Below are 56161 nucleotides of genomic sequence, written 5' to 3'. Positions count from 1 at the left end.
AAGGAGCTGAACGAAGACATCATGCTCGGCGCCGTGATGTTCGGTCACCGCCACTTCCAGCCGGTCATCAAGGCGATCATCGAGCTCGCCGAGAAGGCCGCCAAGGAGCCGCGCGAGGTCACCGTCATCGACAATTCCGCGCTCGAGAAGGAAATGCTCGGCCTCGTGGAGCAGGAGCTGCGTTCCGCCTACGCCATTCCGGTCAAGCAGGATCGCTACGCCGCGGTCGGCAAGGTCAAGGAAAAGGTGATCGCCCACTACTTCCCGGAAGGGCAGGAGCCGAAATACGACAAGCTGCGCATCAGCGCCGTGTTCAAGGAGCTCGAGGCGAAGATCGTTCGCTGGAACATCCTCGACACCGGCAAGCGCATCGACGGCCGTGACTCGAAGACCGTGCGCAACATCGTCGCCGAAGTCGGCGTGCTGCCCCGCGCCCACGGCTCGGCGCTGTTCACCCGCGGCGAGACCCAGGCGATGGTCGTGACCACGCTCGGCACCGGCGAGGACGAGCAGTACATCGACGCGCTGTCGGGAACGTACAAAGAGACGTTCCTGCTGCACTACAACTTCCCTCCCTACTCGGTCGGTGAGACCGGTCGCCTCGGCGGCACCAAGCGCCGCGAGATCGGCCATGGCAAGCTCGCCTGGCGCGCGATCCACCCGGTGCTGCCGCCGCATCACGAATTCCCCTACACCACGCGCGTGGTGTCGGAGATCACCGAATCGAACGGCTCGTCCTCGATGGCTTCGGTCTGCGGGGCCTCGCTCGCGCTGATGGATGCCGGCGTGCCGTTGAAGCGGCCGACCGCGGGCATCGCAATGGGCCTGATCCTCGAAGACAAGCGCTTCGCGGTTCTCTCTGACATCCTCGGCGACGAAGATCATCTCGGCGACATGGATTTCAAGGTCGCGGGTACCGAACAGGGTATCACCTCGCTCCAGATGGACATCAAGATCGAGGGCATCACCGAGGAGATCATGAAGGTGGCGCTGGCCCAGGCCAAGGATGGTCGTATCCACATCCTCGGCGAGATGGCCAAGGCGCTCACCAACGCCCGCGCCGAGCTCGGCGAATACGCGCCGCGCATCGAGACCTTCAAGATCGCCACCGACAAGATCCGCGAAGTGATCGGCACCGGCGGCAAGGTGATCCGCGAGATCGTCGAGAAGACCGGCGCCAAGGTCAACATCGAGGACGACGGCACCGTGAAGGTCGCCTCCTCCGACGGCGAAGCGATGAAGGCCGCGATCAAGTGGATCAAGTCGATCGCCTCCGATCCGGAAGTCGGCCAGATCTATGACGGCACCGTCGTCAAGGTCATGGAGTTCGGCGCCTTCGTGAACTTCTTCGGCTCCAAGGACGGTCTCGTCCACATCAGCCAGCTCGCGGCCAACCGGGTGCAGAAGACCTCCGACGTCGTCAAGGAAGGCGACAAGGTCAAGGTCAAGCTGCTCGGCTTCGACGATCGCGGCAAGACCCGCCTCTCGATGAAGGTCGTCGACCAGACCACCGGCGAAGACCTCGAAGGCAAGGACAGGGGCGGCGAGGGCGAGAAGGCCCCGCGCGAAGCGGCCGGCGAGTAATCGCTCAAAGCCCCAACTCAGAAACACAAAGGGCGGCCGAGAGGCCGCCCTTTTCGTTTGTGTTCGCTTCGGGCGCGATCTGCGCCCCCTCTCCCGCTTGCGGGAGAGGGTCGGGGAGAGGGGTGCTTCCGCGGAGAGATTCCCAATGAGGAGAGAGCCCTCACCCGCCGCACTTCGCGCGTCGACCTCTCCCGCAGGCGGGAGAGGTGCAACAACTCACGCCGCGAGGTCGAAGCGGTCGAGGTTCATCACCTTGGTCCAGGCCTTGGCGAAGTCGTGCACGAACTGCTGCTTGGCATCGGACGAGGCATAGACCTCGGCGAAGGCGCGGAGCTGCGAGTGCGAGCCGAAGATCAGATCGGCGCGCGTGCCGGTCCACTTCACCGCGTTGGTCTTGCGGTCGCGACCCTCGTAGGAGCCGTCAGCAACCGGCGTCCACGCCGTGCTCATGTCGAGCAGGTTGACGAAGTAGTCGTTGGAGAGCGTGCCCACCTTGGAGGTGAAGACGCCGTGCTTCGACCCGTTCGCATTGGCACCGAGCACGCGCAGGCCGCCGACCAGCACCGTCAGCTCGGGACCGGTGAGCTTGAGAAGCTGCGCGCGATCGACGAGCGCCTCTTCCTCCCGCAGGAACTGATGCTTCTTGCCGACATAGTTGCGGAAGCCATCGGCCCGCGGTTCCAGCGGAGCAAAGGAGGCAGCGTCGGTCTGCTCCTGCGACGCATCCATGCGGCCGGGCGTGAAGCCGACCTTCACGTCGACGCCGGCATCCTTGGCGGCCTTCTCGACTGCGGCAGTGCCGCCGAGCACGATCAGGTCGGCGATCGAGACCTTCTTCGCGCCCGCGTTGAAGTCCTTCTGGATCGCTTCGAGCTTGCCGAGCACCTTCGAGAGCTGAGCCGGCTGGTTCACCTCCCAGTCCTTCTGCGGAGCAAGACGGATGCGCGCACCGTTGGCGCCGCCGCGCTTGTCCGAGCCGCGGAACGTCGAGGCCGACGCCCAGGCGGTCGAGACCAGCTCGGAGACAGAGAGCCCCGAAGCCAGGATCTTGGTCTTCAGCGCAGCAATGTCCTGCTCGTTCACCAGCTCGTGGTCCACCGCCGGGATCGGATCCTGCCAGATCAGCGTCTCCTTCGGCACCAGCGGGCCGAGATAGCGCTGGATCGGACCCATGTCGCGGTGGGTCAGCTTGAACCAGGCGCGGGCGAACGCGTCCGCGAACTGGTCCGGGTTTTCGAGGAAGCGGCGCGAGATCTTCTCATAGGCCGGATCGAAGCGCAGCGAGAGATCGGTGGTCAACATCGTCGGGCGATGTTTCTTCGACTTGTCGAAGGGATCCGGAATGACCGCATCGGCACCCTTGGCCGTCCACTGGTTCGCCCCACCGGGGCTCTTCGTCAGCTCCCATTCGTACTTGAACAGGTTCTCGAAGAAATTGTTGCTCCACTTCGTCGGCGTCGTCGTCCAGGTCACTTCGAGACCGCTGGTGATCGAATCGCCAGCAAGGCCCGAGGCGTGCTTGCTCTTCCAGCCGAGGCCTTGATCCTCCAGCGCGCCCGCTTCCGGTTCGGGACCGACCAGCGACGGATCGCCCGCGCCGTGCGTCTTGCCGAAGGTGTGGCCGCCGGCGATCAGCGCAACGGTTTCCTCGTCGTTCATCGCCATGCGGAAGAAGGTCTCGCGGATATCCTTGGCCGCGGCGATCGGATCCGGCTTGCCGTTCGGACCTTCCGGGTTGACGTAGATGAGGCCCATCTGCACCGCGCCCAGCGGCTCGGCGAGCTGGCGCTCGCCGCTGTAGCGCTCGTCGCCGAGCCAGGTGCCTTCCGGCCCCCAATAGAGCTCTTCCGGCTCCCAGACGTCGGCACGGCCACCGGCGAAGCCGAAGGTCTTGAAGCCCATCGACTCCAGCGCGACGTTGCCGGCGAGCACCATCAGGTCGGCCCAGGAAATCTTGCGGCCGTATTTCTGCTTGATCGGCCAGAGCAGCCGACGCGCCTTGTCGAGGTTGGCGTTATCGGGCCAGGAGTTGAGGGGAGCGAAACGCTGCTGGCCGGCACCGGCGCCGCCGCGGCCGTCGGTGATGCGGTAGGTGCCCGCGCTGTGCCAGGCCATGCGGATCATGAGGCCGCCATAGTGACCGAAATCGGCCGGCCACCATTCCTGTGAATCCGTCATCAGAGCGGTCAGGTCCTTGATGACCGCGTTCAGGTCGAGCGTTTTGAATTCCTTGGCATAGTCGAATTCCTTGCCCATCGGATCGGACAGGCTGGAATTCTTGTGCAGCATCTCGATGCTGAGATTGGTGGGCCACCAGTCGCGGTTTGCTGGCACGCGTTTGCCGCCCGAAAACGGGCACTTCGAAGTGTCGTCCATGAATACCTCCTCTGGTGGCGCCGTATCGGCGCCATTGACCAGGTCGAACCACTCTAAGCGTCACCTTCGATCAGGGGAAGTTGACTTTAATGATCGCTGCGATAGGTTTTTCTGATGATCAATCTGACGCTGCGCCAGCTGCGATATTTCGACGCATTGGCGCGCCATGGCCATTTCGGCCGCGCCGCGGAGGCTTGCTCCATCTCGCAGCCGGCGCTGTCGATGCAGATCAAGGAATTGGAGGAGGCGCTCGGCGGGCTGCTGCTGGAGCGCAGCGCGCGCCAGGTGGCGCTGACCCGGTTCGGCGAGGAGCTCGCCCAGCGCGTGCGCGATATCCTGCGCTCGGTCGATGAGCTCGGCGATTTTGCCCGCGCCTCGCAGGACCGGTTTGCGGGCCGCCTGCGCATCGGCATGATCCCGACCATCGCGCCGTATCTCCTGCCCAAGATCACCAAGAACCTCACGCGCATGCATCCGGAGCTCGACATCCGGGTGCGCGAGACCATGACGCCGCGGCTCATCCAGGAACTGGTGGAAGGCCGGCTCGATACCGCGATCGTCGCGCTGCCGGTCTCCGAGCCCTCGCTCACCGAGGTCGCCCTGTTCGAGGAGAAATTCCTGCTGGTGCGGCCGGGCACGGATGCGGGCACGCCAGCGCCATCACGCGAGATGATGCGCGAGATGCGGCTGTTGCTGCTCGAAGAAGGCCATTGCTTCCGCGATCAGGCGCTGTCGTTCTGCAACATGCAGTCGGCGCCGCCGCGCGAGATGCTGGATGCGAATTCGCTGTCGACGCTGGTCCAGATGGTCAGCGCCGGCATCGGTGTCACCCTGATTCCGGAGATGGCGGTATCGGTGGAGACGCGGTCGGCTTCGGTCTCGCTGTCGCGCTTCCGCGACCCCGAACCGTCGCGCACCATCGGCATGGTCTGGCGCAAGACCAGCCCGCTGGCCCGCCAGCTGCTGCAGATCTCCGAAGTCGTATGCCTGTCGGCCGGCAAGGCACGCCCGCGCCACGCCGCGCGCGGCCAGAAGGCCTGAGAGACCACGATGTCAGATCCCATCATCCGCCCCGCCCGCACAGACGAATATGACGAGATCGGCCGCGTCTGGATGGAGAGCTGGGTCTCGACCGGGCTCGCCGAGGCCAGCCAATTCCTGCTGGCCAATTTGCGTGCGCGCATCCGGCGCGAGATCGAAAACGGCTGGAGCCTGTTCGTCGCCGACGATCACGGCACCATCGCCGCGATGCTCGCGCTGCATCTGCCGAAGCTTTATCTCGACATGCTGTTCGTCGGGCCCGACTATCAGGGACGATCGCTCGGACGAAAACTGCTTGCCTTCACGCGCACGCAATTGCCCGACGAGATGTATCTGCGCTGCGTCCGCGAGAACGAAAGGGCCTGGCGCTGGTACGAGCGCGAGGGCTTTGTGTTCGAGAAGGAAGAGGTCGAGCCATCGAACGGGTTCATGATGAAATACTACCGGTGGAAGAAGGAAGGTCCGCTCCCATGATCAAGCTGTATTGGTCGCCCCGCTCGCGTTCGTTCTCGGCGCTCTGGCTGATGGAAGAGAGCGGCCTGCCCTACGAGCGGGTGCTGACCGACATTTCGACGGGTGCGCAGAAGGCGCCGGATTATTTGAAGATCAATCCGATGGGCAAGGTGCCGGCGCTCGCCGACGGCGATGCAGCGCTCGGCGAAGCCGCCGCGATCTGCGCCTATATCGCCGACCGCTATCCCGAGACGAAGCTGGCACCTGCGGTGACCGACCCGCGCCGCGGACGCTATCTGCAATGGCTGTTCTTCTCGCCCGGCTGCATCGAGCCCGCGATCATCCAGATCTTCACCAAGATCGAGGTGCCGACCTCGACTGCGGCCTGGGGCAGTGCGACGCAAGTGTTCGATGTCCTGGAGGCCGCCCTCGAAAAGGGACCGTGGATTCTCGGCGAGGAATTTTCCGCGGCCGACATCACGATCGGATCGGGGCTGAATTTCGCGGTGCGCCTGTTCAAGATGGTGCCGACGCGGCCGGCCTTCGACGCCTATATCGCCCGTTGCATGGCGCGGCCCGCGTTCCAGCGCGCGGAGACGATCGCGGCGGGTTAACCTTCCGCCTTCAAATCGTCAGGCCTCGGCATCAGCACGATGTTGTAGCCGGAATCGACATAATGGATCTCGCCGGTCACGCCGCCCGAGAGATCAGACAGCAGATACAGCGCCGAGCCGCCGAGTTCGTCGAGCGTGACGCCGCGGCGGAGCGGCGAATGCTTCTGCATGAACGCGAACATCGCGCGCGCTTCGCCGATACCGGAACCGGCGAGCGTGCGGATGGGGCCCGCGGAGATCGCGTTGACGCGGATTCCGCGCGGCCCGAAATCGGAGGCCAGATAGCGCACCGACGCTTCCAGCGCCGCCTTGGCCACGCCCATCACGTTGTAATTCGGCATCGAGCGTTCCGAGGCCCCGAAGGTCAGCGTGATCATGCTGCCGCCGTCCGTCATCAGCTCGGCGGCGCGCTTTGCGACCTCCGTGAACGAGAAGCAGGAGATCACCATGGTGCGCGAGAAATTCTCGCGGCTGGTGTCGGCGTAGCGACCCTTCAGCTCGTTCTTGTCGGCAAAGCCGATGGCGTGGATGACGAAGTCGAGCTTGCCCCATTTTTTTCGCAAGACGTCGAACGTCGCATCGACGCTGGCAATGTCCTCGACGTCGCAAGGCAGCACCAGCTCGACGCCAAGCGATTCCGCGAGCGGCTTGACGCGCTTGCCGAGGGCCTCGCCCTGGAAGGTGAAGGCAAGCTCGGCGCCGTGAGCATGCAGCGTCTTGGCCATGCCCCAGGCGATCGAATGATCATTGGCGATGCCCATGATCAGACCGCGCTTGCCTTTCATCAAACCTTCCATCTCGGGATCACCTCCGCTTCCTCTTGCCCGAGCAAAAGCGCGAAGACGCGCTTCGCGCTTTTCCCGGCTATGACGAGAAAATCAACGACGCGTCGACGACGCCGTCACACGTCCATCCGGCTGAACACCAGCGTGGCGTTGGTGCCGCCGAAGCCGAACGAGTTCGACAGAACGGTGCCAATCTTGACGTTGTCGATGCGCTTGCGCACGATCGGCATGTCCGCGAATACGGGATCGAGCTCCTGGATGTGCGCGCTCTCGCAGATGAAGCCGTTGTTCATCATCAGCAGCGAGTAGATCGCCTCCTGCACGCCGGTCGCGCCGAGCGAGTGGCCGGTCAGCGCCTTGGTCGCCGAGATCGGCGGGCAGTTTTCGCCGGCGCCGAATACCCGACGCAGCGCGTCGATCTCAGGCGGGTCGCCTGCCGGCGTCGAGGTGGCGTGCGGGTTGATGTAGTCGACCTTGGTCTTCACCGTCGACATCGCCATGCGCATGCAGCGCTCGGCGCCTTCACCCGACGGCGCGACCATGTCGTAGCCGTCCGAGGTCGCGCCATAGCCGACGATCTCGCCGTAGATGCGCGCGCCGCGCGCCTTGGCATGCTCGAGCTCTTCCAGCACCAGCACGCCGGCACCGCCGGCAATGACGAAGCCGTCGCGGTTGAGGTCGTAGGGACGCGAGGCGGTGGCGGGCGTGTCGTTGTACTTCGAGGACATCGCGCCCATGGCGTCGAACAGCACCGACAGCGACCAGTCGAGTTCCTCACAGCCGCCGGCGAAGATGACGTCCTGCTTGCCGATCTGGATGGTCTCGTAGGCGTTGCCGACGCAATGGTTCGACGTCGCACAGGCCGAGGAGATCGAATAGTTCACGCCCTTGATCTTGAACCAGGTCGCGAGCGTCGCCGACGCCGTGGACGACATCGCCTTCGGCACGGCAAACGGACCGACGCGCTTCGGCCCCTTGGCGCGGGTTGTGTCGGCGGCTTCGACGATGGTGCGCGCCGAAGGGCCACCGGAGCCCATGATGATGCCAGTGCGGATGTTGGAGACTTCGTCGGGCGATAGACCGGAGTCCTGAATGGCCTGCTCCATCGCGACATGATTCCAAGCGGCGCCCTGAGCGAGAAAGCGCATCGCGCGGCGGTCGACCACTGTCGAGGGATCGAGCGTCGGCGCACCTTGCACCTGCGAACGGAAGCCAAGCTCGGCATATTTCTCGGCTCGTGAAATCCCGGACTTCGCCTCGTGAAGGCTCGCAAGCACTTCCTGGGTGTTGTTTCCGATCGACGAGACGATACCCATCCCGGTGACCACAACCCGCCTCATGACAGCCTCGCCTCTATCGTTGTCTTCTTGGTGATGCGCGTCAGCCCAGGCTCGTGCCCTGCTTGAACAGGCCGACCTTCAGATCCTTCGCGCGATAAATAATCTGGTCATCGACCGAAAGCCATCCATCGGCGATGCCGAGCACGAGCTTTGAGCGCATCACGCGCTTGATGTCGACGTTGTACACAACCTTGCGGGCCTCAGGCAGCACCTGGCCGCTGAACTTCAATTCGTTCAAACCAAGCGCACGGCCTCGACCTTCGCCTCCGGTCCAGCCCAGATAAAATCCGACCATTTGCCACAGCGCATCGAGGCCGAGGCAGCCGGGCATGACGGGATCGTTCTTGAAGTGGCAGCCGAAAAACCAGAGGTCGGGTTTCACGTCGAGCTCGGCGCGCACCACGCCTTTGCCGAACTCGCCGCCATTGTCGTTGATTTCCGTGATGCGGTCGAACATGAGCATCGGCGGCAGCGGCAGCTGGGCATTGCCCGGGCCGAACATCTCGCCGCGGGCACATGCCAGCAAATCTTCGTAGTCGTAACCGTTGCGCCTGTTCAGCATGCGGAAGCCTCTGTTCTAACCCCGGTCGAGTGGCGTTTCTGGCAAAATGAGCCCCGTGCTGCCTGGAGGCAACACCAATTGCCGAGGCGCCAATACCGAGAGCCGGATCGACCGGTGGCCGGACCCCCCAATGCCTGGCTGCGCCAAAATCGGTTAAGCGGAACCGCGCGCTCTCTAACACAGGCCTTTTCGGGTAGCAAAGCCGTCCCATGAAGGTAGAATGACGGCAGGCACGGGCGGTTCCGTCTCGGATTAGAACCGCTCTAGTTGCGAGAAACTTGCATCTGCATCTATCTGTCCATATATTTGCAGATAGATAGTGTTCACGCGTGCCCGAATTCTGGAAATGAGCGAAAACAACGCGATCCGTCACGACGAAGACGCCCATGCGGCCCTTCTGTCCGGCCGCCAGCCGGCCCTGACCGGCTGCCCCTGGCACGACGTCAATGAAATGCTGCAGTCTGCCGGCCTGCGCCCGACGCGCCAGCGCATGGCTTTGGGCTGGCTGCTGTTCGGCAAGGGTGCACGCCACCTCACGGCTGAAATGCTCTACGAGGAAGCGACGCTGGCCAAGGTCCCGGTCTCGCTCGCGACCGTCTACAACACGCTGAACCAGCTGACCGATGCCGGCCTGCTGCGTCAGGTCAGCGTCGATGGCACCAAGACCTATTTCGACACCAACGTCACCACCCACCACCATTACTACCTCGAGAACAGCCATGAGCTGGTCGATATCGAGGATCCGCATCTGGCGCTGTCCAAGATGCCGGAGGTGCCTGATGGTTACGAGATCGCGCGTATCGACATGGTCGTCCGCCTGCGCAAGAAGCGCTGAGATCGGCTCACAATTTGACTGTCACGGCCGGGCTTGTCCCGGCCGTCCACGTTTCTAAGCGAAGCGAGAAGTTCGTGGATGCCCAGGACAAAGCCCGGGCATGACGGCTGAGGTTGCAGTTCGAGCTTCGGCTCAGTTGACCTGCTCGTCCGCATAGACGCCCCACAGGCGCTCCTGCTGGATCCAGCCGTCAAAGCCGTTGCCGCTGACGTGGCACCAGCTGGTGGTGCACTTTTTCACCTGCGTGACGACGCCGGCCTGGAGCCTTGCGGCCACGGCACTGTCAGCATCGGCGCGGTCATAGATCGGCGCGAGTTCGTCCTTGTGCTTCATGGTGACGACCGCAGTGCGGCGGCCCGACAGCAGGGAATGATAGACCCAGCCTTCGGCACCTTCGGAATCGCGCACCCGGCGCCAGTTCTCGAACTCCGCGGTAATTTCGACCGGCAGGCCTGAGCGGGTATAGACCCAGGCCACGTCATTGTCCTTGGTCGGACCGGCGCGGACATTCACGTGATCCGATTTGAGGCTGACATAGCGCGGCACCGGCAGGCCGCTGGCGGTCTGGGGCGTCACGGCGTCCTTCGCCGAATGCCCGGGGCCGACCGAGGCGCTCCACCAGGTGCAAACGAGCGCCATCACCGAACAAAAACGCCCCAACGCCATCGACCCGTCTCCTGTCGAGGAACCGGCGAAACCAGGTCCTCACCCCGAATTCCAAAAACCTGCCGCGCAATTCCCTCCCGCCCTACGCGGGTGTTCCCTAAGCCAACTTGTCTTGGCCCGGCCTTCTGCTAGAGAGGACGGACATCTGAACAACCAGTTTGCCCCGATTTTCCGGCCGGAAAGTAGGGGACAGCTTGAAGGAAACGCCGGGGACGACACGGCCAAGACAGTGTCGAACAACCGGGTTAATGAGGCCTCAACGGCCGGCCTTTGGCGACAGAGGCAGCCTGCAACGCCTCATGAGGGCAGGACATGTCGGTGAAGAAAAAGCCCCTCGTCGTGGTGACGCGCAAGCTGCCGGACTCGATCGAGACCCGGATGCGCGAGCTGTTCGACGCACGCATCAATCTCGACGACACACCAATGTCGGCCGAGCAGATCGCCGAAGCCGCGCGCACCGCCGACATCCTGGTTCCGACCGTCACCGACCACATCGGCGCCGAGATCGTCAATCAGCCCGACTGCAAGCTTCGCCTCATCGCCAATTTCGGCAACGGCGTGGACAATATCGACGTCGAGGCCGCGCATGCTCGCGGCATCACCGTCACCAACACGCCGAAAGTCCTGACCGAAGACACGGCCGACATGACCATGGCGCTGATCCTGGCCGTACCGCGCCGGATGATCGAAGGCGCCATGGTGCTGACGGAGGGAAAACCCTGGGCCGGATGGTCGCCGACCTGGATGCTCGGCCACCGCATCGGCGGCAAACGCCTCGGCATCATCGGCATGGGCCGCATCGGCCAGGCGGTCGCGCGCCGCGCCCGCGCCTTCGGCCTGCAGATCCACTATCATAACCGCCGTCCCGTGGCGCCTGTCATCGCCGAAGAGCTTGGGGCGACCTACTGGGAAAGCCTCGACCAGATGCTGGCGCGGATGGACATCATCTCGGTGAACTGTCCGCACACGCCGGCGACCTATCATCTGCTCTCGGCGCGTCGGCTGAAGCTGATCCGCAAAGACGCCTACATCGTCAACACCGCGCGCGGCGGCGTGACGGACGAAGACACGCTGATCAAGCTGATCGAAGGCGGCGAGATCGGCGGCGCCGGCCTTGACGTCTATGAGCACGAACCTGCGGTCAACCCGAAGCTGGTGCGGCTTGCGAAAGCCGGCAAGGTGACGTTGATGCCGCATATGGGCTCGGCCACGATCGAAGGCCGCGTCGAGATGGGCGAGAAAGTGATCATCAACATCCGCACCTTCCTCGACGCCCACAAGCCGCCGGATCGCGTGCTGCCGAGCATGCTCTGAGGTCCAAAGACCTGTCGCGCTCAGGCGCGATGGGCACTGAGATCTGACATCACGGGTCCATGGCCGTTGAGCGGATTGGCCGGATCGCGCGCGTAACGCAGCGTCTCGAAGCGCATCGCGCGTGCATCGATCATCAGGAGGCGGCCGACCAGGCCGTCGCCGAAACCGACGATCTCGCGGATCGCCTCCAGCGCCATCATCGAACCCATGACACCGGCAAGCGCCCCCATGACACCGGCTTCCGCGCAGGCCGGCACGGTGCCGGGCGGCGGCGCTTCCGGAAACAGGCAACGATAGGTCGGATTGAATTCGCCCTGCTCGTCCTTTTCATGCGCACGGATCGTGGTGAGTGAACCATCGAAGGTGCCGAGCGCCGCCGTGATCAGCGGCCGTTTCGCGAAGAAGCAGGCGTCGGAAGCCAGATAGCGCGTCGAGAAATTGTCGGACCCGTCGAGCACGAGATCATAGTCGCCGATCAGGCTCAGCGCATTGTCGGCATTGAGCCAGGTGGCGTGGCCGACGAAACGGACATGCGGATTGAGCGCCGCGATCCGCTCGGCCGCGCTCTCGACCTTGTGCCGGCCGATATCAGGCGTCGTGTGGATCACCTGGCGCTGAAGGTTGGACAGCGACACCACGTCGTCATCGACCACGCCAAGTGTTCCGATGCCGGCGGCGGCCAGATACATCAGAGCAGGCGCGCCGAGACCGCCGGCGCCGATCACCAGCACCGAGGCCCGCTTCAGCGCGGCCTGGCCAGGGCCCCCGACATCGCGCAGCACGATATGGCGGGCATAGCGTTCGAGTTCGTCCGGGCTCAGCACCTTCTCTTACTCCTGAACCACCCCAACATTGTTCGCGACCAACGAGATGTGCTTCAATGGCAGCGCGTTCAATGGGCTGGCTGGATTTGTCATGAGATCGATGCTTGCAGCAACACTGATGTTGGCGTCAGGCACATGCGCCGGCGCCCAGATGACCACACCACAGCTGCCCGGCACCAAGCCCAAGGTGGTCCAGACCGTTCCGATCAAGCCGCCCGCCCTGCAAACGCCGTCGGAAACGGCCGACCCGATGGCGCAGGCCGAGCGACTGTCGCTGCAATCCGACCTCGCCTGGGTCGGCGAATATAACGGCGCCATTACCGGCGATGTCAGCTCGCGCATGGTCGATGCCATCAAGGAGTACCAGAAGGCCAAGGGCGGCAAGCCGACCGGCGTGCTCAATCCGCAGGAGCGCGCGGCGCTCGCCGAAACGGCGCGGCGCAAGCAGGACAGCGTGGGGTGGAAAATCGTGACGGAGATGACGAGCGGCGCGCGGCTTGGCATCCCCTCCAAACTGGTGCCGCAGCAGGTCACCGACGCGAACGGCTCGAAATGGACCGCGCCGAACGGCACGGTTCAGGTGCTGCTGAGCCGCCGCAAGGAGGCGAACCCGACCACGGCAAAGCTCGCTGAAACCGAGAAGAAGGAGCCGGCCGGACGCAAGGTCGACTACTCCGTGGTGAAGCCCGACTTCTTCGTGCTGTCGGGGTTGCAGGGCCTGAAGAAGTTTTATGTGCGCGGCACCTTCAAGGGCGACGAAGTCCGCATCATGACCATTCTGTACGACCAGGCGACCGAGAACACGGTCGAGCCGGTCGTGATCGCGATGTCGAGCGCGTTCAATGCGTTTCCATCGGCCCCACAAGCCGGACCGCCGCCACGCAAGACGGTCGAATACGGCACCGGCGTCGTCGTCAGCGACGACGGCGCGATTCTGGCGGATCGTCTCGTCACCGATTCCTGTCTCGCCATCACCATCGGCGGCTACGGCAACGCCGATCGGATCGCCGAGGACAAGGAGCACGATCTCGCGCTGCTGCACATCTATGGCGCCCGCGGCCTGACGCCGCTCAGCCTCGCCGGCGGCGCGGCGAAGACCGTCGTCGATATCGTCGGCATCGCCGATCCGCAAAACCAGGGCGGCGCAGCCGGCGTGTCGAGCATCAAAAGCGCGCTGGCGCAGGTGACGTCCGGCGATTCCGCGCTGTCTCCAGCGCCGGCCGTCGGCTTCTCCGGCAGCCCGGCCATCGACGGCGACGGCAAGTTCGCCGGCGTCGCGCTGTTGAAGCCGGCGATGGTCGCAGGTCCTGCAACCGCGGTGCCCGCCTCACAAGCGGTGATGGTCTCCGCGGACACGGTGCGCGATTTCCTGAAGGCGAACGCGGTCACCGCAAACGGCACGTCGACGGATGCAAAGACCGCCGTCGTGCGCGTCATCTGCGTGCGAAAGTAGGTTAAGCCCTCCGGCCGGCAGCCCGGCCGGATGGCTTCGCTTCGCTTTTTTGAAAACAACCCCATGCACAGTAGAAGCGCTTCCGAGCCATGGCGACCGGTGGCGACATGCAGGCATTTGACTCCTCGGGGAAAACGGCCGTGCGACGGAAACGGCTTCGCTCGGGTCAAATTTCGTCAAGCTCCGGCCGGGCCTCACACCCTGCCGCGCAACCAAGCCTCACGCCGCACGATCCATCGCTCGGATTTCGACTGTCCGCCGTGATGCGGCAGCTCGATGAAGCCGACGAACTCCGCGCCGGTCTTCTGCTTGACCCGGCGCGAGGCTTCGTTGGTGGCGGCGTTGCAGACGTGGAAATGATCGAGGCCGAGGGTGAGGAAGGCGAAATCGTTCACCGCGGCGATCGCCTCCGTCATCAAGCCGCGCCGCCAATAGGGCTCGGCCAGCCGGAAGCCGCGATTGCCTTTCAAGCCTTCGGCGCGCGGCCGCAGGTGGATGTTGCCGATCGCCTCGCCGTCGCCGCCCTTCAGCACCAGCACCCAGAGATGAATCTCCTCGCCGGCCGAGACCTTGTCGAACTGCTGCTCGATGAAGGTCTTCGCCCCGTCAGCGGGATAAGGCCAGGGCACGACGGTCGAGAGATGCCGGATGATGTTCCAATTGTCGAAATGGCGCTGGATCGCAGGCGCGTCGGACAACGCGAGCGGACGCAGGATTAGCCGTTCGGTCTCAAGCTGCGGCGTCTGCATGGTCTGCTACTTCTGACACTTCGAACACCAGAAGGTCGAGCGACCGTTCTGGGTGAACCGCTTGATCGTGCCGCCGCAGCGCGGCGTGGTGCATGTCTGGCCCTCGCGGTCATAGACCTTGAAGGAATGCTGGAAATAGCCGAGCTCGCCCGAGGTCTGGCGGTGGTCGCGTAGTGACGAGCCGCCGGCCTTGATGGCATCGTTCAGCACGGTGTGGATGGCGCCGACCAGCCGCTTGGCATGATCCGTCGGCTCGCCCCCGGCAACGCCCTTGCGTTGTCCGGCCCTGGTCGACAGCGTCGCGGCGATCCGGCGCGGCGACAGATGCGAGCGGTGCAGGGCCTCGCAGACATAGATGTTGCCGAGGCCCGCGACAACGCGTTGGTCGAGCAGTGCTGCCTTCAGGCTGGTGGCCTTGTCCTGGCAGGCGCGCGCCAGCATCGCCGCGTCGAATTCGTTGCCGAGCGGCTCGGGGCCGAGCCCGCGCAACAGCGGCTCCTCCTCGAGCGCATTGCGCGCGATCACTTTCATGTAGCCGAAGCGGCGCGGATCGTTGAAAACGATGTCGGCGCCCGAGGACATCCGAAACAGCACGTGGTCGTGCGCGGAGTCTTTGCCCCTTGGATAGTGAAACTCGCCTGATGCAGCCTCGTTGTCGGGCTTGATGACGCGAAACGAGCCCGACATGCCCAGATGCATCAGCAGCACGTCACCGGAGGCGAGATCGGCCATGAGATATTTTGCACGGCGGCCGAGCCCCGTGACGATCTGTCCCTGGAGCCGGGCGACGAAATCGGGCTGGAACGGAAAGCGAAGATCCGGCCGGCGGGCCTCCGCCACCACGATTTTCGCACCCTCCATGACCGGCTGAAGGCCGCGGCGAACGGTCTCGACTTCGGGCAATTCAGGCATGGTCAGGCATTCACCTTATGAGGGCGCTGTGATAGCGCCATTGCGGCGGGCGGGCTATGGTCCGCCCAGTGGAGTAGACTAATGGATCGGCCGGGCGAAACCACGCATTTTGGCTTCAAGGACGTTCCCCTCGGGGACAAGCAGACGCTGGTAAACGATGTGTTTCACAGCGTGGCGTCGCGCTATGATTTGATGAACGATTTGATGTCCGGTGGCCTGCACCGGGTCTGGAAGGACATCATGATCACCACGCTGGCTCCGCCTCGCGGCGACCGGCCTTTTGCGTTGCTCGACGTTGCCGGCGGCACCGGCGACATCTCGTTCCGCGCCGCCAAGGCGGCAGGTGCGGGCTTCCACGCCACCGTCTGCGACATCAATTCCGACATGCTGGCGGTGGGCCGCGAGCGCGCCGCCAAGCGCCATCTCGAGACGCAGGTCGATTTCGTCGAGGGCAATGCCGAAGCGCTCGCCTTCGCCGATCGCAGCTTTGACGCATATACGATCGCTTTCGGCATTCGCAACGTGCCTCAAATCGACAAGGCGCTGCGCGAGGCCTATCGCGTGCTCAAGCCCGGCAGCCGCTTCCTGTGCCTGGAATTCTCCACTGTGGAGATGCCCGGCCTCGACAAGCTCTATGATCTGTTCTCGTTCAAGGTGATTCCGCCGCTCGGCCGCATGGTCACGGGCGATGCCGAATCCTACCAATATCTGGTCGAATCGATCCGCAAGTTTCCGAAGCCGAACGCCTTCGCCGACATGATCCGCGACGCCGGGTTCTCGCGTGTCAGCTTTCAGACCCTGACCGGCGGCATCGTCGCACTGCATTCGGGCTGGCGTTTGTGATCTCTGCCATCACCCACATTTCGCGCCTGATCCGCGCCGCGTTCGTTTTTGCGCGCGAAGGCGTGTTCGGCTCCGTCGACCCGAGCCTGGTGCCGCCGCCCGGCCAGCTTGCGCTGAAGCTTGCGCGCATCGTCGAGCGGCGCGGGCCGAAGCATGGTCCGCGGCTATCGCGCGCGCTGACCCGGATGGGCCCGGCCTATCTCAAGCTCGGGCAATTCCTGGCGACGCGGCCCGACGTCGTCGGCGTCGTGATGGCGCATGATCTCGAAAGCCTGCAGGACCGCCTGCCGCCGTTTTCGCAAGCGGAAGCCGAAGCCGCCATCGCAACGTCGCTGGAACGGCCGCTGAACGACGTGTTCGTCAGTCTCAGTGCGCCCGTTGCGGCCGCGTCGATCGCACAGGTGCATCGTGGCGAGGTGATGCGCGACGGCATCCGCAAGCCTGTCGCGGTCAAGGTGCTCCGGCCGAACGTGTCCGCCCGCTTCCGCCGCGATCTCTCCGATTTCTTCTATGTCGCGCACAAGGCCGAGGCTTATTCCGCCGAGGCGCGGCGGCTGCGGCTCGTCGAGGTCATCAACACCATGTCGCGCTCCGTCGCGATGGAGATGGACCTGCGCCTCGAAGCTGCCGCGCTGTCGGAGATGGCGGAGAACACGCGCGGCGATCCTGATTTTCGAGTGCCGGAAGTTGATTGGGATCGCACCACGCACAACGTGCTGACGATGGAGTGGATCGACGGCATCGCGCTGAACGATCACAAGCGCCTGGAAGAAGCGCGGGTCGATCTGCCCGATCTCGGCCGCAAGGTGATCCAGAGTTTCCTGCGTCACGCGCTGCGCGACGGCTTCTTCCACGCCGACATGCATCCGGGCAATCTGTTCCTGGACGATGCCGGCCGCCTCGTGGCGGTCGATTTCGGCATCATGGGCCGGCTCGGCATGAAGGAGCGGCGCTTCCTCGCGGAAATCCTGCTCGGCTTCATCACCCGCGACTATCGCCGCGTCGCCGAAGTGCATTTCGAGGCGGGCTACGTCCCCTCGCATCACTCGGTCGAGAACTTCGCGCAAGCCATCCGCGCCATCGGCGAGCCCATTCACAACCGCACCGCCGAGGAAATCTCGATGGCGCGGCTATTGACGCTGCTGCTCGAGGTCACCGGCCTGTTCGACATGACGACGCGGCCCGAGCTGATCCTGCTGCAGAAGACCATGGTGGTGGTCGAAGGCGTGGCGCGTGGCTTCGATCCCAGGCTCGACATCTGGAAGGTCGCCGATCCCGTAGTGCGCGAATGGATCGAGCGCAATCTCGGACCCGTTGGCCGGGTGCAGGGCGCGCTGGCCGGCGGTGGCGATCTCGCCAAGGTGCTGATGCGCCTGCCTGATATCGCGCAGCGCTCGGTCGCGGTGCTCGAGCAGCTCGAGACCATGACACGGGAGGGCATCCGCCTGTCGCCGGAGAGCATCGCCGCGATGGGCCGCAGCGAGGGCCGCAAGAACCGCTGGCGCACCGTGGCGGTCTGGATCATCGCCGTGACCTTCATCGGCATCCTGATCGCTGTCCGGAATCTATGACGCCAAAAGCTTGATTGCACTGCAATCACGCTAGTGATAGCGTCGCTATCATTCCGTGCTGGAGGGCGCCATGGCAAGCCTGACCATCCGCAAGCTCGACGACGCCGTCAAAACCTATTTGCGGCTGCGCTCGGCCAGGAACCGCAGGTCGGTCGAGGAAGAAGTCCGGGTCATCCTCAGGGAGCTGATCGAGGGCCGCGAGGAGCCGCTGACGCCGTTCGCGGTGCCGCCCGAGGCATCGCCTGCACCTGCGACCCTGCGCCCGGGCGCCGTCCCCGAGGCCAGCGTCACACTGATCATCGGCGGCGGCATCGCGGCCTTCAAGTCGCTCGACCTGATCCGCAGGCTGAAGGAGCGGCGCATCGAGGTGCGCTGCGTGCTGACCAAGGCCGCCACGCAGTTCGTCACGCCGCTCTCGGTCAGCGCCCTCTCCCATGAGCGCGTCTACACCGATCTGTTCGATCCCCAGAGCGAGTTCGACGCCGGCCATATCCGGCTCGCGCGCGATTGCGATCTGATCGTGGTGGCGCCGGCGACCGCCGATTTGATGGCGAAGATGGCAGGCGGCCACGCCGACGATCTCGCCAGCGCGATCCTGCTCGCGACCAACCGCAAGGTGCTGCTGGCGCCGGCGATGAACCCGCTGATGTGGAACAACGCCGCGACCCGCCGCAACGTCGCACAGCTTCAGCGCGACGGCGTCCTGCTGATCGGGCCGAACTCCGGCGAGATGGCCGAGGCGGGCGAGGCCGGAATCGGACGCATGTCCGAGGCGATCGAGATCGCCAATGCCGCCGAGAAACTGCTGCGGCCGCCGCTGCCGCGCCCGCTCGCCGGCAAGCGTGTTCTGATCACCGCAGGCCCGACCCACGAGCCGATCGATCCGGTGCGCTACATCGCCAACCGCTCCTCGGGCAAGCAGGGTTTTGCCATTGCCGCCGCAGCACAAGCCGCCGGCGCCGAAGTGATCCTGGTGAGTGGCCCGGTGGATCTCGACGATCCCGGCGGCGTCAAGGTCACGCGCGTCGAATCCGCACGGCAGATGCTGGAGCAGGTGCAGGCAGCGCTTCCCGCCGACATCGCGATCTTCGCCGCCGCGGTCGCGGACTGGCGCGTCGCCAACGAGGGCGAGCAGAAGCTGAAGAAGACGTCGGCCGGCATGCCGCCGCTACAGCTGGTCGAGAACCCCGACATCCTCGCAACGATCTCGAAGCTCACAGAGAAGCGCCCGCCGCTGGTGATCGGCTTCGCCGCCGAGACCGAGCATCTGATCGACAATGCCAAGACGAAGCTCGCCCGCAAAGGCTGCGACTGGATCGTCGCCAACGACGTCTCGCCCGCATCAGGCGTGATGGGCGGCGACCGCAACACCGTGCACCTCATCAGCAAGAATGCTGAGAACAACGGCGAGATCACAGTTGATTCCTGGCCTGTCATGACCAAGGAACAGGTCGCCATCGAACTGGTCGCGCATATCGCCAAAAGCGTGACCGCCAAATCCGCCGACAAACCCTTGGAGCCTGCCTCTTGAGCAGCAAAGTCACGGTCGAACTGCAGCGCCTGCCCCACGCCGAAGGTCTGCCGCTGCCGGCCTATCAAACAGCCGAAGCCGCCGGCCTCGATTTGATGGCGGCGGTGCCGGAGGGCGAGCCGATGACGCTTGCAGCAGGCCAGCATGCGCTGGTGCCGACGGGGCTCGCAATCGCGTTGCCGCCGGGACACGAGGCCCAGGTGCGGCCGCGCTCGGGGCTTGCCGCCAAGCACGGTGTCACCGTGCTGAACTCCCCCGGCACTGTCGACGCCGACTACCGCGGCGAGATCAAGGTGATCCTGATCAATCACGGCATCTCGCCCTTCGTGATCAAGCGCGGCGAGCGCATCGCGCAGCTGGTGATCGCGCCGGTGCTGCAGGCCGCGCTGGTTCCGGTAGCGACACTGTCCTCGACCGATCGCGGCGCCGGCGGGTTTGGCTCGACGGGAAGGTAGCCCAGCTCGAAGTTGGCTTCACCTCGCCCGCTTGCGGGAGAGGTCGGCGCAAAGCGCCGGGTGAGGGTTCTCTCCTCTAGGGGATTGTCCCGATGGGGAGAGAGCCCTCTCCCCAGCCCTCCCCCGCAAGCGGGGGAGGGAGCGCACCGTCATCGTGGCACGCAACCCGCCCAGCACGCTAATCCGCGATGACTCCACCCGAATCACCCGCAGAATGACTGTGACTGGAACCCCGCGCTCCGCATTTTTTTGGGACCGTGTTTGCGTTCACGATCTGGACTCTTACCGCTGGAGTCCCCGGGAGGGTATTGTCGTTTGATTCGCGCGCGACGGGGGTCGCCGCGCGCGTCAATTCGTGCGGTCTTGGGGCAACTATGTCAGGCGTGATCGTGTCGATGCGTCGGACGCTGCTGTCGTGCACATCCTTGGCGCGGAACAGCTTGTTGGGGGGCGCTCTCGCAGCGCTACTGCCGGCTGAGCCGGCTGATGCCGCCGACCTCGTCGACACACTCTCGATATTGCTGGATTTCAACCGGCAGGAACTCGCGGTGCTCGCCACCGCGCTGGCTCTGCTCGGTTTCACGGTCGTGGCCGCAATCCTCTTGATGCGCACGCGCGTCCGCACTGCGAAGAACGAAGCGGCGTTGCTTGGGCGAATCAGGGAACTTCAGCTGCAGGCCGACCGCTTGGGTGCGCTGCTGTTCGCCGAACCGCAGATCCTGATCTCCTGGCCCGCCGGCGACGATCGCGCACAGATCTCGGGTGACATTTCCATGGTGCTGCCGCGCGATTCGTCGCCGCAGCGCGTGCTCGCCTTTGGAACCTGGCTGCCGCCGGAACCGGCGCTGCAGATGGATCACGCCGTCGATGGCTTGCGCGAACGCGGCGACGGCTTCCAGCTCACGCTGAGCACGGCCAACGGCCATACGCTGGAAGCGCTCGGCCGCGCCATCGGCGGCCAGGCCATCGTCCGGATCCGCGAACTCTCCGGCTTGCGGCGCGATCTGGCCGAAACCAACCTGCGCTTCAGGGCGCTCTCCGACGAAACCGAGATGCTGCGCGGTTTCGCCACTGCCGCGCCGTGGCCGATCTGGGCCAAGGGCGAGAACGGCGCGCTGACTTTCGCCAATCCGGCCTATGTGCGCGCCACGGAAGCGACCAGCATCACCGATGCCCAGGAGCGCAAGCTCGAGCTGCTCGACAGCGCCGACCGCGCCGCCATGGAGCGCAGCCTGAAGGAGGCAGCTCATTTCACCTCGCGCCTGCCGATCGTGACCGGCGGCGAGCGGCGCATGTACGACGTGCGCGCCGTCAATGTCGGTAGTGGCAGTGTCGGCGTCGCGATCGATGCCAGTGAGGCGGATGCACTGAGCGCGGCGCTGGTGCGGATGGCGGAGGCGCATCGCCGTACGCTCGACCAGCTCTCGTCAGGCGTTGCCGTGTTCGACGGCCAGCGGCGCCTCGCCTTCTACAACGATTCCTACCGGCGGCTGTGGGACCTCGACCGCAGCTTCCTCGACGCCCAGCCTGACGATTCCAGTGTGCTCGACCAGCTCCGCGCCGCGCGCAAATTGCAGGAGCAGCCTGATTTCCGCGCCTGGAAGGCCAAGCTGCACGAGGCCTATCGCGCGGTCGAGACCGCCAAGGACACCTGGTACCTGCCCGACGGCCGCGCCCTCTCCGTCGTCACCACGCCGAATCCCGAAGGCGGCGTCACCTATCTGTTCGACGACGTCACCGCGAGCCTCGAGCTCGCCCGCCGCTTCGACGGCATGATCCGGGTCCAGCGCGAGACGCTGGACAGCCTCGCCGAGGGCGTCGCCGTGTTCGGCAGCAACGGCAGGGCACAGCTGTTCAATCCGGCCTTCCTGCGGATGTGGAAGCTGTCGAACGATTCGATGCGCGAGCAGCCGCATATCCAGACGGTCGAGAGCTGGTGTCATCAGCTGTTCGACGACCCCGTGGTCTGGCGCCAGATCCGCGAGGCCATCACCTCGATCGAGAACCGCGCCGACGTGCCGCTGAAGCTGGAGCGCAAGGATGGCAGCGTGCTCGACGGCATGATCCGTCCGCTGCATGACGGCGCGACCATGCTGACCTTCCTCGACATCACCGACACCGAGAATGTCGAGCGCGCGCTACGCGAGCGCAACGAGGCGCTGGAGGCGGCCGACCAGATGAAGGTGGACTTCGTCCATCACGTCTCCTACGAGCTGCGCTCGCCGCTCACCACCATCATCGGCTTCGCGCATTTCCTCAGCGACCCCTCGACCGGACCGCTGACGCCGAAGCAGGCCGAATATCTCGACTACGTCACCAAATCGACCAATGCGCTGCTGGCACTGACCAACAACATCCTCGATCTCGCCACCATCGATGCCGGCGCGATGAAGCTGGAGCTCGGCCCGGTCGACGTCAGCAAGACCATCGAGCTCGCCGCCGAAGGCATCCAGGACCGCCTCGCCACCGACCGCATCCGCCTCAAGGTCGAGATCGCCCCCGACGTCGGCAGCTTCGTCGGCGACGAGAAGCGCGTGGTGCAGGTGCTCTATAACCTGCTTGCGAATGCCGTCGGCTTCTCGCCGCAGGATTCCACCGTCGGGATCAGCGCGCGCCGCACCGATCGCAGCGTGGTCTTCATTGTGACAGATTCCGGACCTGGAATACCCGCCGACATGAAGGACAAGGTGTTCAACTGGTTCGAAAGCCGCTCCCAGGGCTCGCGTCATCGCGGCGCCGGGCTCGGATTGTCGCTCGTGCGCTCCTTCGTCGAGCTGCATGGCGGCAAGGTGCGGGTGGATTCGGTCGTCGGCAAGGGCACGGTCGTGATCTGCGACTTCCCGACCGACCAGGCGGCGCACCGCGACGCCGCCGAATGAGCGAACCGACCACATTCTCCGTCGCGCTCCTCAACGAGACGGCCACCGCGCAATTGATGGCCGATCTCGCGCTGCTGGTCGGCCCGGGCGACACCATCACGCTGACAGGTGATCTCGGCGCCGGCAAGACCGCCGCGGCCCGCAGCCTGATCCGCTATCTCGCCGGCGACGACGAGCTGGAAGTGCCGAGCCCGACCTTCACGCTGGTGCAGAGTTACGAGCTGCCGGCATTTCCGGTGATGCACGCCGATCTCTATCGCGTCGAGGACGAGAGCGAGCTCGAGGAGATCGGGCTCTCGCCGCTGCCGGAGGCGACGCTGGCGCTGATCGAATGGCCCGAGCGCGCGCCGTCGGCGATGCCCGCCGACCGCATCGATATCGCGCTGACGCACCGCCCGGCGCTGGGCGCGAACGCGCGGGCCGCCGACATCACCGGCCATGGCAGGGCCGCCGTCGTCGTCGCGCGGCTGAAGACCTTGCGCGAATTCCTGGACGCCGCCGGGTACACGGATGCGACGCGCAAGCGCATGCCCGGCGACGCCTCGACACGCTCCTATGCGCGGCTGATCCGCGACGACGGCGTCGTCATCCTGATGAACTCGCCGCAACGCGGCGATGGCGCGGCGATCTACAACGGAAAGTCCTACAGCGCCGCGGTGCATCTGGCCGAGAACGTCAAATCCTTCGTCGCCATCGACGAAGGCTTGCGCGCGGCAGGAATCTCGGCGCCCGCGATCCATCATTGCGACCTCGAGCACGGCTTTCTGATCTCGGAAGATTTCGGCAGCGAAGGCGTGATCGAAGGCGATCCGCCGCGCCCGATCGCCGAGCGCTACGAAGCCGCAACCGACGTGCTGGCCGTGCTGCACGGCAAGACGCTGCCGGAGACGCTGCCGCTGGATGGGCAGACCTACACCATTCCCGCTTTCGACACCGAGGCGCTGCTGATCGAGATCGGGTTGATGGTGGAATGGTATCTGCCCGATCGCAACGCGCCCCTGAGCGACGGGGCGCGCGCGGAATTTTTTGCGATGTGGCGCGAGCTCTTGAAGAGGCCGCTGGCCGCGCCGAAGACCTGGATCATCCGCGACTATCACTCGCCGAATCTGATCTGGCTTGCCGATCGTAGCGGCTTGGCGCGTGTCGGCGTGATCGACTTCCAGGACACCGTGCTCGGGCCGCACGCCTATGACGTGGTGTCGCTGCTGCAGGATGCGCGCATCGACGTGCCTGAGACCCTCGAGCTGACGCTGCTGTCGCGCTACATCAAGGCGCGCCGGGCAGGCGATGCGAGCTTCGATCCGGCCGGCTTTGCCGAGCTCTATGCCATCATGTCGGCGCAGCGCAACACGCGCCTGCTCGGCACCTTCGCCCGGCTCAATCGCCGCGACGGCAAGCCGCATTACCTGCGTCACCAGCCGCGGATCTGGACCTATCTCCAGCGCTCCCTGGCGCACCCGGCGCTCGAACATTTGCGCGGCTGGTATCTCGCCAACGTCCCGCCGCCGCGATCCTGAGTGGGAGCGGTTTACCGGCTGTTAGCCATCACACCGGTATCATCGCCCGCGGGCAGCCGGACGAATACGGGGGCTGGAGCAAGGGCAGATGGCGGTCAAGACGGACCAGCGCGGGAGCAACCGGGTTGTTTTCGAACGCGGGATTTCGGCCCAGATGATGGGCATCGACGGCACATGGCGGCGCGAATGCACCATGGAGGACGTCTCCGAGACCGGCGCCAAGCTGACCATCGACGGTTCGGTCGAAGGTCTGCACCTGAAGGAATTTTTCCTGCTGCTGTCGTCCACCGGGTTGGCGTACCGGCGCTGCGAACTGGCCTGGGTGAATGGCGACCAGATCGGTGTCAATTTCCTCAAGCCAGGTGACAAGAAGAAAAAGGCGCGTTCCACAGCCGTCGGGGCGTGAGGGCAACACACGTCGTACAACCGTCACGGCGGGTGGCTAAGGCGGTCGAGAGGCGGTGCGGCCCATCCGTGATCGTGCTAGGGTTGCTGCAAACGCCAATTCAGAGGTTTCGAGAAAGCTTGGGGATGTCCGTCAAACCGACCAAAGCCATGGTGCTCGCCGCAGGGTTCGGCCTGCGCATGCGGCCGCTGACGGACAAGATGCCGAAGCCGATGGTGCCGGTGGCCGGCCAGCCGCTGCTCGACCACGTGCTCGACAAGCTCGGTCGCGCCGGTGTCACCGAGGCGGTCGTCAATGTGCACTATCTGCCCGACCAGATCATCAATCACACCGCAACGCGCCAGCATCCGCACGTGACGATCTCGGACGAGCGCGACCAGGTGCTCGGCACCGGCGGCGGCGTGGTCAAGGCGCTGCCGCTGCTCGGCGATGCGCCGTTCTTCCACGTCAATTCCGACACGCTGTGGATCGACGGCGTGCGGTCCAATCTGACGCGGCTCGCGGAAAACTTCGATCCCGCACGCATGGACATCCTGCTGCTGATGGCGCCGACCGCGACCAGCATCGGCTATAGCGGTCGCGGCGATTACGGCATGCTGCCCGACGGCGCCTTGCGTAAGCGCAAGGAAAAAGAGATCGTTCCGTTCGTCTATGCTGGCGCGGCCATCCTGTCGCCGACGATCTTCGACGGCGCACCGCAAGGCGAGTTCTCGCTGACCAAGATGTTCGACCGCGCCAACGAGCAGGAGCGCCTGTTTGGCCTCCGCCTCGACGGCGTCTGGATGCATGTCGGCACGCCCGATGCCGTGCACGCCGCGGAAGAGGCGTTTTTGGAGAGCGTGGCGTAAAGACGGTGCCGTAGGGTGGGTTAGCCCTGCGACCGCGCAAAGCGCGGTTCGCACGGCGTAACCCACCTCTTTTGTTTTCCGCAGCGACAGACGTGGTGGGTTACGCCAGCGGACTGCGCTTTGCGCAGCCGCCGTCTAACCCACCCTACGAACCTCGCCTCGCGAACACCGGGGACGACTGCTGCCCCACCCATGACCATTCGAGCGCGCCTCCCTATATTGCCTCATCGTTCGAATCAGGCAGCCCATGCGCGTTTTCAGCGTTCCCCTCTCAGTTCCGTTCCTGCGCACGATCGTGGCAAGCCTGCTCGACGGCCGGCTGGTCGACGGATTCGAGGCGCGCAAGGAACCGGCGCGGCTGGCGGATGCCACGCTCTATCTGCCGACGCGGCGCGCCATGCGCGTCGTCCGCGAGATATTTCTCGACGAGATGGCGGCGGACGCCGTGGTGCTGCCGCGCATCGTCGCGCTGGGGGACATCGACGAGGACGAGCTCGCTTTCGCGGAGGAGGGCGAACAGTTTTCCGGTGCGACGCCGCTCGACATTCCGCCGCGGCTCGGCGAGCTCGAACGGCGGCTGACGTTGGCGCAGCTGGTCGCGGCGTGGGCCAAGGGCCCGGTGCTGGCGCCGTTGGTGGTCGGCGGCCCCGCCTCGACGCTGGCGCTGGCCGGCGACCTCGCCCGCCTGATCGATGACATGGTGACGCGCGGCGTCGAATGGAGCAAGCTCCGAGGACTGGTGCCAGATCAGCTCGATCGATATTGGCAGCATTCCCTCCAGTTTCTGAACATCGCCAGCGAGACATGGCCGAACCATCTCGCCGAGATCAACCGGATCGAGCCCGCGGCACGGCGCGATTTGCTGATCGCGGCGGAAGCGAAGCGCCTCACCGCGCATCTCCACGGGCCCGTGATCGCGGCAGGCTCGACCGGCTCGATGCCCGCCACCGCAAAATTCCTCCACGCGGTGGCCTCGCTGCCGCATGGCGCGGTGGTGCTGCCGGGCCTCGACACCGATCTCGACGACGATTCCTGGCGCAGCATCGGGGGGGTGCGCGATTCGCTCGGCAAGTTCGCGGAGCATCCGGCGTCGAACCATCCGCAATATGCCATGCATGCGCTGCTGGATCGTTTCGGCATCAAGCGTGGCGACGTCGAGATTCTCCAGCCGCCCGCCGAAGACGGCCGCGACCTGCTGGCATCCGAATCGATGCGGCCTTCGGCGAAGACCGAAGTCTGGCACGACCGGCTCAAGCGACCGGATGTCGCGGCAAGGATATCAGGCGGGATGAAAAATCTCGCGGTGGTCGAAGCACCAAACCCTGAAATGGAAGCGCTCGCGATCGCCGTTGCCATGCGCGAGGCGCGGCATCTGGACAAATCGGCGGCGCTGGTGACCCCCGACCGCGCGCTGGCGCGACGGGTGATGGCCGCGCTGACGAGATGGAATCTCGCTTTTGATGATTCCGGCGGCGACGTGCTGATGGAAACCGCCGCCGGTGTGTTTGCCCGCCTCGCGGCGGAAGCCGCAACCAAGGGACTGGAGCCGCCGACGCTGCTGGCGGTGCTGAAACATCCAATGTCCCGGCTCGGCCGCGCAAGGGGTGCATGGAAGGCCGCGATCGAAGACCTCGAGCTTGCGGTGTTGCGCGGGACACGCCCTCCCGCGGGCACCACCGGTCTTTTGCGCGAATTCGATCGCTTCCGTGAAGAACTGACGAAGCTTCGGCGCGGCGAAGCCTCCGCGCTGCACAAGGCCGAGCCGCGCGCCCGTCTCAAGGCCGAGGATCTCGACCGCGTCCGGGCGCTGATCGAGGCGTTACGACAGGCCTTGGCGCCGATCGAGAGCCTGGCATCATCAAAACCGTTCGACTTCGCCGAGCTCGCGCACCGGCATCGCGAGATCATGATCGAGCTGTCGCGCGACGAGCAGGGCATTCCGCTCGCGTTCGAGGAGCGCGAAGGCCTCGCGCTCGCCAGCGCCTTCGACGATCTCCTGCGCGGCGGCACGACCAGCGGGCTCATGGTGACGCTGCCCGATTATGCCGAGACGTTCCAGACCGCGTTCAGTGATCGCGCGGTGCGACGACGCGACAAGCCCGGCGCGCGCCTGCAGATCTACGGCCCGCTGGAATCGCGCCTGATGCAGGCCGACCGCATCATCGTCGGGGGACTGATCGAAGGCGTCTGGCCGCCGGCGCCGCGCATCGATCCCTGGCTCAGCCGGCCGATGCGGCACGAGCTCGGCCTCGACCTGCCGGAACGCCGCATCGGGCTCTCCGCCCACGACTTCGCGCAGCTGCTCGGCGGCGACGAGGTGATCCTCAGCCATTCCGCCAAGGCCGGCGGCGCGCCGGCGGTGGCCTCGCGCTTCCTGCACCGGCTGGAGGCGGTCGCCGGCGACGAGCTCTGGAAAGCGGCTGTCCGCGCCGGCGAAAAATACGTGCAATTCGCGGCCGCGCTGGACCAGCCCGCCGAGGTCAAGCCGATCAAGCAGCCCGAGCCGCGCCCGCCGCGCGCGACACGGCCGCTGAGAATGTCGGTCACCGCGATCGAGGACTGGCTGCGCGATCCCTACACGATCTACGCCAAGCACATCCTGCGGCTCGACGCGCTGGACCCCGTCGACATGCCGCTGTCGGCGGCGGATCGCGGCTCGGCGATCCACGAGGCGCTCGGCGAGTTCACCGAGACTTTCGCCGCACATCTGCCTCCCGATCCCGCCCGCATGCTGCGCGCGATCGGCGAGAAGCATTTTGCGCCGCTGATGGAGCGGCCCGAAGCGCGCGCGCTGTGGTGGCCACGCTTCCAGCGCATCGCGCACTGGTTCGGCGAATGGGAGATCGCGCGCCGCGATGCGATCGAGGCGATCACGGCAGAGACCCACGGCGAGATCTCGATCCCGCTCGACCACGGGCGCAGCTTCCGCCTCTCCGCCCGCGCCGACCGCATCGAGCGGCGCCAGGGCGGCGGTTACGCCATCCTCGATTACAAGACCGGCCAGCCGCCGACCGGCAAGCAGGTCCGCATGGGCCTGTCGCCACAGCTGACGCTGGAGGCCGCGATCCTGCGCGAGGGCGGCTTTCCCGACATCGATGCCGGCGCGTCGGTGAGCCAGCTCGTCTATGTCCGCCTGAGCGGCAACAATCCGGCGGGCGAGGAACGCATCCTCGAGCTCAAATACAAGCAAGGCGATGAGCCGCAGCCGCCGGACGCCGCAGCCGCCGAAGCGCGGGCCAAGCTGGAGGCGCTGATCCGCGCCTTCGAGGACGAGAACCAGCCCTACACCTCGCTGAACCTGCCGATGTGGACCAACCGCTACGGCGCCTATGACGATCTGGCCCGGATCAAGGAATGGTCCGCGGCCGGCGGCCTGGGGATCGAGGAATGGTGAAGCTGCCCCGTCCCATCCCCGACGAGGTGCGCGCGCGGCAGCAGCGTGCGTCCGATCCGACCGCTTCCGCCTTCGTGTCGGCCAACGCGGGCTCGGGCAAGACCCATGTGCTGGTGCAGCGGGTGATCCGGCTGCTGCTGGCGGGCGTGCCGCCGGAAAAGATCCTCTGCATCACCTTCACCAAGGCCGCCGCCGCCAACATGGCCGAGCGTGTGTTCACCACGCTTGGCCATTGGGTGACGCTTGACGACGCCGGACTCGATGCCGCGATCCGCGCCGTCGGCATCCCGCATCCCAATGCAAAGCTGCGCCGCGAAGCGCGAAAGCTGTTCGCCTGCGCGCTGGAAACGCCTGGCGGCTTGAAGGTGCAGACCATCCATGCGCTGTGCACCCGCCTGCTCCAGCAATTCCCGTTCGAGGCCAATGTACCGGCGCGGTTCGCCGTGATGGACGACCGCGACCAGTCCGACATGATGGAGCGCGCCAATCTGAAGGTATTGCTGGAGGCCGCGCGCGATCCGGACAGCCTCACCGGCCGCGCGCTGCTGACCGCAATGGCGAGCGCCGCCGACGTGACGTTCAAGGAGGTCGTGCGCGAAGCGTGCCTGAGCCGCGACCATTTCATGGCCTGGACCGATGAAGCCGGCAACGCAGGCGCGGCAGCCGAGCAGATGGCGGCCGTGCTGGGCGTCGATGCGGGCGACCGCATCGACGATGTCGAGGCCGAGATTCTCGACGGCCCTTATTTGCCGCGCTCACGCTGGGACGACATCGCCTTTGCGCTGGAGGACGGCAGCAAGTCCGACAACGACCAGGCGAGCCGGCTCCGCGAGGCAAAAGCATTTTCCGGCGCGGCGCAGGTCGACGCTTACCTCGGCGTCTTCCTCACCGACGAAAAGCTGCCGCGCAAGGCCGTCCTGACCAAGAAGTTCGGCGAGCACAATCCGTCCGTCGCGCGCCTGTTCGAGAACGAGGCATCGCGCCTTTGTGGGTTGATCGAGAAACGCCGCGCGGTGACCATGCGCGACCGCACTGCGGCTCTGCTGCATATCGCGACCGCCGCCGCCGCAAACTACCGGCGCGAGAAGCAGGAACGCGGGCTGCTCGACTACGACGACCTCATCGACAAGACCCTGGCGATGCTCGACCGCATCTCCTCGGGCTGGGTGCATTACAAGCTCGACCGCGGCGTCGATCATGTGCTGATTGACGAGGCCCAGGACACCAGCCCGCGGCAATGGGACATCGTCGCGCACATCATCTCGGAATTCACCGCCGGAGAAGGCGCGCGCGGGGGGCTGAACCGCACGGTGTTCGCCGTCGGCGACGAGAAGCAGTCGATCTTCTCGTTCCAGGGCGCAGCGCCCCACGAGTTCGATGCGCGCCGGCGCGAGCTGCACCGCAAATTCACCGCGGCCGGGCTGAAATTCGATCCGGTTGCCTTCACCTATTCGTTCCGCTCGGGCGCGGCGATCCTGCACTCGGTCGACCACGTCTTCCGCGAGCCCGCGATCTACAAGAGCATTCACTCGGTCGAGATCGGCCACCCCCTGCACAATGCGCTCGCCGATGCCGGCCCCAGCGTGATCGAGCTTTGGGACCTCGCCGAAGCCGACGACCGGCAGGAGATCGAGGGTTGGCGCGCGCCGTTCGACGGCGTTGCCGTCACCAGTCCCGAAGTAAAACTCGCCCGCCGCATCCAGGCCGAGATCAAGCGGCTGGTCGAGAGCGGCACGCTGACGGGACACGAAGGCGAACGTCGTCCCTTACGTTACGGCGACATGCTGATCCTGGTGCGCCGGCGCGGCAATGCCTTCGACGCGGTGATCCAGGCGCTGAAGCACGCCGGCGTCCCCGTCGCCGGTGCCGACCGGCTGAAGCTGACCGAACACATCGCGATCATCGACCTGATGAATCTCGCCGACGCGCTGCTGCTGCCGCAGGACGACCTCGCCCTCGCCGTGGCGCTTAAGAGCCCGCTGTTCGGTCTCGATGACGACGATCTCTTTACGCTTGCCCATGACCGCAAGGGACCGCTGCGCCGGGCGCTCGGCGAGCACGCCGCGGACAACGAAAAATTCGCGGCCGTGCTGCGGCGCCTGGAAGCTTGCGAGAGTCGCGCCCGCGAGGAGACGCCGTTCGCCTTCTATGCGTGGCTGCTCGGCGGCGATGGCGGTCGCGCGCGCATCCTGCGCCGGCTCGGCCATGAGGCCAATGACGCGCTCGACGAGTTTCTGGAGCTGGCGCTGAATTGCGAGCGCAAGGCACCGGCTTCGCTGCAGGGCTTCATGGCCTGGCTGCGTTCGGCCGACACCGAGGTGAAGCGCGACATGGAGATTTCGCGCGACGAGGTGCGCGTGATGACGGTGCACGGCGCCAAGGGCCTGGAAGCGTCCGTCGTGTTCATGGTCGACACCACGTCGTCGCCCGCGGACTCGCAGCGTGTCAGGCTGATCCACGTGCCGCGCGGCAATGGCGGCAAAGTCGTGGTCTGGGCCGGGCGCAAGGCTGATGATCCCAAGCCGGTCGCCGACGCGCGCAAGGCGATGCTGGAGGAGACCGAGGACGAATATCGCCGCCTGCTCTATGTCGCGATGACGCGCGCGGCCGACCGGCTGGTCGTCGGCGGCTGCCTGCCGGGCAACATGCGCACGGTCCGCAAACTGAGCTGGTACGACCTCATCGACACCGGGCTCACTGGCTCGGGCCTGGACAAGCAGACGATCGAGACGCCGCTCGGCAAGGTAACCCGCTTCACCCGGCCGGAAGACGTCGCAGCGCTCGGCACGCCGGCGACTTCCGTCGACCACACGGTCACGCTGCCGGATTGGCTGCGAACACCGGCGGCGCAGGAGACGGTCGACGACGATCCGGTGCGCCCGTCCGGCCAGCAGGCCGAGCAAGGCCGCAGTGTGCGACCAGGCGAATCGGTGCAGTCGCGCGCGCTGGCGCTCCAGCGCGGCACGCTGGTACACCGGTTGCTGCAATCCCTCCCTGATATCGCCATTGAGCGGCGGCGTTCGGCCGCGCTTGGATTCATGGCCCGCAATGCCGCCGACTGGACGGAGGCCGATTGTGCCGCGCTGGCCGACAGAGTGCTCGCCCTGATCGCCGAGCCGCGCTTCGCAGCCGTCTTTGCCGCCGGCAGCCGGGCGGAGGCCGCCATCGTCGGCCGGCTGGAGCGGCCGGGCCGTGCCCCGGCGCTGGTGTCGGGACAGATCGACCGGCTGGTGGTGACGCCGGCCGAGGTTCTGATCGTCGATTTCAAGACCAACCAGACCGCGCCCAAGAGCGCGGCCGAAGCGCCCGCCGCTTATGTCAGGCAGCTTGCACTGTACCGGGCGGTGCTATCGCGGCTTTATCCCCAAAAGCCCATCAGAGCCGTCCTGCTCTGGACCGAGGCCCTTGAATATATGGAGATTTCAGCCCCCGCGCTGGACGCGGCGCTGGCATCCCTTCATCTCGGTGTGAGCGTCCTTGACCCGGCAAGGGGCCGTTCATAGGTTGACGGCATGATCCCGGGCGCGATTCCCATGCGCGCCGATCTTTCAACCGAGTGAGGTACTCCAATGGCCGTTGGCAAGGTTTCTGACACCGATTTCGAAGCCGAGGTGCTCAAGGCGAACGGCCCCGTCGTCGTCGATTTCTGGGCCGAATGGTGCGGCCCCTGCCGCATGATCGCACCCGCACTCGACGAGATCGCCGGCGCGATGGGCGACAAGGTCAAGATCGTGAAGCTCAACGTCGACGAGAGCCCGAAGACCGCGTCGAAATACGGCGTGATGTCGATCCCGACCCTGATGATCTTCAAGGGCGGCGAGATGGCCTCCCGCCAGGTCGGCGCCGCACCGAAGGCGAAGCTGCAGCAGTGGATCACCTCCGCGGTCTGATCCACGTCACGAGCCCCAGGGAATTCTGCAGCGGCCGGCGAATAGCCGGCCGTTTGTCTTGCCGTAGCATCGACTCACTCATTGCCCTCGACGAGCGCCTGGAACATCGCAACCAGCCGCTTGGTATCGGACCCCAACGGCTCAAAGAACGCGGCGTCGGCCTCCTCGACCGCCACGACCGCCTTGCGGGCAACGTCGCGGCCAGCCTTGGTGACCGAAATGGCCTTGGCGCGCGGATCGTCGGGGTGGTCGACCCGCTGGATCAGCCGTGCTGCTTCCAGCGCCCGCAGCACCTGCGATGTCGTCATGGGATCGACGCCGCAGAGCTGGGCGAGCCGTGCCTGAGTCAGCGTCTCGGACGCGGCGAACCACGTCGCCGTCGCCAGCAGCACGAATTGGGAATGGGTGAGCTCGTAGGGCTGAAGCGCCGCCCGCTGCCGCCGCTGCCACGCGTTCGAGATCTTCCAGAGCAGGTAGCCCGGGCTTTCAGCGGGGCCGGACAGACGGGTCGGCAGCGGTGGCTTCGTCATCGCGTCCCTTCAGCCAGTTTGGCAAGGCTCGCCAGCACCTCGGGGAAGTCGGCGGAAACCGCCGCGCCGATCTCGGCGGCCCCGGGCCCCCAGGCGTCGACGGCGTAGACAATTCGCGTCCGCGCCGGCCCGAGCGGCTCGATGCGATGCGCGACAAGAATGGCGAGGTCGCCGACCCGCGTTTCGTCGACGAAGCAGACATTCTCGCGAACATCGACCAGTTGCGAGCGCAGCGCCTCCTCGCCGGGCGGTTTCATGCTGAACCAGGTGCCTGATGCAAAAGGCCCATCGATGTCGATCTGCTCGATGCCCGCGTTCCAGTTTTTCCAGGCGGGGACATCGCGAAAGATGCCCCAGATCGTCTGCGCGGACGCGCTCGTCTCGATGGCGTATTCCGTCTTCCAGGTGGTTTCGTCACTCATGGCCCCGGTCTCCTGTATTCAGTAAGCGCCCATATAATAAGCGCACATATGATACGGTCAAGACGCCTCGGAGCAAAGGTGCGTGCCCGGCGTTGAAGCGCATGTCGCGTGTCCAGGAGGCTTCAGCGGCAAGGCACCGGGTGGGCCAAGCCGATGGTCGACCGAGCGCTCGGCCAAATGGTGTCCACTGCCGCCGAAGCTGGGGATCGAAGTTTGTTATGAACCCAGCTGACCGAGCCCGGTTTCACCATTCACGAGCTGATCCACCCCGTCGCCAGTGCGTTCGCGAGCTCGGGCTGATTGTTGCGGCGGGCCAGTGCGGCCATCGTCTCGTGATCGTACGAGATCTGGCGGAACGTCACCTGCCAGGCGCCGTCAATGCGTTCGAGAATGGCGTAGCGCGCGTGCGGCGTGCCGGCCTCGACGACATGCGGGAACGGATGCACGTCGCGATAGCCGGGGCTGCCGACACTGCCGGGATTGACGATCATGCGGCCATCGCGAAGCCTCACGGCGCGGGCGAGGTGGGTGTGGGCGCAAAGGATCAGCGATTGCGTGATGCCTTGCGCGAACTGCTCGATCCGGTCCAGCGGCGACAGCGCGACCGTGCCGTCAGGGTGCACCGCATCGAGCCAATAGACCTCGTCATCGTCGGGCGTCGCGTGACAGAGGAAGACCTCGTCACGGAACAAACGCGTCATCGGTTGCGCGCGCAGCCAGTCGAGCTGCGTCGCAGTGAGCTGCGCATGCGCCGGGCGATCCCAGGAGCCCATCTTCTCCGGTGCGCGATCGAGCAGATAGCGATCATGATTGCCGAGCACATGCATGGTGTCGAGCGGCATCAGGATCTCGATGGTGCGCCGCGCGTCGAGCGGGCCGCTCAGCATGTCGCCGAGATTGACGATGTCCGAGATGCCGAGCGCGCGAATGTCTGATAGCACCGCCTCCAGCGCGAGATAGTTTCCGTGGACGTCGGCAATCGCAGCAAAGCGCATTGTTGCTCTCCCCTCTCTCGTGCCCCGGACGCGGCGCAGCGCGCAGTGATGCACCGCGGAGCCGGGGCCCATGCGGCTTCTGGGTCCCGGCTCGCGCTTCGCGCGTGCGGGACACGAGCGCTTATGCAGGAGGCGTGCCGTTGAGGCCCAGAACGTGCCCGGCGAGATAGAGCGAGCCTGTTATGAGGATGCGCGGCGGCACCTCGTAGGCGAGCTTCGACAAGGCGCGCAGCGCGGCCTCGATGCCGGGCGCGATCTCGACGCGCATGCCGAGGCTGCGCACGGCATCCGCAAGGCGGTCCACCGGCATGGCGTTTTCCGCATCGGGAATCGGCACGGCGATGATGTGACGGGTGAGACCGGCGAAATTGGCGAGAAACGCCTGCGCGTCCTTATTGGCCATCATGCCCGCGATCACGACCAGCGGTCGCGACACCCGCTCTTCGAGATCGCCGAGCGCGGCGGCGGCGACGCGGCCCCCTTCGGCATTGTGCCCACCATCGAGCCAGATCTCGCTGCCCTGCGGACCGAGAGCGAGCAGCTCACCCGAAGTGAGGCGCTGCATCCGCGCCGGCCATTCGGCACCGACGATACCGGCTTCGAACGCCGCCTGATTGACCCTGAACGCCTTGACCGCGCGCAGCGTCGCGATCGCAAGACCGGCATTGTCGAACTGATGGCGGCCGAACAGGCGCGGCGCGGCGAGATCCATCAGGCCCTGCTCGTCTGAATAGACCAGGCGCCCATGCTCGACGTTGACGTGCCAGCTTTCGTTCGCGGTAAACAGCGGCGCGCGCATGCACTTGGCCTGCGCCTCGATCACGGCCATCGCCTCTGGCGACTGCTCGGCGCAAATCACGGGCACGCCATGCTTGATGATTGCGGCCTTCTCGGTGGCGATCGACGCCAGCGTGTCGCCGAGGAAATCCATGTGGTCCATGCTGACAGGCGTGATCACGGAGGCCGCAGGCATGTCGACCACATTGGTCGAATCGAGCCGGCCGCCGAGGCCGACTTCGAGCAGAACCGCATCGGCAGGATTTTGCGCGAACAAGAGGAACGCCGCCGCGGTCTTGAGTTCGAACACTGTCGCGGACTCGCCCGCATTGACGCGCTCGACCTCTTCCAGCGCCGCGCGCAATTCATCGTCGGAGACGAGCACGCCGCCGCCGGCGCGGCCGAGCCGGAAACATTCGTTGATCCGGACCAGATAGGGCGAGGTGTAGGCGTGGACGCGCAGGCCAGCGGCCTCCAGCGTCGCGCGCAGATAGGCCACCGTCGAGCCCTTGCCGTTGGTGCCGGCGACATGGATGACCGGCGGCAGCTTGCGTTCGGGGTGGCTGAGCCGCTCGAGCAGGCGGTACATCCGCTCCAGCCCGAGATCAATGCGCTTGTGATGCAAGGCCGACAACCGCCCGATCACCTCATCGAGCGACTTCTTTGTGCTGTCCGACGGCGCGTTCACGCGTGTGGCGCAGCCGGCGCCGTTTCAGCCGCCGAGACGATCTGCGCCGGGCTGACGACAGGCTGCGTCGGCCTGGACGCGTTCTCACGCGCCGGCGCTCTGGTCAGCAGGCGGCAAAGCCGCGCCAGGGTCGGACGCAGTTCATGGCGATGCACGACCATGTCGACCATGCCGTGCTCTTTGAGATACTCGGCGCGCTGGAAACCCTCGGGGAGCTTCTCGCGGATGGTCTGCTCGATCACGCGCGCGCCAGCAAAGCCAATGAGCGCGCCGGGCTCGGCGATCTGGACGTCGCCGAGCATCGCATAGGATGCCGTGACGCCGCCGGTGGTCGGGTTGGTCAGCACCACGATGTAGGGTTGCTTGGCTTCGCGCAGCATCTGCACGGCAACCGTGGTGCGCGGCATCTGCATCAGCGACAGGATGCCTTCCTGCATGCGCGCACCGCCTGAGGCGGCGAACACGATGAAGGGCGACTTCTTCTCGACCGCAAGCTCGAGCCCGCGCACGAGGGCCTCGCCTGCGGCCATGCCGAGCGAGCCGCCCATGAAATCGAAATCCTGCACGGCGACGACGACACCAGCGCCTTCGAGCTTGCCGTAGCCAACCTTGACCGCATCGTTCAGATTGGTGCGGGCACGCGCATCCTTGATGCGATCGACGTACTTCTTCTCGTCGCGGAATTTGAGCGGATCCGGCGTGACATCGGGCAAGGCCACGTCGAACCAAGTCTCGTTGTCGAAGATCGACTTCAGCCGCGCCACAGCGCCCATGCGCATGTGGTAGTTCGAGCCGGGGATGACGAACTGGTTGGCCTCGACGTCCTTGTAGAACACGAGCTGTCCCGAATCCGGGCACTTGATCCACAAATTCTCCGGCGTCTCCCGCCGCAGCATGTTGCGGATCTTCGGCCGGACCACATTGGTAAGCCAGTTCATGGTTTGCTCCGATGTGCTGACCCGCTGGGGGCCGCCTGAAGAGATATATGGCGGCCGGGCCGTTACCCGGCAAGCCGCCGTGTCGTCCGCGTTAGAGCACGATCCGGAAAAGTGTGAAGCGGTTTTCCGACAAGATCATGCTCAAACAAAAAAGCCAAAGCGGAATTATGGCCTATTCGGCCGCCTGTTTCGCAGCCCTGACGCCCTGGGCCAGGGCCGCCGTCAGCTCAGCCACGGCGTTAACGGTCTTGGCGGTCGCCCGCCCTTCCGCATCGAGACTGTTCTTGAGCGCATCGACCAGCGCGGTGCCGACCACCGAGCCATCGGCCTTCTCGGCAATGGCGCGCGCCGCCTCCGGCGTGCGGATACCAAAACCAACGCAGATCGGCAGCTTGGTATGCTGCTTGATGCGGGCGACAGCTTGCCCGACGGTATTGGAGTCCGCGGCCGCTGCACCGGTGATGCCGGCGATGGAGACGTAATAGACAAACCCCGATGTGTTCGCGAGCACCGCGGGCAGGCGCTTGTCGTCGGTGGTCGGGGTCGCCAGGCGAATGAAGTTCAGCCCCGCCTTCAGCGCGGGAATGCAGAGCTCATCGTCTTCTTCCGGCGGCAAGTCGACGATGATGAGGCCGTCAACGCCTGATGCCTTGGCATCAGCCAAAAACCTGTCGACGCCGTAAATGTAGATCGGATTGTAGTAACCCATCAACACCAGCGGCGTGATGTTGTCCTCCTTGCGGAAGTCGCGCACGAGATCGAGCGTCTTCTTCAAGGTCATGCCGACCTTGAGCGCGCGGAGCCCGGCAGCCTGGATCGACGGACCATCCGCCATCGGATCGGTGAAGGGAATGCCGAGCTCGATGATTTCGGCGCCTGATTTTGAGAGCGCCTTGACGATCTCGAGCGACGTCGCCGGATCGGGATCGCCGGCCATCACATAGGTGACGAAGGCCGCGCGGCCCTGCTTCTTGAGCTCGGCGAAACGGGTGTCGATACGCGTGGTCATGATTCGGCGGCCGCTGTGCTATACCTCTCCCCTCCGGGGAGAGGTCGGCTGCGAAGCAGCCGGGTGAGGGGGATGGAGAGGTTCAAGTCCAGAGCACGAAGGCTCCGCGAGTCCCAGACGAGCGCCGAAGCAAAGCTTTGGCAGGCGCTGCGCAACAGGCAGCTCGCCCGCTCGAAGTTTCGCCGCCAGCATCCGGTTGATCGATACGTCGTCGACTTCGTGACGCTGCACGGGAAGCTCATGCTGCGCAGCCGACCTCTCCCCGCCGGGGAGAGGTAAAGAGAGGGCGACGCGCGCCTCACTTGCTCTTGCCCTTCAGGATGTCGCCGACCTGGGGGACGTCCTTGTCGCCGCGGCCGGAGAGATTGACGACCATCAGGTGGTCTTTCGCCCGCTTCGGCGCGAGCTCCATCACCTTGGCGATGGCGTGGGCAGGCTCGAGCGCGGGGATGATGCCTTCGAGCTTCGAGAGTAGCTGGAATGCGGCGAGCGCTTCGTCATCGGTCGCGGAGAGATAATTGACGCGGCCGACCTCATGCAGCCAGGAATGCTCGGGGCCGATGCCGGGATAGTCGAGGCCGGCCGAGATCGAATGGGCGTCCTGGATCTGGCCATCGGCATCCATCAGCAGATAGGTGCGGTTGCCGTGCAGCACGCCGGGGCGGCCGCCCGCGATCGAGGCTGCATGCAGCTGCGTGAGCCCGTGGCCCGCGGCTTCGACGCCGAAGATCTCGACGGAGGGATCGTCGAGGAACGGGTGGAACAGGCCCATCGCGTTCGAGCCGCCGCCGATGCAGGCGACCAGCGAATCCGGCAGGCGGCCCTCGACCTCCTGCATCTGCGTCTTGGTCTCGACGCCAATGATGGACTGGAAGTCGCGGACCAGCGTCGGATAGGGATGCGGGCCCGCCACGGTGCCGATGCAGTAGAAGGTGTCGTGCACGTTGGTGACCCAGTCGCGCAGCGCCTCGTTCATCGCGTCCTTCAGCGTGCGCGTGCCCGACTGGACCGGGACCACCGTCGCGCCCAGCATCTCCATGCGGATGACGTTGGGCTGCTGCCGCTCGACGTCGACCGCGCCCATATAGACGACGCATTCGAGACCGAAGCGCGCGCACAGCGTCGCAGTGGCGACACCGTGCTGGCCGGCGCCTGTTTCGGCGATGATGCGCTTCTTGCCCATGCGCCGCGCCAGCATGATCTGGCCGAGCACATTGTTCACCTTGTGCGAGCCGGTGTGGTTGAGCTCTTCGCGCTTGAGGTAAATCTTGGCGCCGCCGAGATGCTCGGTGAGGCGTTCGGCGAAATAGAGCGGCGAGGGCCGGCCGACATAGTTCTTGAGATAGCCGTTCATCTCGGCCTGGAACGCCGGGTCGGCCTTGGCCGCGCTATAGGCCTTCTCCAGATCCAGGATCAGCGGCATCAGGGTTTCGGCGACGAAGCGTCCGCCGAAGATGCCGAAATGGCCGCGCTCGTCGGGCCCGCTGCGGTAGGAATTTGGTTTGGCGATGTTCATCGAACGCTCGACTCTTGGGTGGCGCGCGCGGCGCGAATGAAGGCTTTGATCAGCTCCGGATCCTTGACGCCCGGGGCGCTCTCGATCCCGGAGGACACATCGACGCCGCCGGCGCGAGTGACGCGGACGGCTTCCGCAACGTTGTCGACGTGAAGCCCGCCCGAAACCATGTAGGGCAGCTCCAGATCGAGATTTTCCAGCAGGTGCCAGTCGAACGGGGCGCCCAATCCGCCGGGACGGGTTGCGTCTTTCGGCGCGCGCGCGTCGAACAGCAGGCGGTCGGCGACTGCGGCGTAGCCAGGCAGGACGGCGAGATCGGAGGCTGATGCGACCGGCACGGCTTTCATCACCGGACGGCCGAACCTCTGCTTGATGTCGCGCAGCCGCGCCACGCTCTCTTGGCCGTGAAGCTGGAAGATATCGGGCGACAGCGCGTCCATGATGTTGTCGAGCGTGGCGTCGTCGGCGTCGACGGTGAGCGCCACTTTCTGCGCGCGTCCCTTCACCTGACGCCCGAGCTCACGCCCGGTCTGCAGCGACACATGCCGTGGCGACGGCGGAAAGAACACGAACCCCACCATGTCGGCACCCGCGTCGAGCGCCGTTTCGAGCGTCTCTGACGTGGACAGGCCGCAGATCTTGACGAGCAGGGACATGGTCTCAATGCAAATGGAGGCCGCAAATGGCGGCCAGGAAGCGGGCTTTTCGGTCGGGGCCGCTTCTACAACGTCGCGCGCTGCTTGTCTCGCCCGACAGGCCCATAAAGGCCCACCCCAGAGGGTACCGGGAGACGCTGGGCCTCGGGCTTGGCAGGAGCCGCCTGGGCCCGCAGATCGGCCAGCTCGACCCGGGCAGCCCGGGCATCCGCCTCATGCCGGCGCGCAGCGCGCCGCCAGTGCCGCTGGCCGAACCAGACGGCACAGCCGCCGACGATGACACCCAAGGCAGCCACCAGGATCAGGAGAAGGAACAACGGGACGGTGCGCGACAAGGCCGGATCAGCCGCCATGAAGGGATCAAACGAAACCGTGACCTCATGCCTGTTGGCGACCGCAAAGGTCACCAGGATCAGGGCCAGCGGAATCACGATCAGCGCGGTCAGGAACTTTCGCATCGCGAGCGCTCGTCTTGAATCAAGCTTGCTGCCGCATCGTTGCGGCCATCAGGTAAAGCCCGGACGGCAGCGTCAGTCCGGGGCGCCCGGATCCGGATGGTCCCGGTTGAGCCGCTCGCGCATTTCCTTGCCGGTCTTGAAGAACGGAACGCTCTTCTGATCGACAGGGACATGGGCGCCGGTGCGCGGATTGCGGCCGGCGCGCGCGGGGCGGTGCTTGACCGAGAAAGCGCCGAAGCCGCGCAACTCGACGCGGTCGCCGCGCGCGAGTGCCGCTACGATCTCCTCGAGAATCGCATTCACAATGTTCTCGACATCCCGCTGGTACAGATGCGGGTTGTGCTCGGCGATACGCTGAACAAGTTCGGATTTGATCATCGAGAGATAGGACCCGGAAGCGTGCGGATGACCATTTCCGTGAAAATGCCTTGATCTGTCAAGTCGCTAAATCAAGGCCCGGCGTCGTGAAAATGCGTGACAAATGCCGAAAAAACAGACTGCACAGCCACCCGCCGAACGGGAAAAAAGTCGCGGGCTCGCGTGGTTCCCAATTTTTTTGGTCAGTTCGACGCGGCCGGCTGCCACAAAGCCAGCATTCCATCCAGCCCGGCGCGATCCACCGCCTGCGCAACGCCGGTTTGCTCGATCTGATGCGCAATCGCGCTGAATCCAAGCGCTTCCAGCGTCACTGAGGCCGCCGCCTTGATGAACGGCAGGTCGCCAAAGCGCGGCTCGAGCTTGTAGTCGCGCACGGAAAGACCCTTCTTGACGCCCTTCTGTTCCTCGAGCCAGGTCACCGCGGTTTTCTCGTCGCCGAGCTGATCGATCAGCTTGAGATCGATCGCCTGGCGGCCGGTGAAGACGCGGCCATCGACCACTTTTTCGAGCTGCGTGTCATCCATGCCACGGCGCTGCTTCACCAGATCCTTGAACCAGGCATAGGAATCCTTCACCAGCGCATCCAGCGCGGCCCGGGCTTCCGGGCTGGTCGGCTCGTATCCATTGGGCGCGGCCTTCAGCGGCGTGGACTTCACCTCCTCGACCTTGACGCCGATCGTCTTCAACAGCTCGCTGAAATTGGGGAACTGGAACAGCACGCCGATCGAGCCCACCAGCGAGCTCTGCTGGGCGATGATGTGGTCGCTCGCGATCGCGGTGATGTAGCCGCCGGACGCCGCAAGACCTTCGACCACGACGACCAGCGGCTTCTTCGCCTTCAGCCGCGTCAGCGAGTCGTAGAGCTGCTCGGAGCCGGCGGTGGTGCCACCAGGCGAATTGACGTGAACGATGACGGCCGCAGCCTGCGAATTCTCCAGCCGCTCCAGCGCCCGCGTACGCTCGGCATCGCTGCGGATCAGGCCGTCGATCTGCACACGGGCGATGGCGCCGGCAGAGGCGAAAGTACCGCGCGCACCTGGCGTCGCGACCAGCGCAAAACCCGCGATCGCGGCGATCGCGATCAGCGCGGCCACCACGCGCCAGAACGTCAGCTTGCGGCGGATCCTGCGGCGATCGACGATGATGTCCGAATCGAGCGACATCGAGATATCTCCAGATGAAGGACCGCTTGCGTCGTGCCGTCACGACGTGATCAACGCCGGTCTGGATACACCAATTGCGGCGTAATTTGAAGAAAACAAGGCCCCGCGCGGCCCGTTGGGAGCCGCAACAAAAAAGCCCCGGCGCTGGCCGGGGCTTTGATGTCAGCAAAACGTGCGTTTCGCTTACTTGCTGTCGCGGTTCTTGAGCGCGGTGCCCAGGATGTCGCCGAGCGTCGCTCCCGAATCCGAGGAGCCGTACTGCGCGATGGCTTCCTTCTCTTCGGCGACTTCGAGCGCCTTGATCGACACCTGGACCTTGCGGGCCTTCTTGTCGAACTGGATCACGCGGGCATCGACCTTCTCGCCGACGGCAAAGCGTTCGGCGCGCTGGTCGTTGCGGTCACGCGCGAGCTCCGAGCGCTTGACGAAGGTGGTGAAATCGGTGCCGGCGATCTTCACCTCGATACCGCTTTCCTTCACTTCGAGCACTTCGCAGGTCACGACCGCGCCCTTCTTGACATCGCCCGGCTCGGCGAAGGGGTCGCCTTCGAGCTGCTTGATGCCGAGCGAGATACGCTCCTTCTCGACGTCCACATCGAGCACCACGGCCTTGACCATGTCGCCCTTCTTGTAGTTGTCGATCACCTGCTCGCCCGGAAGCTTCCAGTCGAGGTCGGAGAGGTGGACCATGCCGTCGACGTCGCCCTCGAGGCCGAGGAACAGACCGAACTCGGTCTTGTTCTTGACTTCGCCCTCGACCACCGAACCGGTCGGGTGACCTTCGACGAAGACCTCCCACGGGTTGCGCATGGTCTGCTTGAGGCCGAGCGAGATGCGGCGCTTGACGGAATCGACTTCCAGCACCTGCACGTCGACTTCCTGCGAGGTCGACACGATCTTGCCGGGGTGCATGTTCTTCTTGGTCCACGACATCTCGGAGACGTGGATCAGGCCTTCGATGCCCGGCTCGAGTTCGACGAACGCACCGTAGTCGGTGATGTTGGTGACACGGCCGGTGAAGCGGGCACCCAGCGGGTACTTGGCTTCGATGCCTTGCCACGGATCGTCCAGCAGCTGCTTCATGCCCAGCGAGATGCGGTGCGTCTCGTGGTTGATCTTGATGATCTTGACCTTCACGGTCTGGCCGATCGAGAGCACCTCGGTCGGGTGGTTGACGCGGCGCCACGCGATGTCGGTGACGTGCAGCAGGCCGTCGATGCCGCCGAGATCAACGAACGCACCGTAATCGGTGATGTTCTTGACCACGCCGTCGATGACCTGACCCTCTTCGAGGTTCTGCACCAGCTCCTGACGCTGCTCGGCGCGGGTCTCTTCGAGAACCGTACGGCGGGAAACGACGATGTTGCCGCGGCGGCGGTCCATCTTGAGGATCTGGAACGGCTGCGCGTTGTTCATCAGGGGCGCAACGTCGCGGATCGGACGGATGTCGACCTGCGAACGCGGCAGGAAGGCCACGGCGCCGTCGAGGTCGACGGTGAAGCCGCCCTTGACCTGGTTGAAGATGACGCCCGTGACCTTCTCGTTGTTCTGGAACGCCTTCTCCAGCTTGCCCCAGCTCTCTTCGCGGCGCGCCTTGTCGCGCGACAGCACGGCTTCGCCGAGGGCGTTTTCGATGCGGTCGAGGAACACTTCGACCTCGTCGCCAACCTTGATTTCGCTGTCACGGCCGGGGCCGGAAAATTCGCGCAGCGCAACGCGGCCTTCGGTCTTCAGGCCGACGTCGATGACGGCCATGTCCTTTTCAATTGCAACCACCTTGCCCTTGACGACGGAGCTCTCCTGCAGGTTGCCCCCTGCGAAGGACTCGTCGAGCATCGCGGCGAAATCGTCACGCGACGGGCTGTAGGTATCAGCGGAAGTCGAAGCCATTTGTTCTCCAGTTGCGGATGTCTTGCCGGCCGTTGGGTTCATGGGCGTATCGCGCGCGCAGTGTCGGAAGGTCCGCAAGACCTTCGAGCGACCGCTCGATGCTCGATCTTGCGACCGAAGCAGCGGAAGCGGGCCGGCTGGGCCCGCACGTTCGATACGTTGAAATCTGTTGTCCGGAGCCTGGATCGCGTCGACCCCAAACAGGGACCGAGAGTATCGACCTCAAAGAGCGGGAGCGGGCGCTTCCTCCAATGACGGCCGCGGCTTAACCCCGCAACCGGCCCGCTCGGACGGCCTCGATAATGTCGATGGCGGCCCGGACGCCGCCTTCTATATCCAGTTGGGAGTTATCTAGCAAGTAAGCATCCGCGGCCGGTTTCAAAGGCGCTATCGGCCGGTTCTTGTCCCGTTCGTCGCGCTGGATGATGTCGGCGAGCACGGCCGCCTCATCCGCCTCCTCACCCCGCGCCCGCGCCTCCATGGTGCGGCGGCGGGCACGCACCTTGGGATCGGCCACGACGAAGATCTTCACGTCGGCATGGGGACAGATCACGGTTCCAATGTCCCGGCCGTCAAGCACGGCGCCCGGCGGATCGGCGGCGAATTGCCGCTGGAAATTGAGCAGGACCTCGCGCACCCGGGGAATCGCCGAGACGATCGAAGCGCCCTCACCGGCGGCTTGCGTCTTCAACGCCGGATTGCCGAATTTTTCCGGGTCGAGTTCCAGCGCAGCCGCGACCGCCGCCGCCTCGTCCCGGAGATCCTGGCCGGACTGCATCAATTCGTACGCGACGGCGCGATAGATGACGCCGGTATCGAGATGACGATAGCCGTAATGATGGGCCAGGCGCTTGCCGAGCGTGCCCTTGCCCGAGGCCGCGGGTCCGTCGATGGCGATGATCATGAGAACTCGGCCCCAAGCGAACGCATCATCGGAATGAAATCCGGGAAGCTGGTGGCGATGAAGGCGGTGTCGTCGACCGTCACCGGCTGGTCGGAGGCGCAGCCCATCACCAGCGCGGACATCGCGATGCGATGGTCCATATGCGTGGCGACGGTGCCGCCACCAGGCACATGGCCGCGGCCTTCGACGATCAGATCGTCGCAGGAGATCGTCACCTTCACACCATTGACGCGAAGCATGTCGGCGGTGGCTTCGAGCCGGTCGGATTCCTTGACGCGCAGCTCCTGCAGGCCGCGCATGATGGTCGTGCCTTCGGCGAAGGACGCCGCGACGGCCAGCACCAGATATTCGTCGATCATCGACGGCGCGCGCTCCGGCGGCACCTCGACGCCGCGCAGCTTTGAGGCGCGCACGCGCAAGCGCGCCATCGGTTCGCCGGCGTCGCCACGCACTTCGCTTTCCTCGATGGAAGCGCCCATTTCACGCAGCGTCGTGAAAAGGCCGGTGCGCAACGGATTGGTCATGACGTCGGAGAGGACGACATCTGAGCCTTCGACGATCAGCGCCGCGACCACGGGAAATGCCGCAGATGAGGGATCAGCCGGCACGATGACGGTGGTGCCGTGCAGCTCGGGCTGACCCACGAGCGTGATGCGGCGCCCGTGCTGGCCTTCCCGCACCGAGGTGATGTCAGCGCCAAAATGTTTCAGCATCAGTTCGGTGTGGTCGCGGCTGGCCTCGCTCTCGATCACCGTGGTGGTGCCAGGCGCAGCGAGGCCCGCCAGCAGCACCGCCGACTTGATCTGGGCCGAGGCAACCGGGGTCTTGTAGCTGATCGGCAGCGGATCGCGCGCGCCCTGCACGGTCAGCGGCAGCCGGCCGCCCTCGCCGCCGGACACGACCTTTGCGCCCATCTTCTCGAGCGGATCGAGGATCCGGCGCATCGGTCGGCTGCGCAGCGAGGCATCGCCGTCGAACACTGCCGAGATCGGGCAGCCGGCGACGGCGCCCATGACCAACCGGCAGCCGGTGCCCGAGTTGCCGAAATCCAGCGCGGCCTTGGGCTGGGCAAAGCCGCCGACACCGACGCCCTGGACCTTCCAGGCGAAATCGCCGGTGCGCTCGACCTTGGCGCCGAGGGCCTGCATGGATTTGGCGGTGTTGAGGACGTCCTCGCCCTCGAGGAGGCCGGTAATCCGGGTCTCGCCGACCGCGAGCGCGCCCAGGATGAGGGCACGGTGGGAGATCGACTTGTCGCCGGGCACCCGTACTTTTCCGGTCAGGGGACCGCTTGAGCGCGATTTGAGCGGCGCCGGGTTCTCGGAATGAGTCAAGATTGTGTCCTTGAATGTGCCTGATAGCGGCTGCGGGCAGGTACCACATGCCCTTCCCGCCGTCACGAGCATGTCTTTCTCTCGTAATGCGCTATTGACAGCGGGCCGCCAACTAGCCAAGTGAAGCACCGCTTTTCAGACATTCCCAGGATTCCTCTGCCGTGGCCAAGTCCGAACTCGGAACCAAACGTATTTGCCCGACCACGGGCAAGAAGTTCTACGACCTCAACAAGAATCCGGTGATCTCGCCCTATACCGGCGAGGTGGTGCCGATCGCGCCGATTGCGACCGCCCGCGCTGGACGCGGCGCCGAGGCCCGCCACGCAGCCGCCGCGGACGCCGCGCCGGAGCCGGCCGAGGTCGAAGAGGTCTCGCTCGAGGAGGCCGATGCCGAGGAGAACACCGGCAAGGTTAAGGCCGTCGTCCCCGAATCCGAGGACGATATCGAGGTCGACGATACCCTCGACGACGACGATGACGACGATTCGACCTTCATTGCCGACGAAGAAGAGGGCGACGAGGACGTCACCGACATCATTGGTGACGTCGGAGGTGATGAAGAGACTTGAGGTCAGCCCTGATCTGTGAAAAAGGGTGCACCGCGCGAGTCGCTTAGACGGCTCGACGGCCGGGACGGATCCCCCAGGATCGTCCCATCTGGACTAAAGGGGCCATAGCTCAGCTGGGAGAGCGCTTGCATGGCATGCAAGAGGTCGGCGGTTCGATCCCGCCTGGCTCCACCAGCCTTCGCTCGCTTCGCGAGCTTCGGCTAGGCAAGCCTGGGGAAGTCCCTCGTAGCGAAGTGAGCGAAGGCTGTCCCGCCATAGCCCGTAGGGCGACGGCGGACTGGAGCCGTCATTCCCAAGCTGCGGTGGGCAAAGGCAACACCCTAGACGCGTCTCGAAGCTGCTATCCTGCCCGTCGGGAGGAAGGAGCGATGAAATATGGCTACATCCTTGAGAGTCTCGATTCCGAGCATTTCTACGTCGGCATCACCGACGACTTGCGAGCCCGTCTGGCGAAGCACAACTCCGGCGAGGTACCACACACCTCGAAATATGGGCCCTGGCGAATACGGACCTGCTTCGCGTTCGACGATGCCGCACGCGCTGTCGCATTCGAACGATATCTGAAATCTGGCTCTGGGCGGGCATTCGCGAAGAAGCACTTCTAATCGAGGTGTCCTAACCGCCCTACTCCCCAATCACCGCATTCAGCCGGTCCCTTAACGCCACGATCTCGTCCTTCATCGCGACCAGTTCCGACACCGAGCAATCCGAAGCGGCCAGGATCGACTGCGGCACGCTGCGCGCCTTGTCTTTCAGCGCATGGCCTTGCGGAGTCAGCGCGATGAGCACCTGACGCTCGTCCTCGCTGCTTCGCGTGCGCTTGACCAGATGGGCTGCTTCCAAACGCTTCAACAGGGGCGTCAGCGTGCCGGAATCCAGAAACAGCTTTTCACCGATCTCCTTGAGCGGGACGTCATCGCGCTCCCACAGCACCAGCATCACCAGATATTGCGGATAGGTCAGGCCGAGGCGGTCGAGCAGCGGCTTGTAGACACGATTGAAGGCATGCGCGGCCGAATAGACCGCGAAGCAGATCTGGTTGTCGAGGCGTTGCGGATCGAGGGTCGATGATTTCCGGGCCATGCAGAATCTCGCGGGACTGACCCGCATTGTGGGACCGGGCGGGCGGACATTCAATTGCGAACAATTAAATGTGAGAGACCGGAATATACATTGCGCACAATCTAATTGTTTGCAATATGGATCGCATCGCCAACCCGAACATCCAAGGAAGACGAAAATGTCCGTGAACGTGCTCTACAAGACCAGCGCAAAAGCCACGGGGGGCCGCGACGGCCATGCTGCGACCCTCGATGGCGCACTCGACGTCAAGCTCACCACGCCGAAGGAGCTCGGTGGTGGCGGTGGCGTCGGCAACAATCCAGAGCAGCTGTTTGCGGCCGGCTATGCCGCCTGCTTCATCGGCGCGATGAAGTTCGTGTCGTCGCAGGGTGGCCCGAAGGTTCCCGCCGATGCCTCCGTGACCTCGACCGTCGGCATCGGCCCGCGCTCGGCCGGCGGCTTCGGCCTGGACATCGATCTGGCCGTCTCGCTGCCGGGCCTGTCCCGCGCGGACGCCGAGGCGCTGGTCGAGAAGGCGCATCAGGTGTGCCCGTATTCCAACGCGACGCGCGGCAATGTCGACGTCCGCCTGACGGTCGTCTGATCGACGATGGAATGGCTGGCCCGGGACCCCGCGCGAGGTCCCCCTGGGCCGGCCGCTTCCGTTTTGGTTTTGCCATGCCGCGGGATGCGGCGCGCGCGTGCATATCCCCCTCCGCAGCGAGGCATTGCTGGGGCGCACGAACCTCGCTAGGCCTGTGGCCAACATTGACACAGGGGAAGCGAAGGCATGACTGAAGCCGTTTTGGGCGCAATGAGCGGACTGCGCGTCGTCGATCTCACGCGCGTGCTCGGCGGCCCCTACTGCACCCAGATCCTCGCCGATCATGGCGCCGACGTCATCAAGGTCGAGCCGCCTGCGGGCGACGAGGTGCGCGAATGGGGCCCTCCCTTCCACGAGGAGGATGCGGCTTATTTCGTCGGCATCAACAGAAACAAGCGCTCGATCGGCCTCGACCTCGCCTCCGAGGGCGGCCGTGTCGTGCTGCTCAGGATGCTGGAAACCGCCGACGTTCTGATCGAGAATTTCAAGCCGGGCACGCTGGAGAAATGGGGCATCGGCAACGATGTGCTCAGCAAGAAATATCCGCGCCTCGTGCATTGCCGGATCTGCGGCTTCGGCGCCGACGGCCCGCGCGGCGGCAATCCCGGCTATGACGCCATCATCCAGGCCATGACCGGCATGATCGCGGCGACCGGCTCGCAAGAGAGTGGCCCGATGCGGATCGGCGTGCCCCTGGTCGACATCACCACCGGACTTTATGCGGCGATCGGCATCCTGATGGCGCTGTCGGAACGGCAGCGCTCGGGCAAGGGCCAGTTCCTCGAGACGACGCTGTACGAGACCGGCCTTGCCATCATGCATCCGCACACCGCGAATTATTTCATGCATGGTAAGCCGCCCTCGCTCACCGGCAACGAGCATCCGAACCTCGTGCCTTACGCGATCTTCCCGACCCAGACCGACGACATCTTCATCGGCGTCGGTAACGACGGCACCTTCCGCAAGCTCGCCAAGGAGATCGGCAAGCCCGAGCTCGGTACCGACCCACGCTTTGCCCGCAACAAGGACCGCATCGCCAATCGCGAGGCGCTGCGCGCCGAGCTGGCCGCCGTGTTCAGCCAGCACGCGGCCGAGCCGCTGTGCAATCGCCTGCTCGCGGCCGGCCTGCCCGCAGGTCCCGTGCAGAAGATCGACCAGGCGCTGACAAATCCGCACACGATCGCGCGCGGCGATGTCATCGAGAAGGACTGGTACAAGGGCGTGGCCTCGCCGATCCGGCTCGATCGCAGCAAGCCGAGCCTGCGCCGCCTGCCGCCGAAGTTCAGCCAGCACGCCGCCGAGGTGTTGGGCGAGTTCGGCTACTCAAAGGCGGAGATCGACGCCATGGTCGCGCAGGGCACGGTCTGCGGGCCCGAGCGCAAGCGCTAGGTGGTGCGCTCCCTCTCCCGGGTGCGGGAGAGGGTTGGGGAGAGGGTGTCGCCGCAGCGGGACAATCCCCTGGAGGAGAAAGCCCTCACCCGGCGCTTCGCACCGACCTCTCCCGCAAGCGGGAGAGGTTTTCGAGCCCGCGGCTCGATTTCGACTCACGTCATCCAATGCCGCAGTGCGGCGCATGCACGCATGTGCACTGCGAGCGGAGGAGGCTCCTGCGCTGCGCCTTCGCCTATTTGACGACTTCCCTTTTCCCGCGCTTGCCGCTTTCGTTTCGGCCGCTTACACAGTCATGTGAACGTCATGTGGCGCTGCTAGCGCAAGCGCTTCTTTTTGACGGCCAAGAGACGGCTGAGGGACGGTTAAGGGAGGTTTACTTGATGGCTCTTCGACATTTTGGGGCAGCTGCCGCTGTTGCAATCGCGGTTGGCATGACCGCTTCGCCGGCGCTTGCCGTCACTGAAATCCAGTGGTGGCACGCCATGACGGGCGCGAACAACGACGTCATCGTCAAGCTCGCCAACGACTTCAATGCATCGCAGAGCGACTACAAGGTCGTCCCGACCTACAAGGGCAGCTACCCTGATACGATGAATGCCGGCATCGCGGCATTCCGCGCGGGCAACGCCCCGCACATCATGCAGGTGTTCGAAGTCGGCACCGCGACCATGATGGCTGCGACCGGTGCAGTGAAGCCGGTCTACAAGCTGATGGCCGACGCCGGCGAGAAGTTCGATCCGAAGGTCTACCTCCCCGCTATTACCGGCTACTACTCGACCTCGAAGGGCGAGATGCTGTCCTTCCCCTTCAACTCGTCGTCGACAGTCATGTGGGTCAACCTCGACGAACTCAAGAAGGCCAATGTCGAGATCCCGAAGACCTGGCCTGAAACCTTCGAGGCAGCCAAGAAGCTGCACGACAACGGCCATCCGACCTGCGGGTTCTCGAACGCGTGGGTCACCTGGGTCAATCTCGAGCAACTGTCCGCCTGGCACAACGTGCCGCTCGCCAGCAAGGCCAATGGGCTCGACGGCTTCGACACCGTGCTGGAGTTCAATGGTCCGGTTCAGATCAGGCATCTCGAGAAGCTGATCGAGCTTCAAAAGGACAAGACCTACGACTATGCCGGCCGCACCAATCAGGGCGAAGGCCGCTTCACCTCGGGTGAGTGCCCGATCTTCCTGAGCTCCTCGTCTTTGTTCGCCAACATCAAGGCGCAGGCCAAGTTCAACTTCACCGCTGCGCCGATGCCGTACTATCCTGACGTCAAGGACGCACCGCAGAATTCGATCATCGGTGGCGCCTCACTCTGGATCATGGGCGGCAAATCGGCCGACGAGTACAAGGGCGTCGCAAAGTTCCTGACCTTCCTCTCGGACACGGATCGCCAGGTCTGGATTCACAAGGCCTCGGGCTATCTGCCGATCACCAAGGCGGCCTATGAGAAGGCCAAGGCCGAGGGCTTCTACAAGGACCAGCCTTATCTCGAGACTCCGCTGCTCGAGCTGACCAACAAGGAGCCGACCGAGAATTCACGCGGTCTGCGCCTCGGCAACATGGTTCAGCTGCGTGACGTCTGGGCCGAAGAGATCGAGCAGGCGCTGGCCGGCAAGAAGACCGCCAAGCAGGCACTGGATTCGGCCGTCGAGCGTGGCAACACCATGCTGCGTCAGTTCGAAAAGACCGCCGTGAAATAAGGCGACGACGCCGGCAGGCTGCGACAAGCGGCCTGCCGGCGTCACCCTGTCATGCAAAAGCAAGCGATTTTCCGATCAAAGCTGTTGCCGTATCTGCTGGTTGCCCCGCAACTGGCAGTGGTTCTGATTTTCTTCTACTGGCCCGCCCTGCAGGCGGTGATCCAGTCCTTCCTGCTGCAGGACGCCTTCGGTCTGTCGATGAGCTTCGTCTGGTTCGACAATTACATCGAGCTGTTCAAGGACCCCGCCTATTTCGAGTCCATCGTCCGGACCTTCTTCTTCTCGTTCGCGATCGCGGTGTCGTCGCTGGCCTTCGCGCTGCTGCTCGCCGTCATGGCCGACAAGCCGCTGCGCGGTGTGATGCTCTACCGCACGCTGCTGATCTGGCCCTACGCGGTGGCGCCGCCGGTCGTCGGCGTGCTCTGGATCTTCATGCTGCATCCCTCGCTGGGCGTGATCTCGCGTTATCTGCGCGCCGCCGGGATTGACTGGAATCCGCTCCTCGACGGCAATCAGGCTGCGGCGCTGATCATCGTCGCCGCGGCCTGGAAGCAGATCTCCTATAATTTCCTGTTCTTCCTCGCCGGGCTGCAGGCCATCCCGAAGAGCGTGTTCGAGGCCGCCGCAATCGACGGTGCGCGCCCGATGCGGCGGTTCTGGACCGTGACATTCCCGCTGCTGTCGCCAACCATCTTCTTCCTGCTCGTGGTCAACATCGTGTACGCCTTCTTCGACACGTTCGGCATCATCGACACCATGACCCGCGGCGGCCCCGGCACGTCGACGGTGACGCTGGTCTACAAGGTCTACTCCGACGGCCTGCTCGGCGGAAATCTCGGCAGCTCGGCGGCCCAATCGGTGATCCTGATGATCCTCGTCATCGTGCTCACGGGAATCCAGTTCCGCTTCGTCGAACGCAAGGTGACCTACTGATGGTCGAGCAAGAGGGCTTTCGACGCTACGTCGCTCACATCATCCTTTGGATCGGGATCGCGATCGTCGCATTCCCCGTTTACATCGCGATCGTCGCCTCGACCCAGGACAACGCGCTGATCGCCAACGGGCAGATGTCGCTGCTGCCCGGCGGCCATTTCTTCGAGGTCTACTACCAAACCATCTTCGTCGGCACGAGCGGCTCGACCCGCGAGCCCGTGGCCAACATGATGCTGAACTCGCTGATCATGGCGCTCCTGATCGCAGTCGGCAAGATCGCGATCTCGATCATCTCGGCCTATGCGATCGTCTATTTCCGCTTCCCGTTCCGGATGGCGATCTTCTGGATCATTTTCATCACGCTGATGCTGCCGGTCGAGGTGCGCATCTATCCGACCTACAAGATCGTCGCGGACCTGCACATGCTCGACAGCTATGCCGGCCTCGCGCTGCCGCTGATCGCATCGGCGACGGCGACGCTGCTGTTTCGCCAGTTCTTCATGACCGTGCCGGATGAATTGCTGGAGGCCTCGCGCATCGACGGCGCCGGGCCGCTGCGCTTCTTCTGGGATACGCTGCTGCCGCTGTCGCGCACCAACATGGCGGCGCTGTTCGTGATCCTGTTCATTCTCGGCTGGAACCAATATCTCTGGCCGCTGCTGATCACCACGCGCGACGACATGCAGACCATCCAGGTCGGCATCCGCAAGATGATCACCACCACCGACGCGCTGACCGAATGGCCCATCGTGATGGCGACCGCCGTGCTGGCCATGCTGCCGCCGGTGTTCGTCGTCCTCGCCATGCAGAAATTGTTCGTGCGCGGCCTGGTCGAGACGGAGAAGTAGAGGAATATGGCTAACGTCACCCTGCGCAACGTCCGCAAGACCTACACCGGCGGCTTCGAGGCGATCAAAGGCGTCAACGTCGAGGTCGGCGACGGCCAGTTCTGCGTGCTGGTCGGTCCCTCCGGCTGCGGCAAGTCGACGCTGCTCCGCATGGTCGCGGGGCTCGAAACCATCACCTCGGGCGAGATCGACATCGGTGGCCGTATCGTCAACCAGGTCGAGCCCGCCGACCGCGACATCGCGATGGTGTTCCAGAACTACGCGCTCTATCCGCACATGAGCGTGTTCAACAACATGGCTTACGGCCTGCGCAACCGCGGCATGAAGGAGGCCGAGGTCAAGTCTCGCGTCGAGGAAGCCGCGCGCGTGCTCGAGCTCGCACCGATGCTGGAGCGCAAGCCGCGCCAGCTCTCCGGCGGCCAGCGCCAGCGCGTCGCCATGGGCCGCGCCATCGTGCGTCAGCCCAAAGTGTTCCTGTTCGACGAGCCGCTGTCGAACCTCGACGCCAAGCTGCGCATCGCGATGCGCGTCGAGATCCGCAAATTGCAGCGCCGGCTCAACACGACATCGATCTACGTGACCCACGACCAGCTCGAGGCGATGACGCTCGCCGACGTTCTCGTCGTGATGAATGGCGGCCAGGTCGAGCAAGTCGGCAATCCCCTCGCGATCTACGAGAAGCCGGCGACGACCTTCGTCGCCTCGTTCATCGGCGCGCCGCCGATGAATCTGATGTCGGCGCGCGCGGACGAGATCAAGTCGCAGCTCGGCAATGCGGGCGACGCCGGCATCCTCGGCATCCGTCCCGAAGACTTCGTCATCACCGACCAGACGCCATCAGGCGGCGTTGCGCTGCCGCTGGCGGTGGAAGCGATCGAGCGCGTCGGCGCCGAGACCTTCGTTTACGGCTCACGCGCGCAGGACGCGCAGCGCGTTGCTGCCACTCCGGGCGAACTGCCGCCTGGTGACATCATCGTCCGCATCCCCGGAACCGAGGCGCCGGCCATCGGCGCGAGGATCCGCGTCGCCGCAGTCCGTTCCAAGCTGCATCTGTTCAGCGGCGACGGGCGGAAGCGGATCGAGGTTTGACCGGTTCCGAAGGGTCCTGCTGCCCAAGGCCGCGAAAACAACCCCATGCACAGTAGGGCGGGCTCTGTTTTCATTGGGATAAATCGCCCGGAAAATTCACCATCGCAAGGCGACCCGCAAGCAGTGAATCCACAGCCCGGGGCTAGCCGCTTGAACCCCACCGGGATATGCCCATATTGCTGACCAAGGGGCGCCATCGAGGGCCCCGACACACCAAAGTCGCTTCGAGAGGACTTTGTAAACTATGTCTCGTGTTCCCACGCTTTCCAGTCCGTTCCTTCTGGGCTTCGACGAAATCGAGCGCGTGCTCGATCGTGTCGTCAAGGGCGCCGACGGTTACCCTCCCTACAATATCGAGAGGTGTGAACGATCCGACGGCCAGCCCGAGCGGTTGCGCATCACGCTGGCGGTCGCCGGATTCACCCGCGACCAACTCGATGTAACCATTGAGGAAAACCAGCTCGTGATTCGCGGGCGGCAGCAGGACGACAAGTCCCGGCAATACATCCATCGCGGCATCGCCGCGCGCCACTTCCAGCGCACCTTCGTGCTGGCGGAGGGGATGCTGGTGCTGGGTGCGGATCTGAAGAACGGGTTGTTGTCGGTCGACCTTGCCCGGCCTGAACCGGAGAGGATCGTTAAGACAATCGCTATCAATGAGCACGAATAATGGAACGAGTAGCGGACTCGACCGCTTAGTTTTCCTGAAGGAGTCGAGACCATGAGTGAAGGTCAAGTTGTGTTCGAATATGAAGCCAGGAACGCCTCGCCCGAGACGCTGGCGAACCTCGGCGAAGGCCACATCGCCTATGTGAAGCAGATCCGCTCCGAAGATGTGCCCGGCCTGTTCCCCGAAGCCCCGAAGATCGCGCCGGGCCTCAAGCTGTTCGCGCTCCACGCCGCCGACGGCACGCCGATCATGCTGACCGACAGCCGCGAAGCCGCTGTAGCCAACGCCTGGAGCAACGAGCTGCAAGCCGTCAGCGTGCACTGAGCGCGCGCGCTTCGCACGAAGAGAGTTTTGACGGGCATGCCTTCTCACGAAGGCATGCCCGTTTTGCTTTGGCGTCATTGCGAGGAGCACTTGCGACGACAATCCAGAATATCTCCGTGGAAAGATCCTGGATTGCTCACATGGGGAGTTTGCGTGTCAAGGTGTTTGATCAGCTCTTTGTTCGATTGCAGGCCAGCTCTTCGTCCCGACCGTGGCAGTGTGAAGATGGCGCGCGCAGGTCAAGTCAAGGTCGGCCCGGAGGGCCGCCGCGCAGCGGCTTGACCTTGACTTGACCGAGCACGCCATCAGGCTGGTGTGGTCGGGGGTAGCGGCGGAAGCTCCTTTCGGTTTGCGATCCAAGGGTCGAGCCGGTTTTGGCAATCTGGTTTGCATGCCAGATCAAACTCACATTCGGTCGTCGCGAGGGTCACGACTGCACCAACATTCCGCTTGCGGCGGGCAGGCTCGAGAGG

Annotated in this window: 52 protein-coding genes, 1 tRNA gene and 1 pseudogene (1 of these 54 cut by a window edge); 31 read left to right on the top strand and 23 right to left on the bottom strand. The window is 64.9% G+C overall.

Annotation, left to right across the window (positions count from 1 at the left end; translation table 11 throughout):
- Window positions 1–1584, top strand: partial view of a polyribonucleotide nucleotidyltransferase gene (gene pnp, locus BM222_RS30840; protein WP_092236786.1) — the 3' portion only. Its footprint begins 579 nt before the window's first position; 1584 of the gene's 2163 nt are visible here — the last part of the coding sequence; its start codon lies off the left edge, out of view; it ends in the stop codon at window positions 1582–1584.
- A 216-nt stretch (window positions 1585–1800) separates the two neighbouring features.
- On the opposite strand, the gene katG is transcribed toward pnp, so the two are convergent.
- A complete protein-coding gene (gene katG, locus BM222_RS30835) occupies window positions 1801–3960 on the bottom strand; it encodes a catalase/peroxidase HPI (RefSeq protein WP_092236785.1) in 2160 nt (719 codons plus the stop codon).
- A gap of 114 nt (window positions 3961–4074) precedes the next feature.
- On the opposite strand from katG, the gene BM222_RS30830 reads away from it, so the two are divergent.
- From BM222_RS30830 to BM222_RS30820, 3 genes are read left to right on the top strand one after another with little or no spacing between them, the layout of a single operon-like run.
- Window positions 4075–5001, top strand: coding sequence for a hydrogen peroxide-inducible genes activator (locus tag BM222_RS30830; RefSeq protein ID WP_092236783.1), 927 nt, complete (start codon window positions 4075–4077; stop codon window positions 4999–5001).
- Between the two features lie 9 nt (window positions 5002–5010).
- Complete coding sequence (locus BM222_RS30825; RefSeq protein ID WP_092236779.1) at window positions 5011–5475, top strand: GNAT family N-acetyltransferase; 465 nt, start codon at window positions 5011–5013, stop codon at window positions 5473–5475.
- Window positions 5472–6068 (top strand): glutathione S-transferase family protein, encoded by a 597-nt coding sequence (locus BM222_RS30820; protein WP_092236775.1) that lies wholly within the window; start codon window positions 5472–5474, stop codon window positions 6066–6068. The genes BM222_RS30825 and BM222_RS30820 overlap by 4 nt, the downstream gene beginning before the upstream one ends.
- Here the strand turns inward: BM222_RS30820 and fabI are convergent.
- The 3 genes from fabI to fabA all read right to left on the bottom strand — a co-directional run bounded on the left by fabI (window position 6065) and on the right by fabA (window position 8755).
- The gene (gene fabI, locus BM222_RS30815) at window positions 6065–6865 is read right to left on the bottom strand and encodes an enoyl-ACP reductase FabI (protein ID WP_092236772.1); all 801 of its coding nucleotides are present in this window, start codon (window positions 6863–6865) and stop codon (window positions 6065–6067) included. The genes BM222_RS30820 and fabI overlap by 4 nt on opposite strands.
- Window positions 6866–6969: 104 nt before the next feature.
- Entirely contained in the window at window positions 6970–8193 is a 1224-nt protein-coding gene (gene fabB, locus BM222_RS30810; RefSeq protein WP_092236769.1) for a beta-ketoacyl-ACP synthase I, read from the bottom strand.
- A 40-nt stretch (window positions 8194–8233) separates the two neighbouring features.
- Window positions 8234–8755, bottom strand: a complete 522-nt coding sequence (fabA, locus tag BM222_RS30805) for a bifunctional 3-hydroxydecanoyl-ACP dehydratase/trans-2-decenoyl-ACP isomerase (RefSeq protein ID WP_092236766.1) — start codon at window positions 8753–8755, stop codon at window positions 8234–8236.
- A 346-nt stretch (window positions 8756–9101) separates the two neighbouring features.
- On the opposite strand from fabA, the gene irrA reads away from it, so the two are divergent.
- A complete protein-coding gene (gene irrA / locus BM222_RS30800) occupies window positions 9102–9590 on the top strand; it encodes an iron response transcriptional regulator IrrA (protein ID WP_092236758.1) in 489 nt (162 codons plus the stop codon).
- Window positions 9591–9722: 132 nt separating this feature from the next.
- On the opposite strand, the gene BM222_RS30795 is transcribed toward irrA, so the two are convergent.
- The gene (locus BM222_RS30795; protein ID WP_092236757.1) at window positions 9723–10256 is read right to left on the bottom strand and encodes an SH3 domain-containing protein; all 534 of its coding nucleotides are present in this window, start codon (window positions 10254–10256) and stop codon (window positions 9723–9725) included.
- Between the two features lie 312 nt (window positions 10257–10568).
- Here BM222_RS30795 and BM222_RS30790 point away from each other — a divergent pair, with 312 nt between their 5' ends.
- On the top strand, window positions 10569–11570 hold the full coding sequence (locus BM222_RS30790) for a 2-hydroxyacid dehydrogenase (RefSeq protein ID WP_092236756.1): 1002 nt from the start codon (window positions 10569–10571) through the stop codon (window positions 11568–11570).
- 20 nt (window positions 11571–11590) lie between these two features.
- Here BM222_RS30790 and BM222_RS30785 read toward each other — a convergent pair whose 3' ends face one another.
- Window positions 11591–12394: a HesA/MoeB/ThiF family protein gene (locus BM222_RS30785; protein ID WP_092236755.1), complete on the bottom strand. Its 804-nt coding sequence runs from the start codon at window positions 12392–12394 to the stop codon at window positions 11591–11593.
- A gap of 91 nt (window positions 12395–12485) precedes the next feature.
- On the opposite strand from BM222_RS30785, the gene BM222_RS30780 reads away from it, so the two are divergent.
- A complete protein-coding gene (locus tag BM222_RS30780) occupies window positions 12486–13847 on the top strand; it encodes a serine protease (protein WP_177243571.1) in 1362 nt (453 codons plus the stop codon).
- A 194-nt stretch (window positions 13848–14041) separates the two neighbouring features.
- Here the strand turns inward: BM222_RS30780 and BM222_RS30775 are convergent, their stop codons facing one another.
- Together BM222_RS30775 and mutM are read right to left on the bottom strand one after the other, a co-directional pair.
- On the bottom strand, window positions 14042–14596 hold the full coding sequence (locus tag BM222_RS30775; protein ID WP_092236754.1) for a GNAT family N-acetyltransferase: 555 nt from the start codon (window positions 14594–14596) through the stop codon (window positions 14042–14044).
- Between the two features lie 6 nt (window positions 14597–14602).
- Window positions 14603–15508 (bottom strand): bifunctional DNA-formamidopyrimidine glycosylase/DNA-(apurinic or apyrimidinic site) lyase, encoded by a 906-nt coding sequence (gene mutM, locus BM222_RS30770; protein ID WP_092236753.1) that lies wholly within the window; start codon window positions 15506–15508, stop codon window positions 14603–14605.
- A gap of 81 nt (window positions 15509–15589) precedes the next feature.
- Between mutM and ubiE the strand changes: the two genes are divergently transcribed.
- The 11 genes from ubiE (at window position 15590) to trxA (ending at window position 32842) form a co-directional block, all read left to right on the top strand.
- Entirely contained in the window at window positions 15590–16351 is a 762-nt protein-coding gene (ubiE, locus tag BM222_RS30765; protein WP_092236748.1) for a bifunctional demethylmenaquinone methyltransferase/2-methoxy-6-polyprenyl-1,4-benzoquinol methylase UbiE, read from the top strand.
- Window positions 16348–17922: a 2-polyprenylphenol 6-hydroxylase gene (gene ubiB, locus BM222_RS30760; protein ID WP_092236745.1), complete on the top strand. Its 1575-nt coding sequence runs from the start codon at window positions 16348–16350 to the stop codon at window positions 17920–17922. Before ubiE ends, ubiB begins: the two co-directional genes overlap by 4 nt.
- A gap of 70 nt (window positions 17923–17992) precedes the next feature.
- Window positions 17993–19453: a bifunctional phosphopantothenoylcysteine decarboxylase/phosphopantothenate--cysteine ligase CoaBC gene (coaBC, locus tag BM222_RS30755; protein WP_092236741.1), complete on the top strand. Its 1461-nt coding sequence runs from the start codon at window positions 17993–17995 to the stop codon at window positions 19451–19453.
- Complete coding sequence (dut, locus tag BM222_RS30750) at window positions 19450–19908, top strand: dUTP diphosphatase (protein ID WP_092236738.1); 459 nt, start codon at window positions 19450–19452, stop codon at window positions 19906–19908. Before coaBC ends, dut begins: the two co-directional genes overlap by 4 nt.
- Before the next feature lie 374 nt (window positions 19909–20282).
- Window positions 20283–22787, top strand: a complete 2505-nt coding sequence (locus BM222_RS30745) for a PAS domain-containing sensor histidine kinase (RefSeq protein WP_092236735.1) — start codon at window positions 20283–20285, stop codon at window positions 22785–22787.
- Window positions 22784–24304, top strand: a complete 1521-nt coding sequence (gene tsaE / locus BM222_RS30740; RefSeq protein WP_092236732.1) for a tRNA (adenosine(37)-N6)-threonylcarbamoyltransferase complex ATPase subunit type 1 TsaE — start codon at window positions 22784–22786, stop codon at window positions 24302–24304. The genes BM222_RS30745 and tsaE overlap by 4 nt, the downstream gene beginning before the upstream one ends.
- An 88-nt stretch (window positions 24305–24392) precedes the next feature.
- Window positions 24393–24710 carry a PilZ domain-containing protein gene (locus tag BM222_RS30735; RefSeq protein ID WP_092236729.1) on the top strand — a complete coding sequence of 106 codons (318 nt, stop codon included), beginning with the start codon at window positions 24393–24395 and terminating at the stop codon, window positions 24708–24710.
- Between the two features lie 125 nt (window positions 24711–24835).
- Entirely contained in the window at window positions 24836–25558 is a 723-nt protein-coding gene (locus tag BM222_RS30730) for a nucleotidyltransferase family protein (RefSeq protein ID WP_092236726.1), read from the top strand.
- Between the two features lie 247 nt (window positions 25559–25805).
- Window positions 25806–28952: a double-strand break repair protein AddB gene (addB, locus tag BM222_RS30725; RefSeq protein ID WP_092236716.1), complete on the top strand. Its 3147-nt coding sequence runs from the start codon at window positions 25806–25808 to the stop codon at window positions 28950–28952.
- Window positions 28946–32455: a double-strand break repair helicase AddA gene (addA, locus tag BM222_RS30720; RefSeq protein WP_177243570.1), complete on the top strand. Its 3510-nt coding sequence runs from the start codon at window positions 28946–28948 to the stop codon at window positions 32453–32455. The genes addB and addA overlap by 7 nt, the downstream gene beginning before the upstream one ends.
- Window positions 32456–32521: 66 nt before the next feature.
- Window positions 32522–32842, top strand: a complete 321-nt coding sequence (trxA, locus tag BM222_RS30715; protein WP_007598398.1) for a thioredoxin — start codon at window positions 32522–32524, stop codon at window positions 32840–32842.
- Between the two features lie 74 nt (window positions 32843–32916).
- On the opposite strand, the gene BM222_RS30710 is transcribed toward trxA, so the two are convergent.
- On the bottom strand, window positions 32917–33372 hold the full coding sequence (locus BM222_RS30710; protein ID WP_092236713.1) for a MarR family winged helix-turn-helix transcriptional regulator: 456 nt from the start codon (window positions 33370–33372) through the stop codon (window positions 32917–32919).
- Window positions 33369–33794: an SRPBCC family protein gene (locus BM222_RS30705; protein WP_092236712.1), complete on the bottom strand. Its 426-nt coding sequence runs from the start codon at window positions 33792–33794 to the stop codon at window positions 33369–33371. Before BM222_RS30705 ends, BM222_RS30710 begins: the two co-directional genes overlap by 4 nt.
- Window positions 33795–33906: 112 nt before the next feature.
- Between BM222_RS30705 and BM222_RS42445 the strand changes: the two are divergent.
- A pseudogene (locus tag BM222_RS42445) lies at window positions 33907–34017 on the top strand (ATP-dependent DNA ligase); the annotation flags it as partial.
- A gap of 28 nt (window positions 34018–34045) precedes the next feature.
- Here BM222_RS42445 and BM222_RS30700 read toward each other — a convergent pair.
- The 4 genes from BM222_RS30700 to trpA all read right to left on the bottom strand — a co-directional run bounded on the left by BM222_RS30700 (window position 34046) and on the right by trpA (window position 38201).
- A complete protein-coding gene (locus BM222_RS30700) occupies window positions 34046–34789 on the bottom strand; it encodes a metallophosphoesterase family protein (protein WP_092236709.1) in 744 nt (247 codons plus the stop codon).
- A 121-nt stretch (window positions 34790–34910) separates the two neighbouring features.
- On the bottom strand, window positions 34911–36254 hold the full coding sequence (locus tag BM222_RS30695; RefSeq protein ID WP_092236693.1) for a bifunctional folylpolyglutamate synthase/dihydrofolate synthase: 1344 nt from the start codon (window positions 36252–36254) through the stop codon (window positions 34911–34913).
- Complete coding sequence (accD, locus tag BM222_RS30690; protein WP_092236692.1) at window positions 36251–37192, bottom strand: acetyl-CoA carboxylase, carboxyltransferase subunit beta; 942 nt, start codon at window positions 37190–37192, stop codon at window positions 36251–36253. The genes BM222_RS30695 and accD overlap by 4 nt, the downstream gene beginning before the upstream one ends.
- Before the next feature lie 172 nt (window positions 37193–37364).
- Window positions 37365–38201 carry a tryptophan synthase subunit alpha gene (gene trpA / locus BM222_RS30685; protein ID WP_092236691.1) on the bottom strand — a complete coding sequence of 279 codons (837 nt, stop codon included), beginning with the start codon at window positions 38199–38201 and terminating at the stop codon, window positions 37365–37367.
- A 72-nt stretch (window positions 38202–38273) separates the two neighbouring features.
- Here trpA and BM222_RS30680 point away from each other — a divergent pair, with 72 nt between their 5' ends.
- On the top strand, window positions 38274–38480 hold the full coding sequence (locus tag BM222_RS30680; RefSeq protein ID WP_092236680.1) for a DUF559 domain-containing protein: 207 nt from the start codon (window positions 38274–38276) through the stop codon (window positions 38478–38480).
- A gap of 19 nt (window positions 38481–38499) precedes the next feature.
- Here BM222_RS30680 and trpB read toward each other — a convergent pair whose 3' ends face one another.
- From trpB to aroA, 8 genes are all read right to left on the bottom strand, one after another.
- Window positions 38500–39717 (bottom strand): tryptophan synthase subunit beta, encoded by a 1218-nt coding sequence (gene trpB, locus BM222_RS30675; protein WP_092236677.1) that lies wholly within the window; start codon window positions 39715–39717, stop codon window positions 38500–38502.
- Window positions 39714–40373 (bottom strand): phosphoribosylanthranilate isomerase, encoded by a 660-nt coding sequence (locus BM222_RS30670; RefSeq protein ID WP_092236659.1) that lies wholly within the window; start codon window positions 40371–40373, stop codon window positions 39714–39716. Before BM222_RS30670 ends, trpB begins: the two co-directional genes overlap by 4 nt.
- Before the next feature lie 65 nt (window positions 40374–40438).
- Window positions 40439–40831, bottom strand: a complete 393-nt coding sequence (locus BM222_RS30665; RefSeq protein ID WP_092236652.1) for a lipopolysaccharide assembly protein LapA domain-containing protein — start codon at window positions 40829–40831, stop codon at window positions 40439–40441.
- Between the two features lie 72 nt (window positions 40832–40903).
- Entirely contained in the window at window positions 40904–41209 is a 306-nt protein-coding gene (locus BM222_RS30660; RefSeq protein ID WP_007598410.1) for an integration host factor subunit beta, read from the bottom strand.
- 182 nt (window positions 41210–41391) lie between these two features.
- Window positions 41392–42372: a signal peptide peptidase SppA gene (gene sppA, locus BM222_RS30655; RefSeq protein ID WP_092236648.1), complete on the bottom strand. Its 981-nt coding sequence runs from the start codon at window positions 42370–42372 to the stop codon at window positions 41392–41394.
- Window positions 42373–42555: 183 nt separating this feature from the next.
- Window positions 42556–44262, bottom strand: a complete 1707-nt coding sequence (rpsA, locus tag BM222_RS30650; protein WP_177243569.1) for a 30S ribosomal protein S1 — start codon at window positions 44260–44262, stop codon at window positions 42556–42558.
- Window positions 44263–44527: 265 nt separating this feature from the next.
- Window positions 44528–45166, bottom strand: a complete 639-nt coding sequence (cmk, locus tag BM222_RS30645) for a (d)CMP kinase (RefSeq protein ID WP_092236646.1) — start codon at window positions 45164–45166, stop codon at window positions 44528–44530.
- Window positions 45163–46500, bottom strand: coding sequence for a 3-phosphoshikimate 1-carboxyvinyltransferase (gene aroA, locus BM222_RS30640; RefSeq protein WP_177243568.1), 1338 nt, complete (start codon window positions 46498–46500; stop codon window positions 45163–45165). The genes cmk and aroA overlap by 4 nt, the downstream gene beginning before the upstream one ends.
- A gap of 161 nt (window positions 46501–46661) precedes the next feature.
- Here aroA and BM222_RS30635 point away from each other — a divergent pair, with 161 nt between their 5' ends.
- The 3 genes from BM222_RS30635 (at window position 46662) to BM222_RS41475 (ending at window position 47674) form a co-directional block, all read left to right on the top strand.
- On the top strand, window positions 46662–47069 hold the full coding sequence (locus BM222_RS30635; RefSeq protein ID WP_092236644.1) for a TIGR02300 family protein: 408 nt from the start codon (window positions 46662–46664) through the stop codon (window positions 47067–47069).
- Between the two features lie 98 nt (window positions 47070–47167).
- Window positions 47168–47243, top strand: a tRNA-Ala gene (locus tag BM222_RS30630).
- A gap of 194 nt (window positions 47244–47437) precedes the next feature.
- On the top strand, window positions 47438–47674 hold the full coding sequence (locus tag BM222_RS41475) for a GIY-YIG nuclease family protein (protein WP_177243567.1): 237 nt from the start codon (window positions 47438–47440) through the stop codon (window positions 47672–47674).
- Between the two features lie 19 nt (window positions 47675–47693).
- Here the strand turns inward: BM222_RS41475 and BM222_RS30620 are convergent, their stop codons facing one another.
- A complete protein-coding gene (locus BM222_RS30620) occupies window positions 47694–48152 on the bottom strand; it encodes a MarR family winged helix-turn-helix transcriptional regulator (RefSeq protein WP_092236642.1) in 459 nt (152 codons plus the stop codon).
- Window positions 48153–48309: 157 nt separating this feature from the next.
- On the opposite strand from BM222_RS30620, the gene BM222_RS30615 reads away from it, so the two are divergent.
- From BM222_RS30615 to BM222_RS30580, 8 genes are all read left to right on the top strand, one after another.
- On the top strand, window positions 48310–48735 hold the full coding sequence (locus BM222_RS30615) for an organic hydroperoxide resistance protein (protein ID WP_092236639.1): 426 nt from the start codon (window positions 48310–48312) through the stop codon (window positions 48733–48735).
- Between the two features lie 186 nt (window positions 48736–48921).
- Window positions 48922–50124 (top strand): CaiB/BaiF CoA transferase family protein, encoded by a 1203-nt coding sequence (locus BM222_RS30610; protein ID WP_092236636.1) that lies wholly within the window; start codon window positions 48922–48924, stop codon window positions 50122–50124.
- 383 nt (window positions 50125–50507) lie between these two features.
- Window positions 50508–51824 carry a sn-glycerol-3-phosphate ABC transporter substrate-binding protein UgpB gene (gene ugpB / locus BM222_RS30605; RefSeq protein ID WP_092236633.1) on the top strand — a complete coding sequence of 439 codons (1317 nt, stop codon included), beginning with the start codon at window positions 50508–50510 and terminating at the stop codon, window positions 51822–51824.
- Window positions 51825–51875: 51 nt separating this feature from the next.
- Window positions 51876–52757, top strand: a complete 882-nt coding sequence (gene ugpA, locus BM222_RS30600; protein ID WP_092236615.1) for a sn-glycerol-3-phosphate ABC transporter permease UgpA — start codon at window positions 51876–51878, stop codon at window positions 52755–52757.
- The gene (ugpE, locus tag BM222_RS30595) at window positions 52757–53605 is read left to right on the top strand and encodes a sn-glycerol-3-phosphate ABC transporter permease UgpE (protein WP_092236611.1); all 849 of its coding nucleotides are present in this window, start codon (window positions 52757–52759) and stop codon (window positions 53603–53605) included. The genes ugpA and ugpE overlap by 1 nt, the downstream gene beginning before the upstream one ends.
- A gap of 6 nt (window positions 53606–53611) precedes the next feature.
- Window positions 53612–54694 carry a sn-glycerol-3-phosphate import ATP-binding protein UgpC gene (locus BM222_RS30590; protein WP_092236607.1) on the top strand — a complete coding sequence of 361 codons (1083 nt, stop codon included), beginning with the start codon at window positions 53612–53614 and terminating at the stop codon, window positions 54692–54694.
- Window positions 54695–54938: 244 nt separating this feature from the next.
- Window positions 54939–55364, top strand: coding sequence for an Hsp20 family protein (locus BM222_RS30585; protein WP_092236606.1), 426 nt, complete (start codon window positions 54939–54941; stop codon window positions 55362–55364).
- A gap of 51 nt (window positions 55365–55415) precedes the next feature.
- Entirely contained in the window at window positions 55416–55688 is a 273-nt protein-coding gene (locus BM222_RS30580; protein ID WP_092236605.1) for a BQ00720 family protein, read from the top strand.
- Window positions 55689–56161 lie beyond the last annotated feature (473 nt).

Source organism: Bradyrhizobium sp. Gha, from assembly GCF_900113735.1.
Lineage (GTDB): Bacteria > Pseudomonadota > Alphaproteobacteria > Rhizobiales > Xanthobacteraceae > Bradyrhizobium.
The sequence above is the reverse complement of the archived record's forward strand: the minus strand, read 5'-3'. Positions and strand labels throughout refer to the sequence as shown.

Coding starts and splice junctions, on each gene's coding strand:
- BM222_RS30585 (WP_092236606.1), top strand. CDS start 54,939: ATGTCTCGTGTTCCCACGCTTTCCAGTCCGTTCCTTCTGGGCTTCGAC.
- coaBC (WP_092236741.1), top strand. CDS start 17,993: ATGGCAAGCCTGACCATCCGCAAGCTCGACGACGCCGTCAAAACCTAT.
- addB (WP_092236716.1), top strand. CDS start 25,806: ATGCGCGTTTTCAGCGTTCCCCTCTCAGTTCCGTTCCTGCGCACGATC.
- BM222_RS30825 (WP_092236779.1), top strand. CDS start 5,011: ATGTCAGATCCCATCATCCGCCCCGCCCGCACAGACGAATATGACGAG.
- BM222_RS41475 (WP_177243567.1), top strand. CDS start 47,438: ATGAAATATGGCTACATCCTTGAGAGTCTCGATTCCGAGCATTTCTAC.
- BM222_RS30615 (WP_092236639.1), top strand. CDS start 48,310: ATGTCCGTGAACGTGCTCTACAAGACCAGCGCAAAAGCCACGGGGGGC.
- BM222_RS30670 (WP_092236659.1), bottom strand. CDS start 40,373: ATGTCCCTGCTCGTCAAGATCTGCGGCCTGTCCACGTCAGAGACGCTC.
- BM222_RS30610 (WP_092236636.1), top strand. CDS start 48,922: ATGACTGAAGCCGTTTTGGGCGCAATGAGCGGACTGCGCGTCGTCGAT.
- BM222_RS30730 (WP_092236726.1), top strand. CDS start 24,836: ATGTCCGTCAAACCGACCAAAGCCATGGTGCTCGCCGCAGGGTTCGGC.
- BM222_RS30700 (WP_092236709.1), bottom strand. CDS start 34,789: ATGCGCTTTGCTGCGATTGCCGACGTCCACGGAAACTATCTCGCGCTG.
- BM222_RS30830 (WP_092236783.1), top strand. CDS start 4,075: ATGATCAATCTGACGCTGCGCCAGCTGCGATATTTCGACGCATTGGCG.
- irrA (WP_092236758.1), top strand. CDS start 9,102: ATGAGCGAAAACAACGCGATCCGTCACGACGAAGACGCCCATGCGGCC.
- BM222_RS30780 (WP_177243571.1), top strand. CDS start 12,486: ATGAGATCGATGCTTGCAGCAACACTGATGTTGGCGTCAGGCACATGC.
- tsaE (WP_092236732.1), top strand. CDS start 22,784: ATGAGCGAACCGACCACATTCTCCGTCGCGCTCCTCAACGAGACGGCC.
- trpA (WP_092236691.1), bottom strand. CDS start 38,201: ATGACCACGCGTATCGACACCCGTTTCGCCGAGCTCAAGAAGCAGGGC.
- fabA (WP_092236766.1), bottom strand. CDS start 8,755: ATGCTGAACAGGCGCAACGGTTACGACTACGAAGATTTGCTGGCATGT.
- ugpA (WP_092236615.1), top strand. CDS start 51,876: ATGCAAAAGCAAGCGATTTTCCGATCAAAGCTGTTGCCGTATCTGCTG.
- BM222_RS30580 (WP_092236605.1), top strand. CDS start 55,416: ATGAGTGAAGGTCAAGTTGTGTTCGAATATGAAGCCAGGAACGCCTCG.
- ugpE (WP_092236611.1), top strand. CDS start 52,757: ATGGTCGAGCAAGAGGGCTTTCGACGCTACGTCGCTCACATCATCCTT.
- sppA (WP_092236648.1), bottom strand. CDS start 42,372: ATGTCGCTCGATTCGGACATCATCGTCGATCGCCGCAGGATCCGCCGC.
- BM222_RS30680 (WP_092236680.1), top strand. CDS start 38,274: ATGGAGAGGTTCAAGTCCAGAGCACGAAGGCTCCGCGAGTCCCAGACG.
- addA (WP_177243570.1), top strand. CDS start 28,946: ATGGTGAAGCTGCCCCGTCCCATCCCCGACGAGGTGCGCGCGCGGCAG.
- BM222_RS30710 (WP_092236713.1), bottom strand. CDS start 33,372: ATGACGAAGCCACCGCTGCCGACCCGTCTGTCCGGCCCCGCTGAAAGC.
- rpsA (WP_177243569.1), bottom strand. CDS start 44,262: ATGGCTTCGACTTCCGCTGATACCTACAGCCCGTCGCGTGACGATTTC.
- BM222_RS30820 (WP_092236775.1), top strand. CDS start 5,472: ATGATCAAGCTGTATTGGTCGCCCCGCTCGCGTTCGTTCTCGGCGCTC.
- BM222_RS30665 (WP_092236652.1), bottom strand. CDS start 40,831: ATGCGAAAGTTCCTGACCGCGCTGATCGTGATTCCGCTGGCCCTGATC.
- BM222_RS30660 (WP_007598410.1), bottom strand. CDS start 41,209: ATGATCAAATCCGAACTTGTTCAGCGTATCGCCGAGCACAACCCGCAT.
- ugpB (WP_092236633.1), top strand. CDS start 50,508: ATGGCTCTTCGACATTTTGGGGCAGCTGCCGCTGTTGCAATCGCGGTT.
- BM222_RS30795 (WP_092236757.1), bottom strand. CDS start 10,256: ATGGCGTTGGGGCGTTTTTGTTCGGTGATGGCGCTCGTTTGCACCTGG.
- BM222_RS30790 (WP_092236756.1), top strand. CDS start 10,569: ATGTCGGTGAAGAAAAAGCCCCTCGTCGTGGTGACGCGCAAGCTGCCG.
- BM222_RS30735 (WP_092236729.1), top strand. CDS start 24,393: ATGGCGGTCAAGACGGACCAGCGCGGGAGCAACCGGGTTGTTTTCGAA.
- BM222_RS30590 (WP_092236607.1), top strand. CDS start 53,612: ATGGCTAACGTCACCCTGCGCAACGTCCGCAAGACCTACACCGGCGGC.
- accD (WP_092236692.1), bottom strand. CDS start 37,192: ATGAACTGGCTTACCAATGTGGTCCGGCCGAAGATCCGCAACATGCTG.
- fabB (WP_092236769.1), bottom strand. CDS start 8,193: ATGAGGCGGGTTGTGGTCACCGGGATGGGTATCGTCTCGTCGATCGGA.
- trpB (WP_092236677.1), bottom strand. CDS start 39,717: ATGAACATCGCCAAACCAAATTCCTACCGCAGCGGGCCCGACGAGCGC.
- cmk (WP_092236646.1), bottom strand. CDS start 45,166: ATGATCATCGCCATCGACGGACCCGCGGCCTCGGGCAAGGGCACGCTC.
- BM222_RS30620 (WP_092236642.1), bottom strand. CDS start 48,152: ATGGCCCGGAAATCATCGACCCTCGATCCGCAACGCCTCGACAACCAG.
- fabI (WP_092236772.1), bottom strand. CDS start 6,865: ATGGAAGGTTTGATGAAAGGCAAGCGCGGTCTGATCATGGGCATCGCC.
- ubiE (WP_092236748.1), top strand. CDS start 15,590: ATGGATCGGCCGGGCGAAACCACGCATTTTGGCTTCAAGGACGTTCCC.
- katG (WP_092236785.1), bottom strand. CDS start 3,960: ATGGACGACACTTCGAAGTGCCCGTTTTCGGGCGGCAAACGCGTGCCA.
- mutM (WP_092236753.1), bottom strand. CDS start 15,508: ATGCCTGAATTGCCCGAAGTCGAGACCGTTCGCCGCGGCCTTCAGCCG.
- trxA (WP_007598398.1), top strand. CDS start 32,522: ATGGCCGTTGGCAAGGTTTCTGACACCGATTTCGAAGCCGAGGTGCTC.
- BM222_RS30745 (WP_092236735.1), top strand. CDS start 20,283: ATGTCAGGCGTGATCGTGTCGATGCGTCGGACGCTGCTGTCGTGCACA.
- BM222_RS30775 (WP_092236754.1), bottom strand. CDS start 14,596: ATGCAGACGCCGCAGCTTGAGACCGAACGGCTAATCCTGCGTCCGCTC.
- BM222_RS30705 (WP_092236712.1), bottom strand. CDS start 33,794: ATGAGTGACGAAACCACCTGGAAGACGGAATACGCCATCGAGACGAGC.